Source organism: Streptomyces sp. CG 926 (assembly GCF_003148825.1).
Taxonomy (GTDB): Bacteria; Actinomycetota; Actinomycetes; order Streptomycetales; family Streptomycetaceae; genus Streptomyces.
On record NZ_QGGZ01000003.1, the window covers coordinates 1 to 55,443 of the forward strand.

Below are 55,443 nucleotides of genomic sequence, written 5' to 3' on the forward strand. Positions count from 1 at the left end.
ATCCACCGAAGTGGACGGGGTATCAACTTCTGGCGTTGATTTTTGGCACGCTGTTGAGTTCTCAAGGAACGGACGCTTCCTTTGTACTCACCCTCACGGGCTTTCCTCCGGGCTTTCGTTCTGTTCTTGCGTTTCCGACTCTATCAGAGTCAGTCCCGCTTCGCTTTCCAGGTTTTCGCTTTCGCGTTTCCCTTTCCGGCGATTCCGACTCTATCAGATCCTTTCGGGCCTGACCCCCGGTCAGCGGGGTTTGTCTTCCGGGCTGTTGGGCCCTTTCGACGAGTGAGACAGTAGCGGATTCCTTGCCCCCGAACCTAATCGGCGACTGCGTCCTGGAACGCGGATTCCTCATTCGCAAATACGCATGAAAACGAGACGACGGAGTACGTCGTTCGTTCGAATGTGTAGTGCGGGATGGCTGTCCGGGGACCGACCGGGGTCGGCGCTCACTTCGGACAACTCGAAGAACCTTACGGACCGGGCACACCAGTGTCAACCCCTGCCGGCCCCGCCACGCGGCATCCGCGAAACTCCCGCCGTCCTCGGCTCCCTCGGTCTACGCTGGGGCCCATGACTACGCGTGCGCTCACGCTCGACCTTCGTTGGTGGGCCGCCTGACGGCGGCCGACCTTCCACGCGAGCACGCACGCGCTCACGGCCGCCGCTACGGCGGCCGTTTTTGTTTCTCCCTCCCGGGAGTGGCTCGGTCGCCCGGCGCGGTGGCACCGACACCACTCACACACAGGGAGAGCAGGACATGAAGACGACCCCGCGGATCTTCAGCGGCATCAAGCCCACCGGGCACCTGACGCTGGGCAACTACCTGGGGGCCCTGCGCCAGTGGGTCGCCGCCGACCGGACGCCCGAGTCCGCGCTGTTCTGCGTCGTCGATCTGCACGCGCTGACCGTCGAGCACGAGCCGGCACGCGTACGAAGGCTGAGCCGGCAGGCCGCGACGCTCTTCCTGGCCGCCGGGCTGGATCCACAGCGGTGCACCCTCTTCGTGCAGAGCCATGTCGACGAGCACACCCGGCTGGCGTACCTCTTGGAGTGCACCGCCACCGACGGGGAGTTGCGGCGGATGATCCAGTACCGGGAGAAGGCGGCGAAGGCGCAGGTCTCCGGGGAGGGCGTGCGGCTGTCGCTGCTCACCTATCCCGTGCTGATGGCGGCGGACATCCTGGCGTACGAGGCGCAGGAGGTACCGGTCGGGGAGGACCAGCGGCAGCACGTCGAGCTGACCCGGGATCTGGCGGTGCGGTTCAACCAGCGGTACGGCCACACCTTCACCGTCCCGAAGGCCACACTTCCCGCCGTGGCAGCGCGGGTCATGGACCTGCAGGACCCGATGTCGAAGATGGGGAAGTCCCACGAGAGCGGGGCGGGGATCGTCTATCTGCTCGACGAGCCCGGGGTCGTGCGGAAGAAGGTGATGCGCGCGGTCACCGACAGCGGGGACGACGGCGTGGTCTACGACCGGGATTCGCGGCCGGGGGTCGCGAATCTGCTGGACATCCTGGCGGCGTGTACCGGGGGTGATCCGGCCGTGCTCGCCGACGGGTACAGCGGCTACGGGGCGCTGAAGCGGGATGTCGCCGACGCGGTGGTCGAGGTGCTGCGGCCGCTGCAGGAGCGGCATGCGGAGCTGGCGGGCGATCCGGCGGAGGTGGAGAAGGTGCTGCGGGAGGGTGCCGAGCGGGCCAGGCAGCTGGCGCGGCCGGTGGTGGACCGGGCGTACCGGGCCATCGGGCTGCTGGAGCCGTGACGGGTGGGGGCCCCGCGCGCACCGCGGGCCCCCACCGGTACGGGTGTCTCAGCTGTTGCCGGAGGCGAGCTCGCGGCTGCGGTCGCGGGCCGCTTCGAGGGCCGCGATGAGGGCGGCGCGTACGCCGTGCTTCTCCAGCTCGACGATGGCGTTGATCGTCGTGCCGGCCGGGGAGGTGACGGCCTCGCGGAGCTTGACCGGGTGTTCGCCGCTGTCACGGAGCATGACGGCGGCGCCGATGGCGGCCTGCACGATCAGGTCGTGGGCCTGGGCGCGGGGCAGGCCCAGGAGGATGCCGGCGTCGGTCATGGCTTCGACGAGGAAGTAGAAGTAGGCGGGTCCGGAGCCGGAGAGGGCGGTGGCCGCGTCCTGCTGGGACTCGGGGACGCGCAGGGTCTTGCCGACGCTGCCGAAGATCTCCTCGGTGTGGGCGAGGTGCCCGGCGGTGGCGTGGCTGCCGGCGGAGATGACGGACATGGCCTCGTCGACGAGGGCGGGGGTGTTCGTCATGACGCGGACGACGGGGATGCCGGGGCTGAGGCGTTCCTCGAAGAAGGCCGTGGGAACGCCGGCGGCCCCGCTGATGACCAGGCGGTCGGCGGGGACGTGCGGGGCGAGCTCGTCGAGGAGCTTGGCCATGTCCTGGGGCTTGACGGTGAGGATGAGGGTGTCGGCGCGCTTGGCGGCTTCGGCGTTGGTGACGGCCTCGACCCCGTAGCGGGAGCGCAGCTCTTCGGCCCGTTCGGCGCGGCGGGCGGTGACGAGGAGCTTCGAGGCGGGCCAGCCGCCGCGGATCATTCCGCTGAGCAGGGCCTCGCCGATCTTGCCGGTACCGAGGACTGCGACTGTCTGGGTCATGCCCGATCCACCTCGCCGAACTGTGCTTGCGCGTGAGCTACGTATACGTCCTCATCCTTGCACCCGGGCGGGCGCCGGGGAGGTGCTGTCCGTAGTGCGGTCAGGGGCTGCGGTCAGTGCGGTCAGGGTGTGCGGCGGCGGAGGGTGACCGCGCCGAGGGCGAGGACGAGCAGGGCACAGGCGGCGACGATCACGGCGTCGCGGACGAAGTCGGCGGTCATGTCGGTGTGGGTGAGGACCTGGGTCATGCCGTCGACGGCGTAGGACATGGGCAGGACGTCGGAGAGCCCTTCCAGGACGGGGTGCATGGTGTCGCGGGCGGCGAAGAGGCCGCAGAGGAGCAGCTGGGGGAAGATCACCGCCGGCATGAACTGGACGGCTTGGAACTCGGAGGCCGCGAAGGCGGAGACGAAGAGGCCGAGTGCGGTGCCGAGGAGGGCGTCGAGGAGGGCTACGAGGAGGAGCAGCCAGGGGGATCCGACGACGTCGAGGCCGAGGGCCCAGAGGGCGAGGCCGGTCGCGAGGAGGGACTGGAGGACGGCGACGGCGCCGAAGGCGAGGGCGTAGCCGGCGATGAGGTCGCCCTTGCCGAGCGGCATGGCGAGGAGGCGTTCCAGGGTTCCGGAGGTGCGTTCGCGCAGGGTGGCGATGGAGGTCACCAGGAACATGGTGATGAGGGGGAAGATCCCGAGGAGTGAGGCGCCGATGCCGTCGAAGGTCCGGGGGCTGCCGTCGAAGACGAAGCGCAGCAGGGTGAGCATCAGTACGGGGACCAGGAGCATCAGCGCGATGGAGCGCGGGTCGTGGCGGAGCTGGCGCAGGACGCGGGCGGCGGTGGCGGTGGTGCGGGCGGCGTTCATCGGGTCTGCTCCCGGATGGCGGTGACGTCGGAGGCGGCGTCGGCGGCGATGGCGTTGGCGTTGGCGTTGGCTTCGTCGACGAGGCGCAGGAAGCCTTCCTCGACGGTGGTGGCGTGGGTGCGCTCGCGCAGTGCGTCGGGGGTGTCCTGGGCGAGGATGCGGCCCTCGCGCATGAGGAGCAGGTCGTGGCAGCGCTCGGCCTCGTCCATGACGTGGGAGGAGACGAGGATCGTCGCGCCGCGGGTGGTGGTGATGTCGTGGAAGAGGTTCCACAGGTCGCGGCGCAGGACGGGGTCGAGGCCGACGGTGGGTTCGTCGAGGACCAGGAGCTCGGGGGTGCCGAGCAGGGCGACGGCGAGGGAGACGCGGCTGCGCTGGCCGCCGGAGAGGTTGCCGGCGAGGGCGCCGGCGCGGCTGGTGAGGTCGACGTCGGTGATGGCGCGGCTGACGGCGGCGGCGCGGCGGTCGGCGGCGGCTCGGCCGGGGTCGAGGACGGCGGCGAAGTAGTCGAGGTTCTGCCGGACGGTGAGGTCGTCGTAGACGCTGGGTGCCTGGGTGACGTAGCCGATGCGGGAGCGGAGCCGGGGGTGGCCGGCGGGGTGGCCCAGGACGTCGAGGGTGCCGGTGACGTGGGCCTGGGTGCCGACGACGGCGCGCATGAGGGTGGATTTTCCGCAGCCGGAGGGGCCGAGGAGGCCGGTGATGCGGCCGCGGGGCACGTCGAAGGCGATGGAGTCGAGAACGGTGCGGGGGGTGCGGCCGGTGCCTCGGCGGACGGTGAGGTCATGGGCGTGGACGGCGGCCGGGTCTCCCTCGGGCTGCTTATTCATCATGTGATGAATAATGCTCCTGGCGGTGCCAGGACGTCAATCGCCGGGACGGTTGCGGATTGCTGGTTGCTTCGGGTTACCTCGGGCTGCGCTCGCCCCGGCGCCGCGCGGGGGCTACTTCTTGCGCTTGGGGCGACGGGCGGCCGGGTTCCCCGTACGGGTGCTGCGGCGGCGGGCGTATTCGACCTGGGCACGCTCGTACTCGGCGCGGCGGAGCTTCTCGCCCGGCGCCTCACCGAGGCAGCGCAGGAAGTACGCGATCAGGGAACCGATGAAGCCGATCGTCTTGAGGCCCTTGAGGGCGGCCTCGTCGGAGGACGGGGCGGGGCGACGGCTGAAGGAGGCCCAGGTCTTGGTGAAGGCGATCGAGCTGGCGATCGCGAAGAGGACGACGACCGAGATGCTGAGGAAGGGACCGACGTTGCCGATCTCCAGCCCCTCGTAGGCGAAGCGGAGCATCATGGCGGAGGCGATGGCGGTAGCCAGCGAGCCGATGGCGAGGCCGACGCGGAGCAGGGCGTAGCCGCCGTCGTGCTCGACCCAGGTGGTGCCGAAGAAGCGGATCGGCTCGGGCTGCGGGCCGGCGGGCACCGAGGCCTGCGCGGCCGGCTCGGCGGGGGTCTGGTCTCGCTGGTCGTCGCTCACAACAGCGATTATCCCTCGCCGGGCCGGTCGGGCCGGGTGTGTCTCACGTGTCAGACGGGTCGGACGGGGCCGAGGCCGACCCTGCCTTCGGGCCCGACACCCTGTCGCCGCCTGCCGCCGTCCCGGGACGGCGGCGGGCGTCAGCCGGGTGCCGGGGCCGCGGTGCCGGCCAGGACGGTCAGCCGCACCGGGTGACGACGTAGCCGTCGCTGCCCGTCTTCACGTACGCGTCCGAGACGAATCGGCCGTTGCCGATGCAGTCCCAGATGTCGGTCGTGCCGTACGGACCCGAAATGGTGGTGCCGTCGCACTGGCACCGGAGCGTGACGATCGCGCCGTACGGCAGGACGTCGATCACCGAGTAGTTGGTGCCGGGGCCGCTGCGGACGTTCAGCCGCTGGCCGGGAGCCACCGGGTAGGACGGGTAGCCGGAGCCGGACGCCAGGCTCTCGACTTGGCTCGAATCGTTCTCCACCGACATACGAAATCTCCCCCCATGGGTGTTGCCGTGCGCAACTCGCGCAGGGTAGCAGGACCTTGGAGATGCGCAGGGGTCATCGACTAGGCTCCGGCGGGGGTGGTGAGCGGTGCAGTCGCGGCGCGCGGACTACGCGGGTTTTCCGGAGTACGCCGGGCAGTACCGGCTCGAATCGGTGCTCGGTTCCGGAGGGATGGGCGTCGTCCATCTGGCCACGTCCGGGTCGGGGCTGAAACTCGCCGTCAAGATCGTGCATCCCGAGCACGCGGTGGATCCGGAGTTCCGGGCCCGGTTCCGCCAAGAGGTCGCCGCCGCGCGGCGGGTGAGCGGAGCGTTCACCGCGCCCGTCGTGGATGCCGACCCCGATGCCGAACGGCCTTGGATGGCGACCCTGTTCATCGACGCGCCGACGCTCGCCGAACGGGTACGGGAGCAGGTTCTCGGCCCCGTCGAACTGACCCGGCTCGCCGCCGGCCTGGCCGAGGCCCTGCGCGACATCCACCGGGCCGGAGTGGTGCACCGGGACCTGAAGCCCAGCAACGTGCTGATGGCTCCGGACGGTGTGCGGGTCATCGACTTCGGGATCTCGCGGCCGGCGGACAGCGACCTGCGGACCGAGACCGGGAAGCTGATCGGCACTCCCCCGTACATGGCGCCCGAGCAGTTCCAGCGACCGCGCGACGTGGGAACGGCCGCGGACGTCTTCGCCCTGGGGTCCGTGCTCGTGCACGCGGCGACGGGACACGGCCCCTTCGACTCGGACAGCCACTACCTGGTGGCGTACCAAGTGGTGCACAGCGACCCCGATCTGACGGGGCTGCCGCCGCGGCTCGTACCGCTGGTCGCCCGGTGCCTTTCGAAGGACCCGACGGAGCGGCCCACCGCCGAGGAACTGATCGCCGAGATGCGGGCGATCGCGTACCCGACCGCCGAGGACACCCAGGCCTTCGTCCCGCAGCCGCGGCGCCCCGTCGAGTCGGAGCAGCTCACCCACCGGCGGGAGCGGATCGCCGCCCGACCCGAGGCGCCGCCGCGCCGGCGTGCCCGCCGGCGGATCCGGATGGCGGTCGGGGCCGGGGTGGGACTGCTGCTCGTGGGCGGGGCCGTCGGCGGATACCGGTGGCTGGGGACGGCCACCGGGTCGCCTGCCGAGATCGCCGCGAAGACCGGTTCGGCACCCCCGAAGACCTTCGCGCCGTGGGCGGTCCCGCTGGGCGGGCCCACGACCGGCAGCCGGACCGGGGCCTGCTCCTGGCAGGCTCCGGCCCTCTACTGCGCCGGACCGGGCGTCGCCGCGGCACGCCTCGACCCCGCGGACGGCTCCACGGTGTGGGCACGGGAGGCGACCGGGGCGGCCAAGGGGGCGATGACCGTCAGCCCGCCGCAGCACGCGGGCGGGCAGGTCCTCGTCGTGGTGCCGGGCAGCGAAACGCTCCAGGCGCTGGACCCGGGTACGGGAACCGAGCGCTGGAGGCACGAACTTGCGGGCGGCACGCAGGTGGTGGCCGCGGGCGGACAGGTCCTGCTGGTGGGGACGGGCGGCAGCGTCACGGCACTGGACCCGGCGAACGGAAAGGCGCGCTGGACGCAGCGGATCGGCGGGCTCGGGTCCGTCTGGTGGGGCGACGGCGGACCGTGGGGCGCGGCGCCCGAGCTGTACGTGGCCACGCCCGAGAGCGGTGGCGGGTCCACCCGGATCGCCTCGGTGGACCCGGCGAACGGGACGGTGCGCCGGGAACTGCGCACGGAGGGGCGGCTGCGGCCGGTCGGCACCGCCCGGGGCGGGCTGTACCTGCTGGACCTCGACGCGTCCTCCAGGACCACCGCCGTGGTGCGCGCCGATCCGGGGACGCGCACGGTGCACCGGGTACGGCTGGCGGCGCCGCTCCTCGACGCGGAGGCGACGGTCGACGGCGACGGGAACACCTACCTGTTCGGGACCTCCGGTGCACTGGTGGCGGTCGGGGCGGCCGAGGAGCACTGGCGGTCGGAGACCGGTGTGACGGTGGCCTCCCGCCCCGTCCTCGCCGGTGGCCGGGTCTGCCTGATGGCCCCGGACGGACGGCTGTTGGCCGTCGACGCCGCGAGCGGCCGGCCCGCGGGGCAGACCAGGCCGCGGATGGCCGACGGCAAGGCCGCCGGGTACGCCGCGACCCTGCCCGCGCCGGTGGCCGGGGACGGACGGCTCTTCGGGAGCGCCCCCGACGGGACGGTGTTCGCCGTGGCCACGGACGCCCCGGCCGCCTGGTGACGCGCGGACGCCCCCGCACCGGAGGGTGCGGGGGCGTCGATGCCTGGGGGGACGGTCGTCAGCCGCCCAGGAGGGAGACGTCGCGGACCGCGCCCTTGTCGGCGCTGGTGGCCATAGCGGCGTAGGCGCGCAGGGCCGCGGAGACCTTGCGCTCGCGGTTCTTCGGGGCGTAGACGCCGCCGAGGGCCGCGTGGCGGGCCGCCAGGGTGGCCTCGTCGACGAGGACCTCGATGGACCGGTTCGGGATGTCGATGCGGATCCGGTCGCCGTCCTCGACGACCGCGATGGTGCCGCCCGAGGCCGCCTCCGGGGAGGCGTGGCCGATGGACAGGCCCGAGGTGCCGCCGGAGAAGCGGCCGTCCGTCACCAGCGCGCAGACCTTGCCGAGGCCGCGGCCCTTGAGGAAGGAGGTCGGGTAGAGCATCTCCTGCATGCCGGGGCCGCCGCGCGGGCCCTCGTAGCGGATGACGACCACGTCGCCCGCCTTGATCTCCTTGCGGAGGATCTTGTCGACGGCCTCGTCCTGGGACTCGCAGACGACCGCCGGGCCCTCGAAGGTCCAGATCGACTCGTCGACGCCGGCGGTCTTCACGACGCATCCGTCCTCGGCGATGTTGCCGCGCAGGACGGCGAGGCCACCGTCCTTGGAGTACGCGTGCTGCACCGAGCGGATGCAGCCGCCCTCGGCGTCGAGGTCGAGGGATTCCCAGCGCTTGGACTGGGAGAAGGCGGTGGCGGAGCGCTCGCAGCCGGGGGCGGCGTGCCACAGCTCCATGGCCGTGTCGGTGGCCGTGCCGGAGCGGGCGTCCCACTTCGCCAGCCAGTCCTCCAGGCCGTCCGAGTGGACGGTGGTGACGTCCTTGTTGAGGAGGCCGCCGCGGTGCAGCTCGCCCAGGATGGCGGGGATGCCGCCGGCGCGGTGGATGTCCTCCATGTAGTACGTGCCGCCGGGCGCCACGTTCGGCGCGACCTTGGACAGGCACGGGACACGGCGCGAGACGGCGTCGATGTCGGTGAGGTCGTACTCCAGGCCGGCTTCCTGGGCCGCGGCCAGCAGGTGCAGGATCGTGTTCGTGGAGCCGCCCATGGCGATGTCGAGGGCCATGGCGTTCTCGAAGGCCTCGCGGGTGGCGATGTTGCGCGGCAGGACGGACTCGTCGCCGTCCTCGTAGTAGCGCTTGGTGATCTCCACGACCGTGCGGCCGGCGTCCTCGTACAGGGCGCGGCGGGCGGTGTGGGTGGCGAGGACCGATCCGTTGCCCGGGAGGGCCAGGCCGATGGCCTCGGCGAGGCAGTTCATCGAGTTGGCGGTGAACATGCCGCTGCAGGAGCCGCAGGTGGGACAGGCGTTCTCCTCGATGCGCAGCACGTCCTCGTCGGAGACGTTCTCGTTGGAGGCGTCGACCATGGCGTCGATCAGGTCGAGCTTGCGGACGGTGCCGTCGACGAGGGTCGCCTGACCGGCCTCCATCGGGCCGCCGGAGACGAAGACGACCGGGATGTTGAGGCGCATCGCGGCCATCAGCATGCCGGGGGTGATCTTGTCGCAGTTGGAGATGCAGATCAGCGCGTCGGCGCAGTGCGCCTCGACCATGTACTCGACCGAGTCCGCGATCAGGTCGCGGGAGGGGAGGGAGTACAGCATGCCGCCGTGGCCCATGGCGATGCCGTCATCCACCGCGATGGTGTTGAACTCGCGCGGGATCGCGCCGGCGGCGCGGATGGCGTCGGAGACGATCCGGCCGACCGGGGCCAGGTGGGTGTGACCGGGGACGAACTCGGTGAAGGAGTTGGCGACCGCGACGATCGGCTTGCCGATGTCCGCGCTCGCTACGCCCGACGCGCGCATCAGCGCACGCGCGCCTGCCATGTTGCGGCCGTGGGTGACGGTGCGGGACCTCAGCTCGGGCATGCGGTTTCACTCCCCATGAGTGCGGCTGTACGGTCAGCCGCGACTGCGGATATGGCTCAGATACGAGGCTACGCCCACCGCCCGCGATCCGGACACCGCGTCCGGATGTCGGGACGGGAGGCTCATTCCTCGGTCAGGTACCGCTGGAGGGTGGGCGCCACGAGGGCCACGATCTTCTCCGGGTCGGCGGAGGCCAGGGGCTCCACCTGGACCACGTAGCGCAGGATCGCGATGCCGACCATGTGGGAGGCGGCGAGCTCGGCGCGGAAGGTCGGGTCGGGGACGTCGAGGTCGGCGGCGACGCGCTCCAGGAGCCGCCGCAGCACCAGCTGGCGCAGCACCTTCGCGGCGGCCTCGTGCGTCAGCGCGGAGCGGATCACGGCGAGCAGCGGGACCCGGGTGACCGGGTTCTCCCAGATGCCGAGGAAGTAGCGGGCGAGGCGCTCGCCGATGCCGTCCGGGCCCTCGCCGATGATCGCGGGGACCACCAGGGCGGGCTCGATGCTGACCTCGATGGCGGCGGCGAAGAGGTCGTCCTTGCTGCCGAAGTAGTGGTGGACCAGCGCCGGGTCGACGCCTGCGACCTTCGCGATGCCGCGCACGGACGTCTTGTCGTACCCGCGCTCCGCGAACACCTCCCGGGCGGCGAGGCGGATGCGCTCCTGGGTGCCGGGGCCGTCGTCGGCCTCGTCCTGTCGGGGCCGGCCGGGGCCGCGGCGGCGCGGCCGGGGGGCGTCCGGGGTGTCGCTCACGTCCGGCGGGCCTTGTCGCGCGCGGTGGTGGGGGCGGCGGCGGTGGTGGCGAGGTGCAGCCGGGTGAAGGCCAGCGCCTCCGCGAGATCGGCCTCGCGCTCGGCGGAGGACATCGCCCGGCGGGTGTTGACCTCGATCACCACGTGCCCGTCGAACGAGGTCCGCGCGAGGCCCTCCAGCAGCTCGGCGCAGGGCTGCGTACCGCGGCCCGGAACCAGGTGCTCGTCCTTGGCCGAGCCGTTCCCGTCGGCGAGGTGGATGTGCGCGAGCCGGTCGCCCATGCGGTCGATCATCGCGGTGGCGTCGGTACGGGCGGTCGCGGTGTGCGACAGGTCGACGGTGAAGTGGCGGTAGTCGTCCTTCGTCACGTCCCACTCGGGGGCGTACGCGAGCATCTCGCGGTCGCGGTAGCGCCACGGGTACATGTTCTCCACGGCGAACCGCACGTCGGTCTCGTCCGCCATCCGCCAGATGCCGGTGACGAAGTCCCGCGCGTACTGGCGCTGCCAGCGGAACGGCGGATGCACGACCACGGTGCTCGCCCCGAGCCGCTCGGCCGCGGCCTGGGCGCGCTGGAGCTTGGTCCACGGATCGGTGGACCAGACCCGCTGGGTGATCAGGAGGCAGGGCGCGTGCACGGCCAGGATCGGCACCCCGTGGTGGTCCGACAGCCGGCGCAGGGCGTCGACGTCCTGACTGACCGGATCCGTCCAGACCATCACCTCGACGCCGTCGTAACCGAGGCGCGCGGCGATCTCGAAGGCGGTCGCCGTCGACTCCGGATAGACGGAGGCGGTGGAGAGGGCGACTTTCGCGGTCGGGACACGGACTGGTTCTGCCACGGAGACAGGGTACGGGCCCGGGACGGCGCGTGACCGTGACGGCGGCCACGCGGGTGGGGACGGGGTGGAGGAGAAGTCGGTCGCGTTCACAGGGTGAGCAGCCGCACGAGCAGCACCGTCACCGTACCGGTGGTCAGGAGCGCCCCCAGAACGGTGAACAGCAGAACGAGGGCCTTCCCGTCCATGCCCTCGATGAGGAAACGGTCCGGCTTCTCGCGGTCGTACCGGACCGTGACGACGGCTCCTACGCGAAAGGCCCGGGGCACCTTTCCCCGACCGAAAGCGGATGTGTGCTCGCAGGCGCGCCCGTCGCCGGCCGTCCACGCCGCGACCGGGTGGCGGAAGGTGCCGCCCTCACTGCCCTCGCTGACCTCGCTGACCTCGTGTCGAACGATGCGACCCACGGCGGTGACGCCGTCGCGGCGCAGCGAACTCAGCCGGCGCAGGCCGGCCAGCCCGATGGAGAGAAAAGCCGCGCCGAGCGTCAGGGGGATGAGGGAGATGAGCCATTCGAGTCCCATGATCCATGCGACGCGCACGCCGAGGTATCGGTTGCGGCCCCGACCGGGCGTCGCGTCGGCCGTTCCCTCACACCTCCGTTGCCGGCATGTGGTCCAGCCTGCGCAGGATCACGCCTTCGCGCAGCGCCCACGGGCAGATCTCCAGTTCCTCCACGCCGAAGAGGTCCATCGTGGCCTCGGCCACGAGCGCGCCGGCCAGGAGCTGGTTCGAGCGGCCCTCCGAGACGCCCGGGAGGGCGGAGCGCTGGGCCGTGGTCATCGCGGCCAGGCGCGGGACCCATTCCTCCAGGGCCTTGCGGCTGAGGTCCCGCTGGACGTACAGGCCTTCCGCGGAACGGGCCGCGCCCGCGATGCGCGCCAGCTGCTTGAAGGTCTTCGAGGTCGCCACCACGTGGTCCGGCGCGCCGAAGCGGCGGAACTCGCCGACCGTGCGGGCGATCTCCGCCCGCACGTGCCGCCGTAGCGCCCGGATGTCCAGCGCGTCCGGCGGGTCGCCCGGGAGCCAGCCCGAGGTGAGGCGCCCCGCGCCCAGCGGGAGGGAGACGGCCGCGTCCGGGTCCTCGTCGATGCCGTACGCGATCTCCAGCGAGCCGCCGCCGATGTCCAGGACCAGCAGCTTCCCGGCGGACCAGCCGAACCAGCGGCGGGCCGCGAGGAAGGTGAGGCGGGCCTCGTCCTCGCCGCTGAGCACCGGCAGGTCGACGCCGGTCTCGGCCTTGACCCGCGCGAGGACCTCGTCCGCGTTGGTGGCCTCGCGTACGGCGCTGGTCGCGAAGGGGAGGACGTCCTCGCACCCCTTGTCCTCGGCGGCCTGGACCGCGTCGCCGATCACGGAGACGAGACGCTCGACGCCTTCGGGGGTGACGGCGCCGCGCTCGTCGAGCAGCTCCGCCAGCCTCATCTCCACCTTGTGCGAGTGCGCCGGCTGCGGGCGCGCGCCGGGGTGCGCGTCCACCACCAGCAGATGGACCGTATTCGAACCCACATCCAGCACACCGAGTCTCATAGGGGGAAACGCTACTGCGAGGAAGACTCGGGGGTTGAGTAAGGGGCGCATAGGCTTGGCTTTGTGCCAAATACGAAGAAGGCCAACAAGACCCGGTCGCAGAAGGACACGGGCAAGGACACCGGCAAGGGCAAGGCCAAGGCCGACGCCAGGAACGGTAAGGACAAGGCCGTGGTCGTGGCCGACGAGAAGGGGCTCGACTTCCCCCGGGCCTGGGTGGAATTCCCCGATCCCGCCGACGACGAGCAGATCTTCCGCTGTGACCTGACCTGGCTGACCTCCCGCTGGACCTGCATCTTCGGCAGCGGCTGCCAGGGCATCCAGGCGGGTCGGGCCGACGACGGCTGCTGCACGCTCGGCGCGCACTTCTCCGACGAGGACGACGAGAAGCGCGTCGCGTCCCACGTGGCCCGGCTGACGCCCGAGCTGTGGCAGTTCCACGACGTCGGCAGCGAGGGCGGGTGGACGCAGCACGACGACGACGGGGAGAAGCAGACCCGCCGCTGGGACGGCGCGTGCATCTTCCTGAACCGGCCGGGGTTCCCCGCCGGAGCCGGCTGCTCGCTCCACATCCTCGCGGTGAAGGAGGGCCGGGAGCCGCTGGAGACCAAGCCCGACGTCTGCTGGCAGCTGCCGATCCGCCGGACGTACGAGTGGATCGACCGGCCGGACGACACGCGTGTGCTGCAGGTGTCGATCGGTGAGTACGACCGCCGTGGCTGGGGTCCGGGCGGCCACGACCTGCACTGGTGGTGCACGTCGGCCACCTCCGCGCACGGGGCCGGCGAGCCGGTGTACGTGTCGTACCGCCCCGAGCTGACGGAGCTGATGGGCAAGGAGGGCTACGACGAGCTGGTGAAGCTGTGCGAGGCACGGCTGGCCTCGCTGCTGCCGATGGCTCCGCACCCCGCGGATCCCGCCTGATCGCAGGCCCCTCGGCGTCCCTGTGGCACTCAGGGTCCCGGTGACACCGACGGGGCCGGGTCCGGGGCGGGGGAAACCGTTCCGCCTGAGCCCTCCGTCGGGGTCGGCTCGGGTGTCGGGGACGGCGGCGGGATCGTCGGCTCCGTCGGGGTCGGCGTCGGGGTCGACGGCTGTGTCGGGTCCGGCGAGGGCGTAGGTGTCGCGGGCTGCGTCGGGTCCGGGGTGGGCGGGGGCGTCGCCGCGGGGCGGCCGCGGCCCTGGATGGAGACGACCGCGCCGCTCGGGTCGACCCCGACCCGGGCCCGCCAGGCGCCGACGGGCTGGGCCTCGGGGTCCACGGCGATCCGTAGGGTGACCGATTCTCCTGGGGCGAGCGTGCCCGCGGTCCGGCTCGCGCGCAGCCAGGGGGCGTCGGACCAGAGCCGCCAGTCCACGGGGGCGCCGCCGGTGGCGGTGAGGGTGAGCAGGGTGACGGCCCCCTGGGCGGACGCGGCCACGGTGAGGCGGCCCGGGTCTCCGGCCTGGTCGGGGGTCGCGGGCGGGCCGCTGCTGATGACCTCGACGGAGACGTCGGAGGTGGTGTCGCTCTGGGCGAAGCCGGGGCCGCCGGTGGTCGCGGCGGCGTTGCCGGTGTTCTCGTAGGCGGTCAGCGGGCGGCCGTCGGTCCGTGCGGTCGGGAGCTCGGACTCGCTGGAGGAGATACGGGTGGAGTCGCCGACGGCGGGCTCGCCGGTGTCGGGTCCGCCGCGGTACGCCGCCCACAGGGCCAGGACCGGGGCGGCGACGACGGTGGCGACGACGGTGGTGGTCACCACGCGGGCGCGCAGCCGGTCGCGGCGGGCCACGCGGTCCTTGGGGTCCATGGGGAAGCCGGTGCGGTCGAAGCGCGGGGCGGGTCCGCGGCCGCGGACCCGGCCGGAGCGGAGCATCGCGGCGTGGACGGCGGTGCGGGGGGCCGGTACGAGGGGGAGCGCCGCGGTGTTGAGGCCGCCGGAGCCTGGCCAGGGGCCGGCGGCGCCCACCCGTTCGGCGACGCGGCGGCACCGGGGGCAGTCGTCCACGTGGCGGACGAGCTCGGCGCGCAGGGTGCTGGAGAGCAGGACGTTGCCGTCGCCTTCGTCGCCGGTGAGCCGGGAGACGCTGGGGCAGTTGCCGGTCTCGACGACGGCGAGGGCGGCGCGGGTGCGTTCGACCTCGCAGGCGGCGCCGGAGAGCAGCTCGCGGGCGGCGGCCGCGGGGGTGCCGAGGACGGCGGCGAGTTCGGGGACGCCGAGGCGGTGGCGGACGGCGAGTTCGAGGGCCTCGCGCTGCTCGGGTGTGGTGCCGGCGGCTTCGGGCCAGGCGAGCCGGGCCAGCTCGGTACGGCGGTAGGCGCTCACGTCAAGGGGACGGTGGGCGTCCTGGCCGCGCTCGGGGCCCGTGTCACCACCCGGCGCACGGTCGCGCCGGCCGTGCTCCGGCGCACGCCGGGCGGAATGCGCTCCCTGTCGCGCGCGCCGCTGCTCGGCCAGCCGGTGCAGGCAGCCCCAGCGGGCGAGTGCGTAGAGCCAGGCGCGCCGGTCCCCCTCGTCGGGGCAGCGGCCGGGATGCCGCTCGGCGACGGCGAGGACGTCCCCGAGCACGTCGGTCGCGGTGTCGTGGTCGCACAGGACCGACAGGCAGTACGTGAACAGGCCGTCCAGGTAGGGCTCGTGCCGGAACGGCGGCGGCTGCTCGGCCTCGTGGGGCATGCGCCCGTGCGCCCGGTGTGCGCCGGTGCGCGCTGAGGAGTGTGCCTGGTTGCTGCTGTTCACCTGGCGACCGTAGGCGGCGTGCCGGTGACGCCCTGGAAGCCTTCGCCACTTTTAGCCCTTACGGGTGAACAGATCGGTGAGGCGCTGACGCAGGCCCTGACGCGGTCGGACCGGCGGGCTCACGGGGTCGGCCGGAGCGGCGAGCTCGGCGGGGACGGCAAGGTCGGCCGGGACGGCAAGGTCGGCCGGGGCCGCGCGGGCGGCGAGCTCGGCGGGGCCCACGCGCACCTCGCGCACGAGGGCGCCGTCCTCCCCGTAGAACTCCACCGAGAAGGGCAGCCCTCGCGCGGACAGCACGGCGACGAGCGCGTCGAGCCGGCCGGCGTCCGCCTGGCCGTGGAGGAGGACGCCGTCGTCGCTCGGTTCGATCTCGAGGCGGGCCGACGGGCTCTGCACCTCGTACCCCTCCCAGGAGGAGGAACGCGAACTCCAGCCCGCGCGGACGAGGAACGCGGCGAGGTCCGCGGCGGAGCGGCGGCCGGGGAAACACCCCGCCACGTCCACGACGGGCAGCCCGGTCGCGTCGGCTTCGAAGGGCTCACCCTCGTGGGACAGGTCCATGGGGACACCCTCGCAGCATGGCGGCCGCGCCCCGCCGGCGGCACCGCGGTCCGGCTTGTCGGTGCGGGCGGCTACCGTGAACGGCATGGCTGCCCGCACCGCTCGTTCATCCGCCAAGGACCGGCCGTCCTACCGCTGCACCGACTGCGGCTGGACGACCGCGAAGTGGCTCGGTCGCTGTCCCGAATGCCAGGCCTGGGGCACCGTCGAGGAGATGGGCGCGCCCGCCGTGCGGACCACCGCCGCGGGCCGGGTCTCCACCGCCGCCCTGCCGATCGGGCAGGTCGACGGGCGGACCGCGACCGCCCGCAGCACCGGTGTGGACGAGCTGGACCGCGTCCTCGGCGGCGGGCTCGTGCCCGGTGCCGTCGTCCTGCTCGCCGGCGAGCCCGGCGTCGGCAAGTCGACCCTGCTGCTGGACGTGGCGGCGAAGGCGGCCGGCGAGGAGCACCGCACGCTGTACGTGACGGGCGAGGAGTCGGCGAGCCAGGTGCGCCTGCGGGCCGACCGGATCAACGCCCTCGACGATCACCTCTACCTCGCCGCCGAGACCGACCTTTCCGCCGTGCTCGGGCATCTCGACGCCGTGAAGCCCTCCCTGCTGATCCTGGACTCCGTACAGACGATCGCCTCCCCCGAGATCGACGGCGCACCCGGCGGCATGGCCCAGGTGCGGGAGGTGGCCGGGGCGCTGATCCGGGCCTCGAAGGAGCGCGGCATGGCCACCCTCCTCGTCGGCCACGTGACCAAGGACGGGGCCATCGCCGGTCCCCGTCTGCTGGAGCACCTCGTGGACGTGGTGCTGAGCTTCGAGGGCGACCGGCACGCCCGGCTGCGGCTGGTGCGCGGCATCAAGAACCGGTACGGGGCCACCGACGAGGTCGGCTGCTTCGAGCTGCACGACGAGGGGATCACCGGGCTCGCCGACCCGAGCGGGCTGTTCCTGACCCGGCGGGCCGAGGCCGTCCCGGGCACCTGCCTGACGGTGACTCTGGAGGGGAAGCGTCCGCTGGTCGCCGAGGTGCAGGCGCTGACCGTGGACTCGCAGATCCCCTCCCCCCGGCGCACGACCTCGGGCCTGGAGACCTCGCGGGTGTCGATGATGCTGGCGGTGCTGGAGCAGCGCGGCCGGATCACGGCGCTCGGCAAGCGCGACATCTACAGCGCCACCGTGGGTGGGGTGAAGCTCACCGAGCCGGCCGCCGACCTGGCGATCGCGCTCGCGCTGGCCTCGGCCGCCAGTGACGTCCCGCTGCCGAAGAACCTCGTCGCGATCGGTGAGGTCGGTCTGGCCGGCGAGGTGCGGCGGGTGACCGGCGTGCAGCGGCGGCTCGCGGAGGCGCACCGACTGGGATTCACGCACGCGCTGGTCCCGGCGGATCCCGGCAAGGTGCCGGCCGGGATGAAGGTCATCGAGGTGGCCGACATGGGCGACGCGCTACGGGTGTTGCCGCGCGGCCGCTCCCGCAAGCCCGCCGAGGAGCGGTCCGAGCAGTAGCCGAACCGGGGGACGATCCCCTGGTCAGGGGGTCCGTCACGGGGTGCGCCAAGGGGTCCGGGAGGGCCCCTCCCGGACCGTACCCGCTCAAGCCACGGCGGGGCCGTGGCGCGCGCCGGTAGACTTTGTGCTGGTCCGCCCGGCCGTACGCACGTCCTCGTGCCCGCGGCGCTGGGCGGCGCAACCCGCGACCGGAGGAGTGCAGTGGCAGCCAAGGACGGGGCAGCAGCATCCGGGAAGTCGGGCGCGAGCTCCAAGCAGGAGGCCATGATGCGCGCCTCGCTGAGCGCGGTCGCACCAGGTCAGCCGCTGCGTGACGGCTTGGAACGGATCGTCCGCGGCAACACCGGCGGGCTGATCGTCCTCGGTATGGACAAGAGCGTCGAGGCGATGTGCACCGGCGGCTTCGTCCTGGACGTGGAGTTCACCGCGACGCGGCTGCGCGAGCTGTGCAAGCTCGACGGCGCGCTCATCCTGGACAAGGACATCACCAAGATCCTGCGCGCCGGTGTGCAGCTGGTGCCCGACGCGTCGATCCCGACGGAGGAGACCGGTACGCGCCACCGCACGGCCGACCGCGTCTCCAAGCAGTGCGGCTTCCCGGTGGTGTCGGTGTCGCAGTCGATGCGACTGATCGCGCTGTACGTGGACGGGGAGCGGCGGGTCCTGGAGGAGTCCGGGGCGATCCTGTCGCGGGCGAACCAGGCGCTGGCCACGCTGGAGCGGTACAAGCTGCGCCTCGACGAGGTCGCCGGCACGCTGTCGGCGCTGGAGATCGAGGACCTGGTCACGGTCCGCGACGTGACGGCGGTCGCGCAGCGGCTGGAAATGGTCCGCCGGATCGCGACCGAGATCGCCGAGTACGTGGTCGAACTGGGCACGGACGGGCGACTGCTGTCGCTGCAGCTGGACGAGCTGACGGTCGGGATCGAGCAGGAGCGGGAGCTGGTCATCCGGGACTACGTGCCGGAGCCGACGGCGAAGCGTTCCCGCACGGTGGACGAGGCGCTGGCGGAGCTGGACGCGCTGACGCATCCGGAGCTGCTGGAGCTGGCGATCGTGGCGCGGGCGCTGGGGTACACGGGCTCGCCGGAGACGCTGGACTCGGCGGTGTCGCCGCGCGGGTACCGACTGCTGGCGAAGGTGCCGCGCCTGCCGGGCGCGATCATCGAGCGGCTCGTGGAGCACTTCGGCGGGCTGCAGAAGCTGCTGGCGGCTTCCGTGGACGACCTCCAGGCCGTGGACGGGGTGGGCGAGGCCCGCGCCCGGAGCGTGCGCGAGGGCCTGTCCCGACTGGCCGAGTCGTCGATCCTGGAGCGGTACGTCTAGCCTGCGGCTTTGCTCGGCAGGGTGGTCAGCTGCTTCCGGGGCTGGGAGTCGTCAGTCCTGCTTGAGGACGAACGAGGTGCGGGCGACCGGCATGCCCGGGGCCTTGACCTCGACCACGTAGGTGTCGGGAGCCGCGGACCCCGCCGGAGGCGTCTGGCACCGGTCGGCCGCGCTGAACCGGCGGTCCCAGTCCAGCGACTGCTTCGTCTCACCCTGCGCCGGGAGGCGGAAGAAGGCGTTGCCCGCGCCCGCCGGGCAGTCCGCCGAGGACCAGACGGCCTTGCTGCTGCTCGCCTGAAGGATGGTCAGGACGGCCTGCTTCGGGCCGAGGTCGACCTTGCAGGTGGTTCCGGAGGTGTTGCGGGCGACCAGTTCGAGGCGCGGCTTCTCGTTCGCCTCGTACTCGTTCTTCACGCTCTTGACCTCCCACTGCAGCGAGCCCGGCGCGCAGGTGGGGAGCGCGGAGTCCGCCGGGACCGGTGCCGGGCCGCCCGCGGCGCCGCCGGAGCCGGAGCCCGAGCCGCCGTTCGAGCCCGTGCCGCCGCCCGGTTCGCCGTTCTTGCCCGCGCCGCCCGTGGAGCCGCCCTGGGAGCCGGCGCTCCCGCCGCTGCCCGACTCGGGACGTCCGCCGGGGGCCGCGCTGATCGCGGGCCCGGTGCCGGCCGGGCCCGGGGTGATCGAGGTGACCGGATCCGGACCGCCCTGGCCCTTCCCGTTCGTACTCGTCCTCCCCCCGCCGGAACTGACGGTCCATACGGCGAGGAGCGCGAGGAGCGCGACAACGGAAGCCAGCACAGCCCTCCGTCGCCAGTAGATGGAGGAGGGGAGCGGCCCGACCGGATTGCGCAGAGATCCCACGGACGGAACTTTACGAGAGTTCGCGGCCCGATCAGTGCCCCACATGCCGCGCAGAGGTTTTGATTTGCCGATGATCATCCTGCGGGCGCAATCGAGCGGGCGAGATCCGGCCAAAGGGTTGATGCGGAGATTAATCCGCATTGCGTACGTTCGGTGAACATGGACAGCTCCGGCCTCTACCGCGCCATCACCGACTTCGCCCACCGGACACCCTCATGGGTGCAGTCGGCCTTCGAGATCTGGACGGCGTACGGGCTCCTCCTCTTCGGGGTGCTGTTCGTGGCCGTCTGGTGGCGCTCGCGCGGTCGGGGCGGCGCCCGGCCGGTGGCCCTGGCCGTTCTCGCGCCGGTGGCCACCGCCGTCGCCTACGGCGCGTCGGAGTGCGTGAAGTACACGGTGGGCGAGGAGCGGCCCTGCCGCTCCGTCGTCGGGGCCGCGGCCTCGCTGGTGCCGTGCCCGGGGCCCGGCGACGGGTCGTTCCCCAGCAATCACGCGGCCCTCGCGGGTGCCGCCGCCGTGGCGCTGACCCTGGCCGTGCGCCGGCTCGCGGCGGCGACCGCGGCCCTCGCGCTGCTGATGGCCTTCTCCCGGGTCTTCGTCGGCGTGCACCACCCGCACGACGTGGTGTTCGGTCTGCTGCTCGGCGGGTCGGTCGCAGCCCTGACCGTGCTCGCGCTCAGCGGCCCGGCGCAGGCCCTCGTCACGGCCGCGCGGGCGGGCGGATCCCCGGCCGTCGTCCGCTTCACCGGTCCCGGTCCGGCGCGCCCGAGGAGACGAAACGTGCCAGGATGCCGTCTGCCATGACTGCATCTCCCGTTTCCTCCCCGGCCGTATCCCCCGACTCCTCCCACGCGCTGCACTCCCCCGTCATCGCGTGGTTCGACGAGCACGCCCGCGACCTGCCCTGGCGCCGCCCCGAGGCCGGCCCCTGGGGGGTCATGGTCAGCGAGTTCATGCTCCAGCAGACGCCCGTCAACCGGGTCCTGCCGGTCTACGAGCAGTGGCTCGCCCGGTGGCCCCGCCCCGCGGACCTGGCCGCCGAGGCCCCCGGCGAGGCCGTACGGGCCTGGGGGCGGCTCGGCTACCCGCGCCGGGCGCTGCGGCTGCACGGCGCGGCCGTCGCCATAACGGACCGGCACGGGGGCGACGTGCCTTCGGAGCACGCGCAGCTGCTGGCGCTGCCCGGGATCGGCGAGTACACGGCGGCGGCCGTGGCCTCCTTCGCGTACGGGCAGCGGCACGCCGTCCTCGACACGAACGTCCGCCGGGTCTTCGCGCGCACGGCGACCGGGGTCGAATACCCGCCGAACGCGACGACCGCCGCCGAACGGCGCCTGGCTCGGGCCCTGCTGCCCGAGGACGAGGGGACGGCGGCCCGCTGGGCGGCGGCCTCGATGGAGCTCGGCGCGCTGGTGTGCACCGCGAAGAACCCCGACTGCGCGCGCTGCCCGGTGGCCGGGCTGTGCGCGTGGCGGCTGGCGGGCAAGCCCGCGCACGAGGGTCCGCCGCGGCGCGGGCAGACGTACGCCGGGACCGACCGGCAGGTGCGGGGCAAGCTCCTCGCCGTGCTCCGGGAGGCGGTGGGCTCCGTTCCGCAGGCCGTGCTCGACACGGTCTGGGACGAGCCCGTGCAGCGGGCCCGGGCGCTCGACGGGCTGGTGTCCGACGGGCTGGTGGAGCCTTTGGACGGAGGCTTCTACCGGCTCCCGCAGGGCGTTGCGCAGGCCTGACCGAAGCTGACTCCCGGATTCCGCTTCCTGCTCGGAAACCCCAGCTCACGGGGGCTGTTACACAACCTATGGGTGTCCGTGCGCCCACCGAAGGCTGGCTCGCACAGGCCCGTGACAACCCCTCCGTACCTTCGAATCCGTAGGGCAACGGGGATGAACGGTTGGACGGGTGGAGGCGGTCTGAGATGGCGCACGGTGAGGTACTCGGATTCGAAGAGTACGTACGCACGCGGCAGGACGCGCTGCTGCGCAGCGCCCGGCGCCTGGTCCCGGACCCGACCGACGCCCAGGACCTCCTGCAGACCGCGCTCGTGCGCACCTACGGCCGCTGGGACGGCATCGCCGACAAGTCCCTGGCCGACGCCTACCTGCGCCGCGTCATGATCAACACCCGTACCGAGTGGTGGCGTGCCCGCAAGCTCGAAGAGGTTCCCACCGAGCAGCTCCCCGACGCCTCCGTCGAGGACGGCTCCGACCAGCGCGCCGACCGCGCCCTCCTCATGGACATCCTCAAGGTTCTCGCGCCCAAGCAGCGCAGCGTGGTCGTCCTGCGACACTGGGAGCAGATGAGCACCGAGGAGACGGCAGCGGCGCTCGGAATGTCGGCGGGAACCGTGAAGAGCACCCTGCACCGCGCGCTGGCCCGCCTTCGGCAGGAGCTGGAGAGCCGGGATCTGGACATGCGGGCGCTGGAGCGCGGTGACCACACCATGCGGTACGAGGGGCGTGAGCGGTGCGCGGCCTGAATGGCCAAGGTTTGTCCGGAGGTTCTCTGGTGCTGATGTCGGCGGGGACGGTCGTCCTCGTCGGCACAGCCGTGTTCGCGGTCGGGTGCGCCACCGGCGGCACCGGCCTGCGCGACGGCGGCCCGGCCCGCACCGAGGCCGTGGCCAAGGCCACTCCCTCGGGGCCCTCCCCCGACGAGTCCGTCTCGGCGTCGTCCGGCCGGCCGCTGAAGAAGGTCGACCCGGTCGGGCTGTTGATGAAGGACCCCAAGGTCAGCACCGAGGTCAAACGCGACCTCAAGCCCTGTTCGGGCAAGGAGTATCCGGTGGACGTGAGCTACGGGAAGGTCACCGGTGGCCCCGTGGTGGACATCGTGGTGAACGTCCTGTCCTGCGCCGACGCCCTGGGCCGCGGAACGTACGTGTACCGGTCGGACGGAGCCACGTACGAGAATGTCTTCTCGGACGAACAGCCACCCGTCTACGCGGAGATCGACCGGGGCGACCTGGTGGTCACGAAACAGGTCTACGGAAAGAGCGACGCGCTCGCCTATCCGTCGGGCGAGGACGTGATCACGTACCGCTGGAACGGGGAGAAGTTCACCGAGCAGGACCGAGTTCACTCGGAGTACAGCAATGTGGTCGACGGCGGGGTTCCACCCGCCCCGGCCACGAGTCAGAAGAACTGAGCACAGAAGAACCGAGGCGAGGCTCCCGCATGGCCGAGACCCATGTCCTGTTCGTGGAGGACGACGACGTCATCCGTGAGGCCACGACCCTGGCGCTGGAACGCGACGGGTTCGTGGTGACGGCCATGCCCGACGGCCTGTCCGGACTGGAGTCCTTCCGCGCGGACCGGCCCGACATCGCCCTGCTGGACGTGATGGTCCCCGGCATGGACGGCGTCAGCCTGTGCCGCCGCATCCGCGACGAGTCCACCGTCCCGGTCATCATGCTGTCGGCGCGCGCCGACAGCATCGACGTGGTGCTGGGCCTGGAGGCCGGCGCCGACGACTACGTCACCAAGCCCTTCGACGGCTCCGTGCTGGTCGCCCGGATCCGCGCGGTGCTGCGCCGCTTCGACCACTCCGGCGGCCCGCAGAACGGCGGCCCGAACGGGGCCGACAACGGCTCGGACCCCGAGCGCGGGGTGCTCTCCTTCGGCGACCTGGAGGTGGACACCGAGGGCATGGAGGTCCGCCGGGCGGGCGCCGCCGTGGCCCTGACCCCGACCGAGATGCGGCTGCTGCTGGAGTTCTCCTCCGCCCCCGGCACCGTGCTGTCGCGCGATCGCCTGCTGGAGCGGGTCTGGGACTACGACTGGGGCGGCGACACCCGCGTCGTGGACGTCCACGTGCAGCGACTGCGCACCAAGATCGGCCAGGACCGGATCGAAACGGTCCGAGGCTTCGGATACAAGCTCAAGGCATGAGACGGTTCACCCTCCGCACGGGCATCCGCTGGAAGATCACGGTCGCCATCGCCTCCGTGGGCGCCCTCGTCACGATCGCGCTGAGCCTGGTCGTGCACAGTGCTGCCCGCGTGTCGATGCTGGAGAGCGCCCGTGAAGTGCAGCTGGACCGCGTGCAGTTCATCTCCCGCAACGCCGACGCCGGCCGCAAGCCGCCCATGGGGGCCAAGCTCAACGATCCCGAACTGCCCGCCGAACTGCGGCACAAGGCGCAGTCGGGACGGCGCGGGACCTATATCCAGGAGCGGCCGCGCGGGGCGACCGAGGTGTGGGCCGCAGTTCCGCTCGGGAACGGGCAGGTGCTGTCGCTGCACACGCCGTTCCGGGAGGGCGCCAATCTGATCCCCGACCTGGACCGGGCCCTGGTCATCGGCGGCCTGTCCGCCGTGATCGGCGGCTCGGCTCTCGGCGTGCTCATCGGCGGGCAGATCTCGCGCCGGCTGCGCAAGGCCGCGGCCGCCGCGCAGCGCGTGGCGCACGGCGACCCCGACGTGCGCGTACGGGACGCGGTCGGCGGTGTCGTGCGGGACGAGACGGACGACCTCGCGCGGGCCGTGGACGCCATGGCGGACGCCCTGCAGCAACGGCTGGAGGCCGAGCGGCGGGTGACCGCGGACATCGCGCACGAGCTGCGGACCCCGGTGACGGGCCTGCTCACGGCGGCGGAACTGCTGCCTCCGGGGCGGCCGACGGAGCTGGTGCGGGACCGGGCCCAGGCCCTGCGCGCGCTGGTCGAGGACGTACTGGAGGTGGCCCGGCTGGACAGTGCCTCCGAGCGGGCCGAGCTGCAGGACGTGGCGCTGGGCGAGTTCGTGAGCCGGCGGGTGACCTCGCTGATGCCGGAGGCGACCGTACGGGTCGTCGCGGACGAGATCGTCAGTACCGACCCGCGCCGGCTGGAGCGGATCCTGGGCAACCTGCTGGCCAATGCCGCGCGGTACGGGCGGGCGCCGATCCAGGTCGACGTCGAGGGCCGGGTCGTACGGGTCCGGGACCACGGGCCGGGCTTCCCGGAGGCACTGCTGCGCGAGGGGCCGAGCCGCTTCCGCACCGGGTCGACGGACCGCGCGGGTGTGGGGCACGGGCTGGGGCTGACCATCGCCGAGGGCCAGGCGCGGGTGCTGGGCGCCCGGCTGACCTTCCGTAACGTGGCCGCCCGGGGCGGCTCGGAGCGCGAGGGCTCGGCCGCGGGTGCGGTGGCGGTCCTGTGGCTGCCGGAGCACGCGCCGACGGCGACGGGCAGCTTCCCGATCCTCAAGCTGCCGCAGGGCTGAAGCGGGGCGGGTGGGGCGGTACGGGTACCGGGCGGTATCCGCCCGCGGGTCCGTGACTTAGCATCCGTGGCATGACCGACGGTACGAATCCCCCGAGCCACCCGCAGCCCGAGCCCGCCCCCGGGAGCGGCGGATACGGGTTCCCGCCGGGACCGCCCGCGCAGGGCGGCTACGGCTACCCGACCCCGTCCGGCGGGTACGGCTACCCGCAGTCGGGACAGCAGCCGAACCCTTACCAGCAGGACCCGGGGGCGTACCAGCAGGATCCCGCGGGCGGTTTCGGCCATGACGCGGCAGGCGGGTACCAGCAGGACGCGGGCGGTTACCCGCAGGACGGGGGCGGTTACCCGCAGGACGCGGGCGGTTACCCGCAGGACGCGGCGGGCGGGCAGTGGTCCGCCGCCCCGGCCCAGCCGGGCTTCACGCGGCTGGCCGGTCCGGACCTGCCCGGCGGGTCGCAGCCGGACTGGGAGGCCATGGCGGACCGCTCGGCGGCCGAGCGGCGCAAGAAGCGGCTGTGGATGCTGGGCGGCGGAGTGGCCGTACTGGCACTGCTGGCCGGCGGCGGAACGTTCTTCCTGATGGGCACCGGCGACGACGGACAGGACGCCCAGCCCCAGAACTCGGCCTCCGCCTCGCCCGAACCGGACGACTCGAAGGGGCCGGCGGCCTACACCGCGACCGTCGCGGGCGACGACACCCTGCTGCGCGACAGCTACGGCAGCATGGGCATCCGGCTGGGCCCCGACCTCAAGGTCGGCCCGCTGGGCAAGCGCTTCCAGGTCGTCGGCAAGGGCAACGGGAACTCGTGGGCGCAGTCCGCCGAGCCGGTCGTGGACGTGACCAAGAGCTTCACCGTCACGGCCCGCGCCTACAACTCCGCCGCCAAGGGCTCGCGGATCATCATGAGCCAGGGCGACGGGGAGTCGTTCTCCTTCGAGCTCGGCGTGAACGAGGTGAACGGCAAGCAGGCCTGGATCTTCCGCGTGCAGACCGGCGACAAGGGCGCCGCGGCCACCACGCGGACGGTCACCGCCGAGGGGCTCCAGATGGTGAAGACGCCCACGCTGCTGATGGCCACGTACGACGCCGAGAAGAAGGCCATCGCGCTCTACGTGGACGGCAAGAAGGCCGGCGAGACCCCGGTGCCGCCCATCTGGCAGGCCCCCGGTCCGCTGCAGCTCGGCCGGTCCATGCACCACAACATATGGACCGGTCCGTGGCAGGGCGCCCTGCACAACATCAAGACCTACGACATGGCGTTCACGGCGGAGCAGGCCGCCGGGTACAAGGAGGGGAAGCTCGATCCATCGCCGAAGCCGACCCATGCCTGGCTGCTCACCTGATCGGTGAGCAGGGCGGGTCGGCCGGTACGACGGGTGCCGCGGGCGCCGCGGGTGCGGCGCGTGCGGTGGTCGGGACGGGTCAGACGGTGACGCCGTTGGTGCGCAGGAAGGCGACCGGGTTGACGGCGGAGCCGTAGTTCGGGGTGGTGCGGATCTCGAAGTGCAGGTGCGGGCCGCTGGAGTTGCCGGTGTTGCCGGACAGGGCGATCCGCTGCGAGGCCTTGACCTTCTGGCCGATCTTGATCTGGATCTTCGAGAGGTGCGCGTACTGGGAGTACGTGTTGTTCGCGTGCTTGATCACGATGGCGTTGCCGTACGCGGGGCCGTCGCCGCCGCCGTTCGGGCCGGCCTTGACCACGACACCGGCGGCCGCGGCCTTGACCGGGGTGCCGACCGGGACGGCGAAGTCCTGGCCGGAGTGCTTGTGGGACCACATGGTGCCGCCCTTGCCGAAGGTGGCGGACAGCGTGTACTTCTCCAGCGGCTTGTCCCAGAGACCGGTCTTCGAGGCGCCCGCGGCACCGGCGGCGCCGGCGGCCTTGGCGGTGACGGCGGCCTGCGGGGCGTCTGCGAACGCGGCGGTCGTGCCCGCCCCGAGGGCCAGCACCGCACCGAGAGCGGTGGTGCCGACAGCGATACGGGTACGACGGGTGTAGACGCGCTTCGCGAACATGTGCAGACCTCCGGGGCCGGGGACAAGGGGGGTTTCACACCTGTAAGAGGCATGAAGTGACCCGGCACGATCGAGCGAGTGCCGGGCTGGCTCATCCTTGGTAACCCGCGCCCCGGGGCTTCCCCAAATGTCCCGATTACTAGTGGAACTCGTAGCGGCACCTGTGTGACGTGGCCCGTTGACGGTCCTTTTGCAGGGACGACGGTCCTCCGGCAGGGTGCTTTGGATCTACGAAACGACCTAGTACGTCCGTTTTGTCCTGTGCGGCTTGTCACCGGCGCCCAGGCCCATTGCGACCCAGGTCACTGGGCTCGACGCGTGGACGACCCGGCCGAGGAGACGTCGCGGGGCCCCGGGGCAACGGCCCCTGCCACCCGGCGAGTAGACAGGTGTGCGGCCACCGCCCTCACCACCGCCCCACCGCCGCCCCCGCCGCCCTGTACGCGCGCCCTGACCGCCGGTCCGCCTGTCGGGCCCGCCCGGCCTGCCCGTCGCCCCCCGTCGACCCCAGGACGACAAAGGGGCGGCCCCGGGACTCTTCAGTCCCGGGGCCGCCCCTTTTACCGCTCGGTCGCGCTTACGCGCCCTTCGACAGGTCCGGGCCGGAGCCCGTGGCCTCGATCGGGGGGAGGTCGGGCAGAGCCGACTTCTCCTCGCCGCGGAAGGTGAACTTGGCGTCCTCGCCCTCACCCTCCTTGCCGACGACCACGATCTGACCGGGACGCAGCTCGCCGAAGAGGATCTTCTCCGAGAGCAGGTCCTCGATCTCGCGCTGGATGGTCCGGCGCAGCGGGCGGGCGCCCATGATCGGGTCGTAGCCGCGCTTGGCGAGCAGGAGCTTGGCGTCACCGCTCAGCTCGATGCCCATGTCGCGGTCCTTGAGGCGCTCGTCGACCTTGGCGATCATGAGGTCGACGATCTGGATGATGTCTTCCTCGGTGAGCTGGTGGAAGACGACCGTGTCGTCGACACGGTTGAGGAACTCGGGCCGGAAGTGCTGCTTGAGCTCTTCGTTGACCTTCGCCTTCATCCGGTCGTATCCGGTCTTCGTGTCGCCCTGAGCCGCGAAGCCCAGGTTGAAGCCCTTCGAGATGTCCCGGGTACCCAGGTTGGTCGTCATGATGATGACCGTGTTCTTGAAGTCCACGACCCGGCCCTGGGAGTCGGTCAGGCGACCGTCCTCCAGGATCTGGAGAAGGGAATTGAAGATATCCGGGTGGGCCTTCTCGACCTCGTCGAAGAGGACGACGGAGAACGGCTTCCGGCGCACCTTCTCGGTGAGCTGGCCGCCCTCTTCGTAGCCCACGTAGCCGGGGGGCGAACCGAAGAGACGGGAAACCGTGTGCTTCTCGCTGAACTCCGACATGTCGAGGGAGATCAGCGCGTCCTCGTCGCCGAAGAGGAATTCGGCGAGCGTCTTGGAGAGCTCGGTCTTACCGACACCGGACGGACCGGCGAAGATGAACGAGCCACCCGGGCGCTTCGGGTCCTTCAGACCCGCACGGGTACGGCGGATCGCCTGGGAGAGCGCCTTGATGGCGTCCTTCTGGCCGATGACCCGACGGTGGAGCTCGTCCTCCATGCGGAGCAGTCGCGAGGACTCCTCCTCGGTGAGCTTGAAGACGGGAATGCCGGTCGCGGTCGCGAGGACCTCGGCGATGAGCTCGCCGTCGACCTCGGCGACGACGTCCATGTCGCCGGCCTTCCATTCCTTCTCGCGCTTGGTCTTCGCCGCCAGCAGCTGCTTCTCCTTGTCACGGAGAGACGCCGCCTTCTCGAAGTCCTGGGAGTCGATGGCCGACTCCTTGTCGCGGCGCACGCCCGCGATCTTCTCGTCGAACTCGCGGAGGTCCGGCGGTGCGGTCATCCGACGGATGCGCATCCGGGAGCCGGCCTCGTCGATCAGGTCGATCGCCTTGTCCGGGAGGAAGCGGTCCGAGATGTACCGGTCCGCCAGCGTCGCCGCCTGGACGAGGGCCTCGTCCGTGATGGAGACGCGGTGGTGGGCCTCGTAGCGGTCGCGCAGGCCCTTGAGGATCTCGATCGTGTGGGGGAGGGAAGGCTCCGCCACCTGGATCGGCTGGAAGCGGCGCTCGAGGGCCGCGTCCTTCTCGAGGTGCTTGCGGTACTCGTCGAGCGTCGTGGCACCGATGGTCTGGAGCTCACCACGGGCCAGCATGGGCTTGAGGATGCTGGCGGCGTCGATCGCGCCCTCGGCGGCGCCCGCACCCACGAGGGTGTGGAGCTCGTCGATGAACAGGATGATGTCGCCGCGGGTGCGGATCTCCTTGAGCACCTTCTTCAGGCGCTCCTCGAAGTCACCGCGGTAGCGGGAACCCGCGACCAGGGCGCCGAGGTCAAGCGTGTAGAGGTGCTTGTCCTTCAGCGTCTCGGGAACCTCGCCCTTGACGATCGCCTGGGCCAGGCCCTCGACGACGGCGGTCTTGCCGACGCCGGGCTCGCCGATGAGGACCGGGTTGTTCTTCGTACGGCGGGACAGCACCTGCATGACCCGCTCGATCTCCTTCTCGCGCCCGATGACCGGGTCGAGCTTGGATTCGCGGGCCGCCTGGGTGAGGTTGCGGCCGAACTGGTCCAGGACGAGCGAGGTCGAGGGCGTGCCCTCGGCCGGCCCGCCGGCCGTGGCCGACTCCTTGCCTCCACCGGTGTAGCCGGAGAGCAGCTGGATGACCTGCTGCCGGACTCGGTTGAGATCGGCGCCCAGCTTCACGAGGACCTGGGCGGCGACGCCCTCGCCCTCGCGGATCAGGCCGAGCAGGATGTGCTCGGTGCCGATGTAGTTGTGGCCGAGCTGGAGGGCCTCTCGGAGCGAAAGCTCCAGGACCTTCTTCGCCCGCGGGGTGAAGGGGATGTGGCCGGACGGGGCCTGCTGCCCCTGACCGATGATCTCCTCAACCTGCTGGCGAACAGCCTCGAGCGAAATCCCGAGGCTCTCCAGGGCCTTAGCGGCGACACCCTCACCCTCGTGGATCAAGCCCAGGAGGATGTGCTCGGTGCCGATGTAGTTGTGGTTGAGCATCCGGGCTTCTTCCTGAGCCAGGACGACAACCCGCCGCGCGCGGTCGGTGAACCTCTCGAACATCGTTTATCGCTCCTCAGAGCGGTCGGGCAGTTCGGGGTCGGTCCCCGCCCTGTCCTTCCGCATGCTAGTCCCGTGGGGCGGGACAGCTCATTCCAACTGCCGACATCCGTCCACGGCTCACCCCTGCATCAGCGGGAAAACCGGCTTGAACAGCCGACAACTGCTCCAACTCGATGGTGCGAGACGATGTTCCCGCAGGCCAGGCAGATACCCGTCATGCGTGTACGCCGACGGCGAACGCAAGCCCGTCAAATCAGCGTGTCGCCCCGATCCACTAGGAATGTCTTACCCGTAAGGACTGACACTCCATGCCGGTGGCACCGGTTCCCTCCGCTAAGGGCGAACACGGTTGCGTCCCGAATGCGGAGTCCGGAGTCCACGGATGTTTACGTTCCGCATGGTGATGAGTGCGGTGTGTCACATTGAGCGTAACCCGGAGGCGTTTCGGAAGTTGCTCCGGACATGGCCGTCACCCTCCCGCCGCTCGCCGCCCCGCCGACCGTGCCTGTGCCCCGCCCGGCGCCGGAGGAGGACGCGGACGCCTCCTGGTACCGCAGAGTGCTCGGCTGGACCGTCACGGGCGGGCCGCCGGCCCAGCTCGTGACCGGGATCCGGTTCGACGTGCTGGAGCTGCCGTCCGACGCGGGCGCCGCGCTGCTGCGCAGGCCCGTCGCCACGGGCCCGGTGGCCCTGATGGGGCGCCGGATGCGGTTCCTGGTGGCCGCGGGAAGCGCAGAGGAGCTGGACGGGCTGCTCGACTGGCTGGAGTGGGGCGGGGTCGCCCTCGATCTGACCGCCCTGGGTGCGGGTGGCCGGATCACCGCCCCGGTGCCGCCGGGGCAGGTCGTACGGGACGGGAGTCCCCGGGGGGCCGCCGTGTGGCTACGGCCCCCCGAGCAGGGGTGCGAGGCACTTCTGCCTGCCCTGTCCGGTCCCGGACAGGGTGCCGGTCCCGGGCGGGTGGGCGCCGGTCCCGATCTCGTGCGCCTGGTCTCCGCGGCGGCGACGGAATGCCACCGCGCGCGGCTCCGGCGCCGGACGCCCCCGCGGAGCGCCGTGGCCGGGCCTTGCCCGCGAGCCGGCCGGGTCAGTCCCTGACGGGTCAGCCCCGGTTCTCGTAGGCGTCGCGGATGTCCTGCGGTACGCGGCCGCGGTCGTTGACGCTGAGGCCCTGGGACTTCGCCCAGGCGCGGATCTCCGCGGTGTCCGGGTTGCCGGACGCCACGGCCGTACGACCCTTGGCGCGACCGGTGGACGCGCGGCCACCGGTGCGGCGGCCGCCCTTGGTGTACGGGTCGAGCAGACCGCGGAGCTTTTCAGCGTTGGCGGTGGTGAGGTCGATCTCGTAGGTCTTGCCATCCAGAGCGAACGTCACCGTCTCGTCCGCCTCGCCACCGTCGAGGTCGTCGACAAGAAGGACCTGAACCTTCTGTGCCACCGGGATTTCCTTTCATCGAAAAGCAGTACGCGGAAAGGAAACCGCTTTTGCCTGGAAAACACAAACCCCCGGGGAGAGGTTCGAGACCGCAACAGGGCGGGAAACGTACGCGATTCGGACATAGGCCACAGGGGGGCGGAGCACCGGAAAAGCTGGGGCCATCGATCAGAGGTGCAGAAGCATCCGACTGTTGCCCAAGGTGTTCGGCTTCACTCGTTCGAGACCGAGGAACTCGGCGACGCCCTCGTCATAGGAACGCAGCAGCTCCATGTAGACATCGGTCTTGACCGGGGTCTCGCCGATCTCGACGAAGCCGTGCTTCGCGAAGAACTCGACTTCGAAGGTGAGGCAGAAAACCCGGCTCACACCGAGGGTGCGGGCGGTACGCAACAACTGCTCCAGCACCTGATGCCCGACTCCGGCACCCTTCAAGCCCCGGTCGACGGCGAGAGTGCGTACTTCGGCAAGGTCTTCCCACATCACGTGGAGAGCGCCGCAGCCGACGACCTGACCGTCGGACTCGCGTTCCGCGACCCAGAACTCCTGGATGTCCTCGTAAAGCACGACCGGAGCTTTGTCGAGCAGGATCCGCTGCTCCACGTACTGGTCGAGGAGGCGGCGCAGCGCGGGAACATCACGCGTCCGGGCACGGCGGATCGTCACTGTTTCTGCATGTGCAGTGGAAAACTCTCCCATGGCTGCGGACGTTATCGCCCCGGCTCCTGCGGGCGCTCGTCGGACTCCCCCTCGGCCACGGGCGGGGCGGCGGGTTCGGGAGCGGGTTCGGGGGCGGCGTCAGCGCCCGACCCGTCGTCGTACTGGACCACGCGCACGGCGTCGCGGAGGGCTTCCCGCTGTTCCGCGGACATCATGCCGAAGAAGGCCACGAGGGCGGCCGCGGGGTTGTCGCTCGTCGACCAGGCTTCGTTCATCAGTGCGGCCGAGTAGGCGGCGCGGGTGGAGACCGCCGTATATCGATAGGCGCGGCCTTCGGCTTCCCGGCGGACCCAGCCCTTCTGATGAAGATTGTCCATAACGGTCATGACCGTGGTGTACGCGATGGACCGTTCCTGCTGGAGGTCTTCCAGTACTTCTCGCACGGTGACCGGGCGGTTCCACTGCCACACCCGTGTCATGACGGCGTCTTCGAGTTCTCCCAAGGGGCGAGGCACACCAGCACGATAGTGCGGCTTGTGCGGAATTGCCCGACCACTCGCTCGGCCACGCGCAAGAAAATCGGGCGCGCGGCCGGTGGAGCCGCGCGCCCGAGGGGCTTACTTCTGCTGCTGGGTGGCCTCGGCCCGGGCGAGCACGGCGTCGACCGCCGCGTCTTCCTTGGCCTTGTTGGAACCGCCCTGGCTCTTCACGATCGTCACGACGAGAGCGATGAAGAACGCGGCCATCACGAAGGGGGGCACGAGCGCGGAGACATAGTCCATGCCCCACAGCGTAGCTACCCGGCGGCCAGCCCGGCCTCCGGGGGCGGGGTGGGCTTGCGGCGCGGCGGGAACACCTCGCCAGGGGTCGGAATCGGCCGCTCCGGACGCGGCGGCTCCTTGGGCTGCGGGGCCGGGCGGGCCGGCTGGTCGTCCTTGTCCTTGCCGCCGGCCAGGGCCAGCAGCCGGGTCCGGGGCGCGGGGGCGGTGGACAGTCGTCTGCGTACGGAGCGCTCGGCGACCGTCCGGACCCGTTCCAGCAGCGCGGCGGCGACCGGATTGGCGCGGAGCGCGCGCAGGGCGGCGAGGTCGTCGGGCTCCGGTTCGTACCCGGCGGCCAGAGCGTCCTGCAGCAGTTCCAGGTAGCCGGAGAGGCTGCCGGGCAGGGCGCCTCGGTAGCGGACGAGGTCGGCGAGGAGGAACGCTCTGAGCCGGCTCGCCTCCTGGACCGCTTCGTCCACCGACTGCGCGAGACGCAGGCAGTCCTGGACCTCCTCGGCCGCCAGGGGGGCCGAGGAGGACTGAAGGGCGTGGGCGAGGAGGCGCCTGAGCAGGTGCAGCTCAGCGGCACTGAACGCCATGCCGCCGCGGGATCCGTAGGGCGTGGGCATGGGCCGAAGATACGCGCTAATCGGACAAAATCCCCTGATCGCGGGCGCGGCGCGCTCGGCGGGTCCCTCTGCCGGTCCCTTTCGGCCGGTCTCTTTCGGCCGGCCTCCGTCAGCCGGTCTCTTTGACCGCTCGCAGGAAGTCGGCCCAGGCCGCCTGGGTGGTGGCCAGTACGAGGTGGGCGGGGTCGGCGCGGTCGGCGACCTTGACGAGGGCCCCGGGGGCGGTGGCGACGTAGACGCAGGCGTCGCCCTCACTGCAGAACGAGGACTTCCGCCACGCGGGCTGAGTGGTCATGGTGTCTCCTCCGGGCGCGGTGGCCGGTAATTGCCGTCAATGACGGTAACGCCGTGGCCGGTCCGCGCCGGTGACTTTCGGGAATTCAGCGTTTCGCCGCCGCTTCCTTCCCTGGGGGTGTGCGGGTGCGGGTACCGCCGCGCGGGGGCCTGTCCCCGACCCGCCCCTTCCCGAAACCGGGCTCTGCCCGGACCCGCGCCTCAAACGCCGGCGCGGCTTGGTTTTCAGATCCGGGCCACGAAGGAGGAGACCGCTTCGTGGACGTCCGACTCCGTCCAGGACAGGCCCGGAGACGTGATTTCCAGTTCGGTCACCGCCAGGCCCGGCGGGCCCTCGGCGGACCAGCGGCGGAAGAGGACCGTGCCCGTCTCCTCGGCCTGTCGCAGGCCCGCCTCCGTCAGCCGGTCCGGCTCGTACGGGAGCCACACCTGGAACTGGTGGGTGTGCGGCTCCTCCGGGTGGACCCGGGCCCACGGAACCCCCGAGTCCGCGAAGGCCGAGCGCAGCGCCCCCGCCACCATCCGCGCCTGCGCCACGTAGGACGGCAGCCGCGGCAGCTCCCGTTCCAGTCCGGCCAGCGCCGACAGGGCCTGCGGGAACTGCCGGAAGATCTGGCCGCCGTAGCGGTGCCGCCAGACCCTGGTCTCCTCCACGAACGTCCGCGGCCCCGCCAGCGCCGCCCCGCTCAGGCCGCCGAGCGACTTGTAGAACGAGACGTACACCGAGTCCGCCAGGCCCGCGATCTCCGGCAGGGTGCGCCCGAAGTGGACGGTGGACTCCCACAGCCGGGCACCGTCGAAGTGGACGACCGCGTCCCGCTCCCGGGCCGCCTCGGTGAGCGCCTCCAGCTCCTCCCAGGTGGGCAGCAGGAAGCCGGCGTCGCGCAGCGGCAGCTCCACCATCAGCGTCCCGAAGGGCTCCCGCAGGGCCTCCACGTCCGCGGCGGACGGCTGGCGGGCCTCCGTCGTCGGGTGCGTCACCCGCAGTCCGGAGACGGCCGACAGCGCCTCCCCCTCCCAGCGCTCCGGATGGCTCATCGGGTGCAGCGCCACCACCGGGTTCCCGGTCCGGCCCGCCCAACAGCGCAGCGCGATCTGCTGCGCCATCGTGCCGCTGGGGAAGAACGCCGCGTCCTCGGTCCCCAGCAGCTCGGCGACCTTGGCCTCCAGCGCGGCGACCACGCCGTCGCCGTAGACGTCGGCCGGCCCGTCCATCTCGTACGGGGCTTCGGCGAGCGAGCCGAGCAGCTCCCCCACGGTCGGCTCCAGCAGGCTGCGGGAGAGCTTGCGCTCCGCCCCTCGCCAGGCCGCGACCAGCCGCTTCGTACGTTCGGTGTCCTCGCTGTCGTCACTCATGGCAAAGATCCTCGCTCCACTCGCCGCCGACCGGCCAACTGCCCCAGGAGCTAGCATGGCGGCGTATCGTCCGGTACCCCCCGCGGACTGGAACGGAAGGGCCCTCCCCGCGTGAATCCATCACAGCAGCCACGCCCTGCCCGGCTCGCCGTCGGCGTCGTCGGAGCCGGCCGCGTCGGCCCCGCGCTGGCGTGTGCGCTCCAGCAGGCCGGGCACCGGCCCGTCGCCGTCTCCGGAGTCTCCGACACGTCCGTGCGCCGGGCCGCGCGGATGCTGCCCGATGTGCCGCTCGTACCGCCCGCCCAGGTGTTGGAGCTGGCCGACCTGGTGCTCCTGACCGTCCCCGACGACGCGCTGCCGTCCCTGGTGGAGGGCCTCGCCGAGACCGGCGCGGTCCGGCCCGGACAGCTCCTGGTGCACACCTCCGGCCGGTACGGGACCGCCGTGCTCGACCCCGCGCGCCGCGCGGGCGCCCTCCCGCTGGCCCTGCACCCGGCGATGACCTTCACCGGCACCGAGGTGGACGTGCAGCGGCTCGCGGGCTGCTCCTTCGGCGTCACCGCCCCCGACGAGCTGCGCCTGGCCGCGGAGGCCCTGGTCATCGAGATGGGCGGGGAGCCCGAGTGGATCGCGGAGGAGAACCGTCCGCTCTACCACGCGGCCCTGGCCCTCGGCGCGAACCACCTGGTCACCCTGGTCGCCCAGTCGATGGAGCTGCTGGCGAAGGCCGGGGTGGAGCACCCCGACCGGATGCTGGGCCCGCTGCTCGGCGCGGCCCTCGACAACGCCCTGCGCTCCGGTGACGCCGCCCTGACCGGACCGGTGGCCCGCGGGGACGCCGGTACGGTCGCCGCGCACGTCTCGGAGCTGCGCCGGCACGCGCCGGCCGCGGTCTCCGGCTACCTGGCGATGGCCCGCACCACCGCGGACCGGGCCCTCGCCCACGGTCTGCTCAAGCCCGAACTCGCCGAGGACCTGCTCGGTGTGCTCGCCGACACGGAGTCCGACGGAGGCGACCGGTGACCGACCTGCTGCTGCACACCGCCGAGGAGCTGCACAAGCTGTCGCGCACCGGCCGCCGGGCCGTGGTGATGACCATGGGCGCCCTGCACGAGGGCCACGCCACCTTGATCCGCACGGCCCGCGAACTGGCCGGCCCCCAGGGGCAGGTCGTGGTCACCGTCTTCGTCAACCCCCTGCAGTTCGGGGCCGGCGAGGACCTCGACCGCTACCCGCGCACCCTCGACGCGGACCTGGTGATCGCCGAAGAGGCGGGCGCCGACGCGGTGTTCGCCCCCGCCGTCGACGAGGTCTACCCGGGCGGCGACCCGCAGGTGCGTATCACCGCCGGCCCGATGGGCGAGCGCCTCGAAGGGGCCACCCGCCCCGGGCACTTCGACGGCATGCTGACCGTCGTCGCCAAGCTGCTCCACCTCACCCGCCCCGACCTGGCGCTCTTCGGCCAGAAGGACGCGCAGCAACTGGCGCTGATCCGGCGGATGGTGACCGACCTGAACTTCCCCGTCGAGGTGGTCGGCGTACCGACCGTCCGCGAGGAGGACGGGCTCGCGCTGTCGTCCCGCAACCGCTACCTCTCCACCGCCGAGCGGCACACCGCCCTGGCCCTGTCCCGCGCCCTGTTCGCCGGTCGCGACCGGCTCGCCGCGCAGGCCGCGCTGCGCGCCCGCGCCGAGGCCTCCCCGGCCAGCGACGAGCGGGCCACCGCCCTGGCCCGGCTCGGCGAGATCCGCGCCTCCGCCGACGCGCACGCCGTGTCGGCGGCCGTCTCCACGGCCGGCTCCGGACTGCCGGACGCCGTACGGGCCGCCGCGCTGCACATCCTGGACGAGGCGGGCCGGCACGAGCCGCCACTCGTACTGGACTACCTGGCGCTGGTGGACCCGCTGGACTTCACCGAGACCGGATCGGACTTCACCGGGCGGGCCGTGCTGGCCGTCGCCGCGAAGGTGGGCGCGACCCGACTGATCGACAACATCCCATTGGAATTCGGAGCACACTCGTGAGCACACCGGGCAGAGGCATCCCGTCGGGCGGGGCAGGCGCGGGCACCGGCATACGGCTGCACGCACCGGCCCCCGGCTGGTCCCTCGACGCCGACGTCGTGGTCGTCGGTTCCGGCGTGGCGGGTCTGACCGCCGCGCTGCGCTGCGCCGCCGGGGGCCGCCGTACGGTCGTGGTCACCAAGGCCCGGCTCGACGACGGATCCACCCGCTGGGCCCAGGGCGGGATCGCCGCGGCCCTCGGCGAGGGCGACACCCCCGAGCAGCACCTCGACGACACCCTGGTCGCCGGTGCGGGCCTGTGCGACGAGGAGGCCGTCCGGCTGCTCGTCACCGAGGGTCCCGACGCGGTACGGCGGCTGATGGCCACCGGCGCGGTCTTCGACACCTCCACCGAGACCGGCGAGATAGAACTGACCCGCGAGGGCGGGCACCACCGCCGCCGGATCGCGCACGCGGGCGGCGACGCCACCGGCGCCGAGATCTCCCGGGCGCTCGTCGAGGCCGTCCAGGCCGCGGGCATCGAGACCGTGGAGAACGCCCTCGTCCTGGACCTGCTGCAGGACGCCGAGGGCCGTACGGCCGGTGTCACCCTGCACGTCATGGGCGAGGGCCAGCACGACGGGGTCGGCGCCGTGCACGCGCCCGCCGTGATCCTCGCGACCGGCGGTATGGGCCAGGTCTTCTCCGCGACCACCAACCCGTCGGTGTCCACCGGGGACGGCGTGGCGCTGGCGCTGCGGGCCGGCGCCGAGGTCTCCGACCTCGAATTCGTGCAGTTCCACCCGACGGTGCTCTTCCTCGGCCCGGACGCCGAGGGCCAGCAGCCGCTGGTGTCGGAGGCGGTCCGGGGCGAGGGCGCGTACCTCGTCGACGCGGACGGCGTGCGCTTCATGCAGGGGCAGCACGAGCTCGCCGAGCTGGCGCCCCGCGACATCGTCGCCAAGGGCATCATGCGCCGCATGCAGGAGCAGGGCGCGCAGCACATGTACCTCGACGCCCGGCACTTCGGCGCGCGGATGTGGGAGCAGCGCTTCCCGACCATCCTGGCCGCCTGCCGCTCGCACGGCATCGACCCGGTGACCGAGCCGATCCCGGTGGCGCCCGCCGCGCACTACGCGTCCGGCGGCGTCCGGACCGACCTGCACGGGCGGACCACGGTCCCCGGCCTGTACGCCTGCGGCGAGGTCGCCTGCACCGGTGTGCACGGCGCGAACCGGCTGGCCTCCAACTCCCTGCTGGAGGGGCTGGTCTTCGCCGAGCGGATCGCCGAGGACATCGTCGCCGAGCGCGCCGCCGGCAGCGGGCCGGGCATACCGGTCCCGGCGACCGGTCCGCTGCAGCCCGGCGCGGCCCGGTTCGAGGTCCAGCGGATCATGACGGAGGGCGCGGGCGTGCTCCGCTCCGCCGATTCGCTCAGCGCCGCGGCCGAAGCCCTCGAAGCGCTGTACGCCACCGCCCTGAACGACCTGGAAGCGCACGGCAAGACCGCCGAGCCGGGCGTGGACACCTGGGAGGCCACGAACCTGCTGTGCGTGGCGCGGGTCCTGGTCGCCGCGGCGCAGCGACGGGTGGAGACCCGCGGCTGCCACTGGCGCGAGGACCACCCCGAGCGGGACGATGCGCACTGGCGGCGCCATCTCGTCGTCCGGCTCTCGGCGACCGAGAAGCGCGCGCTGGTCGTCGTACCCACCGACTCCGCGGACTTCCCGTCCGTGCACCCCCTGAGCAACCCGAGCCTGGAGCAGTGACCGTGAGCACCCCCGAACTTCCCCTGATCGACCAGAACGACGGCGGCTGCGGCGACGACTGCGCCTGCGGCGACGGCGAGGAGAGCGGCCTGGACCCGGCGCTGGCGCAGCTGCTGGCCGACGCCGGCCTGGACCCGATCGAGGTCGAGGACATCGCGCACATGGCGCTGTCGGAGGACCTGGACGGCGGTGTGGACGTGACGACGGTCGCGACCGTGCCGGAGGAGGCCGAGGCCGTCGCCGACTTCGTCGCGCGCGAGGACGGCGTCGTGGCCGGTCTGCGGATCGCCGAGGCCGTGTTCTCCGTGGTGTGCACCGAGGCCTTCGAGGTGGAGCGGCACGCGGAGGACGGCGACAGCGTCACGGCCGGTCAGCTGCTGCTGTCCGTGCGCTCGCGCACCCGTGACCTGCTCACTGCGGAGCGCAGCGCGCTGAACATCATGTGCCGACTGTCGGGCATCGCGACGGCCACCCGCCGCTGGGCCGACGTGCTGGAGGGCACCTCGGCGAAGGTCCGCGACACCCGCAAGACCACGCCGGGCCTGCGCTCGCTGGAGAAGTACGCGGTGCGCTGCGGCGGCGGCGTCAACCACCGGATGTCGCTCTCGGACGCGGCGCTGGTCAAGGACAACCACGTGGTGGCGGCGGGCGGTGTCGCGCAGGCGTTCAAGGCCGTGCGCGAGGCCTTCCCGGAGGTCCCCATCGAGGTCGAGGTCGACACGATGGAGCAGATCGGCGAGGTCCTTCAGGCCGGCGCCGACCTGATCCTGCTGGACAACTTCACGGTCGCGCAGACCGCCGAGGCCGTGGCCCTGGTGGCCGGCCGCGCCGTGCTGGAGTCCTCGGGCCGTCTCACCCTGGACACCGCCCGGGCGTACGCGCAGACCGGCGTGGACTACCTGGCCGTCGGCGCGCTGACCCACTCCTCGCCGATCCTGGACATCGGGCTCGATCTGCGTGAGGCGGTGTAACCCGTGCTCCTCACCATCGACGTAGGCAACACCCATACGGTCCTGGGCCTGTTCGACGGTGACGAGATCGTCGAGCACTGGCGCATCTCGACCGACCCGCAGCGCACGGCCGACGAGATGGCCGTGCTGCTGCAGGGGCTGATGGGCATGCACCCGATGCTCGGCAGCGAGCTCGGCGACGGGATCCACGGCATCGCGATCTGCTCGGCGGTGCCGTCGGTCCTGCACGAGCTGCGCGAGGTGACCCGGCGCTACTACGGCGACGTACCCGCGGTGATCGTGGAACCGGGCACCAAGACGGGCGTGCCGATCCTCATGGACAACCCCAAGGAGGTCGGGGCGGACCGCATCGTGAACGCGGTCGCGGTGGTCGAGCTCTACGGGGGTCCGGCGATCGTGGTCGACCTCGGCACGGCGACCACCTTCGACGCGGTGTCCGCGAAGGGCGAGTACGTGGGCGGGGTGATCTCCCCGGGTATCGAGATCTCGATGGACGCGCTCGGCGTACGGGGTGCCCAGCTGCGGAAGATCGAGCTGGCCAGGCCTCGCAACGTGATCGGGAAGTCCACGGTCGAGGCGATGCAGTCGGGCGTGGTCTACGGCTTCGCGGGACAGGTCGACGGGGTCGTGACCCGGATGGCGAAGGAGCTGGCCGGTCCGCACGGGAACCCGGACGACGTGCGGGTCATCGCCACGGGCGGGCTGGCACCGATGGTGCTGGGCGAGTCCTCGGTGATCGACGACCACGAGCCGTGGCTGACGCTCATCGGCCTGCGACTGGTGTACCAGCGCAACGCGCCCAGCTTCGACTAGCGCGGCGGCGGGGTCCCGGGCCGGGTCGGGCTCGGGGGCCTCGCCGGATCAGCACGCCCGCGGGCGGACGAATATCCGGCGCAGGGCGGCGCGCCAGGGGTGGCGGGCCGGTCTGCCGTCCATCACGGCTCTGGCCTGCTCGTACGTGCGGAGCGAGCGGAGCACGGCCACGTCGTCGCGGCCGGGCGGCGGAGGCATCGGGGCGCCCTGCTGGGAGGCTCGGTAGGTGTCGATCATGTACTGCTCGATGGCGGTCATGACTCAAGCCTCACCCCGTCGGCGGCATCCCGCACGACAGTTGACGTTCCCCGTCAATCGACGGCTCGAAAGCGCCTCCGTGGCCGGTAACGATCACTCGTCCGGCCGCCGTGCCGGGCCGCCGGCGGCCACCCGTACGGCGGGGCCCAAGGGCCCACCCCGACGTCGGTGTGGTGCGCGGAACGACAGAATGGCCTGATGAGCGTCACCATCGACATCGCAGGCCTGCCCACCGAGCGGATCACTTTCGCGCCTTCGCCGCTCGCCGAGCTCTGCATGGCCCTGCACGCGCTCTCCCAGCCCGCGCACCACCCCGGGTTGGCCTCCTGGACCACCGCCACCGCCGCCTCGCTCGATCCGTGCCTCGCGGATCGGCTGCTGGAGGCCGACTTCATGTGGCGGAGTTCCTTCTCGGACATCTTCATGCCCTTCGCCGGGCTGCCCGGCGGGACCGGGCGGCCCGCCGCGTCGCTGGCCGAGGCGCTGGACGTGCTGGACCGGCTGGACGACGAGCGGTTCGTGCGGGCCGCCCTGGAACAGTGCTGGCTGGCGCTCTACAACGAGGGCGGCCCGTCCTCCTCGCCGCTGGCCGACCCCGCGGCGCGGGCCAAGGCGCTGGAGACGGCCGCCGCCCGCGGCCCGCGCCAGCTGGCCTTCTCCATCCGGCTGCTCGACGACACGGCCTCCGTACGGGTGTGGATGCGGCGTCTCCTGGAGGACTGCGACGAGGCCTTCTTCGCCGAGACGTGGAAGCGCGTCGAGCCCGGGCAGAGCGCCGACGCCCGGCACAAGACGGAGGTGCTGCGCCGCAAGGGGCTGCCGACCGTGTTGAAGGAGGTCTCGGCGGCGCTGAGTGTGGACGCCGGCGGCACCACCATCACCGCCGACAAGATGGTCCACGGATCGACGACCGCGACCGATCCCCGAATAGGCGCCGGCCTGGTCTTCGTACCGACCAACTTCGGCTGGCCGCATCTGCTGGTGCTGCACGCGCCGGGCTGGCGACCGGTGGTCCACTATCCGCTCGGCTCCCCCGAACTGAGCGCCGAGCCCGGCTCGGTGGAGCTGCTGCAGCGGCGGATGGAGGCGCTTGCGCATCCCATGCGGATGATGCTGTGCCGGAGTCTGGCCCGGGCCCCGTTCACGACGAGCGAGCTGGCGACCGTGTACGGGATCACCGCGCCGGAGGTGTCGCGGCATCTGGCCGTCCTGAAGAAGGCCGGTCTGATGCACACGCGCCGTCAGGGTCGGTACGCCCAGCACCAGTTGGATCTGCCGGCGGTGGCGCGCATCGGATCGGACTTCATCGAGGGCATCCTCCGCTAGGACGAACCACCGCGCCGTTGGCTTGATTTGTGCGGCCCGGATTCACCGATATACGGAATTCATAAACCGGAATCAGCGAAAACTCTGGCCATGGTGGCCACTTGCTGTCTAACGTGCGTCCACCGATCCCCCACGTAACGCGCACCACTTCTGCTCACGCGCTCCGCCTTGCTGTGCCCTGCTCCGCCCTGCCCTGCCCTGCTCTGCTCGCCTTTGTCGTGGAAGGACCTTCATGCCCTCACGCCGTATAGCCGCAGCAACCGCCGCCCTGGCAGCCGTAGCCCTCGTCTCGCCGTTGCTGCTGGCCGGACCGGCCGGAGCCACCGGAAGCCCGCAGAGCGACGCCGCCCGCGGTGACGCGCTCGCCAGGAAGCTGGTCAAGGACGCGACCGGCAAGGGCGCCTACAACCACCTCAAGGTGCTCCAGTCGCTCGCCGACTACAACAACGGCAACCGCGCGGCCGGATCCAAGGGCCACGAGCAGTCGGCCAAGTACATCGAGGCGGTGATGAAGGCGGCCGGCTACAAGGTCACCCGCAACGAGTTCGACTTCGTCTTCGTCGAGACGATCGAGGAGAAGCTGACCGTGGGCGGCGCGAACGAGCGCGACGTCCCGATCCACCTGATGACCTACACGGCGAGCTCCCCGGAGGGCGGTGTGACGGCCCCGGTCGCCGTCGCCCCGGTCGACGCGGACGGGACGAACGGCTGCGAGCCGGGTGACTTCGCCTCCGGCACCTTCACCGGCAAGATCGCCCTGATCAAGCGCGGTGGCTGCACCTTCGCGGTGAAGCAGCAGAACGCGGCGGCTGCCGGCGCCGTCGGCGCGGTCATCTTCAACAACACCGCGGGCGGCCTGAACGGCACCATCGGCGACCCGACCCTCGGCAAGATCCCGACGGGCGGCATCACCCAGGAGGACGGCGAGAAGCTCACCGCCGAGGCCGCCGCCGGTCCGGTCGAGCTCACCCTCGACATCCGTGAGCTGCGCGAGAACCGCAAGACCTTCAACGTCATCGCCGAGACCACGGGCGGCGACGAGAACAACACCGTCTTCCTCGGCTCGCACCTCGACTCGGTCGCGGCCGGCCCGGGCATCAACGACAACGGCTCCGGCTCGGCGGGCATCCTCCAGGTCGCCCAGCGGCTCGCGAGCGAGCAGAAGAAGGTCAAGAACAAGGTCAAGTTCGCCTGGTGGTCGGCGGAGGAGTTCGGCCTCCTCGGCTCCGAGGCGTACGTCGCCGGACTGACGGACGAGCAGAAGAAGCAGATCAAGCTCTACCTGAACTTCGACATGATCGCCTCGCCGAACGCCGCCTACTTCGTCTACGACGGCGACGACTCGGACGCGACCGGCTCGGGCCCCGGCCCCGTGGGCTCCGCCCAGTTGGAGAAGGGGATCAACGACTTCCTCGATTCCAAGAAGATCCCGCACGAGGGCACGGACTTCTCGGGCCGCTCGGACTACGGCCCCTTCATCGAGGTGGGCATCCCCTCCGGCGGCACCTTCACCGGCGCCGAGGGCATCAAGACCCCGGAGCAGGCCGCGAAGTTCGGCGGCCAGGCGGGCGTCGCCTACGACGTGAACTACCACGGCAAGGGTGACGACATCACCAACATCGACCAGAAGGCGCTCGACATCAACGTCGACGTCATCGCGGACGCGGTCGGCCACTACGCGCACGACCTGGCCCCGCTGTCGAAGCCGGTCGTCTCGCAGCCCACGGGCGGCTCGGGCAGCGGCGGCGGCCTCCACCAGGGCCACGACGAGGTCACGCAGTAGCGGTGAGCAGGTGAGGCGCAGGGCCGGGATCCGCCACTGGATCCCGGCCCTGCGCGCGTCTGCCCGGCGCCGCTCGCCGTCGCCAAGTGCGGTGCCTCGACACCGTCGTGTGGTTGAAGGGGTAACCGTGGTGAATGCTGGCATCCACGCCCTCGGCGGCGCATGATGGAGATAGTGCTCTCACCCACATGGACGCAGCAGCGTGCCGGCCCTCTCGGCTCCCACGCCCGTCCCCACACATGGGGTGGTCGATGTCGCATCGAGTGGCTCATCACTCGGACTCCCACCCAGGCAGCACGCATCACGGAAGGACGGACACCGTGGCCGTTCTCAAACTTTCGCTGTTCTCGAACAACTTCCCCGATTTTTTCGTCATCGATCACAGCGGCCTCGCCGACATCGCGAAGATCGAAACCGAACAGGACCGCCGGGACGCCACGTTCCGATGGACCGGCACCAGCCTGGTGACCTTCGGCGGAACAGGAATGCTGGTACGGGCAGTTGCCCCGCCCGGGTTCTGCCTCCGTATCGCGACGTTCGACGACTTCCGCATCCACAGCAAGTTCTTCACCGGGATCATCGACCCCCAGGTCAAGGCCGAGGTCATCGAGGAATCGACCTTCGTCATGCAGGCGGCGGAAATCGACCCGAACCAGGCGTCGTTCCGGTCGGTGAAGTTCCCGGACCGGTTCATCCGGCACCGGAATTTCGAACTCTTCGCCGAGCCGGTGGTGACCATCGACGACATGCAGTCCGCCTGCTTCAGGATCGCCTCGCCGCTCCACCCGGAGGAGTTCTAGACGCGCGGACGCGGCTCGCGGCCCGAGGAGAGACGCGATGCTTCACATCAAGTTCTGGGACGTGTTCTGTCCCGCGCTGGGCGGCGTGTTCGAAACGATCGTCCTTCGTGTGGACGAAGAGGAGATCTTCCACGGGCCCATCGAACAAGGCGAAACCCTCACGGTCGACGTGAGGATCCCGTTCGAGACCATGGCGGTCGAACTGGGCACCAGTGAGACCGACGGGCTGGGGAACCCCACCGGCCCGTTCCGTCACTTCGTGTACCTGGAGGAGGTGGGCGCGTCGCAGGTCGAGGAACACGACTCCTTGGACCTCGACCTCTTCCACGACTCGCCGCACCCGCAGCGGGCCCACTTCCGCAGCAAGATCCCGGGCCACGGAGGGAAGTTCGAACTCGGCTTCAGCCTGCCGGGCTGACGTCACGCCGCCGCGGCGCCCGGCCAGGCCGGGGCCGGGATGCCGACCGGCTGGACCAGCCAGCCGAAGGCGCCCAGGCCGGCGCGGTCCATGAGTTCCGCCGCCTCACCGGCCGCGGACAGGGCCCGTACGTAGGCCACCGGGTCCGCCCCGGCCAGCGCCAGCGGAGGCCGGCCGCCCGAGACGCCGAGCGCCGCCAGCGCCTCGCGCTGGGTCAGCAGGACCGACCCCGGCCCCGCGCAGGAGTCCAGGGCCACGTGGGCGGTGACATCGCAGGTACCGTCCGGGACCGGCGGGACCTCCCGGCCCCCGCGGAACCCCGTCAGGGTGCCGTACGGGGGCCGCGCGCCCCGGGTGTGGGCGTAGTCCACCGCCACCGCCAGGCCCCGCTCCAGCGTCCCGGCGGCCGCCGCCCAGGCCTCGTCGCGGGCCCGGCCGATCTCGACGCGACCACCATCGGGCCACCACCGCTCCAGCCAGGTCCGGTCCGCGTCGTCCAGCGGGCCGCCGACGCTCTCCGTGCCGTCCGGGGCGACCAGCACGTAGTGCCCGTCCTCGGCGATCTCCAGCGGCACGTTGTCCAGCCACTCGTTGGCGAGGAGCAGCCCCGTCGTCCCCCCGGGCGGCGCCGCGACCCAGCGGATCCGCGGGTCGAGCCCAGCCGGCCGCTCCGCCCGTTCCACGGCGTACGGGCGCACCCGCGCCGCTGTCCCAAGATCCAGCGCGGCCAGCACCCCGGCCAGCAGCTCCCCCCGCCCGGCCCCGACGTCGACCAGGTCCAGCTCCGCCGGGTGCCCGAGCTCGGCGTCCACCCACCGCAGCAGCCGGGCCACGGCGGCGGCGTACAGCGCGGAGGCGTGCACGGAGGTACGGAAGTGTCCGGCGGGTCCCGGCCCGCCCGGGCGCACGTAGAAGCCGCCGGGCCCGTACAGCGCGGCCTCCATCGCATCGCGCCACCGGACCGCGGTCACGCCTTCACCCTGAGAGCTCACCGGACAAAGGCTATGCTTCCGTCCACCCATGGGAGTACGCGCCGGGGGTCAGGTTCGCACCTCTGGTTGACTCCAGCACCTATCCGCGTTCCCTACTCTGGGTTACGTGCAGCGCCTCTACGACTTCCTCCGCAGACACCCGACGGGCGTCGACAGCTTCTGGGCTGTCCTCCTCTTCGGGGTCGGAATGCTGCAGGTCGCCGACGAGAGTTACCACAGCACCACCGCACGGCTGCTCGCCGTCCCCGCGGTGGTCGCGATGGGTCTCGTGGTGGCCCTGCGCCGCAAGTGGACCGTGCCGATGTTCTGGCTCGCGGTCGGCACCGGCGCCTACAAAATGATCACGCACACCGAGGTCAACACCGCCGACCTGGCGATGCTGATCATCCTGTTCACGGTCGCGGCCTCCGCCGACATCTCGCGCCGGATGTCCCGTACCGCGTTCGCCATCGGATGCCTCGCCTCCCCCCTGTACGCCGTGCGCTTCGCGGTGGACCAGGGCAACCTGCGCGACAACTTCCTCTTCATGCTCTTCGCGATCGTCCCGTTCGCCCTCGCCTGGGTGCTGGGCGACTCCCTGCGCACCCGCCGGGCCTACTACGCCCAGCTCGTCGAGCGGAACCAGCGCCTGGAGAACCAGCGCGAGGCCCAGGCCAAGGTGGCCGTGGCCGCCGAGCGTGCCCGGATCGCCCGCGAGCTGCACGACGTCGTCGCGCACAACGTCTCGGTGATGGTGGTCCAGGCGGACGGCGCGGCCTACGTCATGGACGCGGCTCCCGAACAGGCCAAGGAAGCCCTCCAGACCATCTCCGGGACCGGCCGCCAGGCGCTGGCCGAGATGCGGCGGCTGCTGGGCGTCCTGCGCACCGGCGAGCCCCAGGAGTCCGAGGACTACGTGCCGCAGCCGGACGTCGAGCAGATCGAGGTCCTGGTCGAGCAGGTACGGGCGGCGGGGCTCTCGGTGGACTTCGAGGTGGAGGGCGCCCCGCGCCGGCTGCCCAGCGGCGTCGAGCTGACGGCGTACCGGATCGTGCAGGAGGCACTGACCAACACCCGCAAGCACGGCGGCCCCGACGCCAAGGCCAGCGTCCGGCTGGTCTACTTCGACGACGGGCTCGGCCTGCTGGTCGAGGACGACGGCCGGGGGGCGGCCCACGAGCTGTACGAGGACGGCGGCGCGGACGGCGCCGGGCACGGGCTGATCGGCATGCGCGAGCGGATCGGTATGGTCGGCGGAACCCTGGACGCGGGGCCTCGGCCCGGTGGCGGATTCCGGATCAGCGCACTGCTTCCCCTGAAGAAGAGATGACGAGGACGAGGTAACTGATGTCCATCCGCGTGATGCTGGTCGACGACCAGGTGCTGCTGCGCACCGGCTTCCGTATGGTGCTCGCCGCCCAGCCGGACATGGAGGTCGTCGCCGAGGCGGGCGACGGCCTGGAGGCGCTGGAGGTGCTGCGGGCCACGAAGGTGGACGTGGTGCTGATGGACGTCCGCATGCCCAGGCTCGACGGGGTGGAGGCGACACGGCGGATCTGCGAGCCGGAGGAACACCCGAAGGTGATCATCCTGACCACCTTCGACCTGGACGAGTACGCCTTCTCGGGCCTGAAGGCGGGCGCGAGCGGGTTCATGCTGAAGGACGTCCCGCCGGGCGAGCTGCTCGCGGCCATCCGCTCGGTGCACAGCGGGGACGCGGTGGTGGCCCCGTCCACGACGCGGCGCCTGCTGGACCGCTTCGCGCCGATGCTGCCGACGACCACCGAGGAGCCGCGGAACAAGGAGATCGAGCGGCTGACGGAGCGCGAGCGCGAGGTCATGCTGCTGGTGGCGCAGGGCCTGTCGAACGGCGAGATCGCGGCCCGGCTGGTCCTGTCGGAGGCGACGGTCAAGACCCACGTGGGCCGGATCCTGACCAAGCTCGGGCTGCGCGACCGGGTCCAGGTCGTGGTCCTGGCGTACGAGACGGGCCTGGTCCGCGCGGGCGGCGGAGCCGGCTAGCCGCACCCGCGCCGCCGCCCGCCCCGCCCGCCCTGCTCCGCCTGCTCCGCCTTACTGCGTCCCGGCTGCCGCCCCCGGGTCCGAAGCCGTCATCCAGCGGTCCGGCCGGGCCGAGGCCCGGGAGGTGCGGGAGCGGGCGGCCTGGGCGTGCAGCAGGGTCGCGGCCTCCGCCTCCGGGCGGAGCCGGGCCGTGGCCGTGCAGTTCGCGCCGGTGTCCACGTGGACGTCGGCGACGCCGCGGGCCCGGGCCCAGGGGCCCTGCGTGAGGCGGACGCTCTGCACCTTGGCGTGCGGGACGACGTCCGTACGCAGGCACAGGCGGCCGTGCCGGGCGGCGAACACCTCCGGGGAGAGCGCGAGCGCGTACCCCTTCCACCACACCGGGACCACCCAGCGGGATCCCGTCCGCGGGGAGCCCGAGTAGGACAGGGCCGCCAGGTCCACGCCGGGCAGCACCCGGGCGATCATGGCGAAGGCGGCGTCCTTCGCGGCCACGGGGATCAGGACCGTGTTGTTCGAGCCCGCCACCTTCAGCTCCACCCGGACCAGGCCGCGCCGGCGCCACAGCAGCGGCTCCACGATCCGTACGCACTGCACGCGGCCCGGCGGCACGGTCTCGTGGGCGCGGTCCAGCAGTCCGTGGTCCAGGCGCAGCCCGTCCGGGGACTCGGCGACCCGCCAGTCGTACTCGGTGAGGAAGCGGCCGGCGGTGCCCGCCCAGACGGCGCCGAGCATCGGGAGCACGGTGACCAGGGCCGCCCACGGGCTGGAGCTGAGCCACCACACGACGGCCGGCACGGTCAGCCCGGGGACCAGCAGGGCCCAGACGCCGAGGTTGAGCAGCAGCGAGACGACGATCTCGCGCGGGGTCACGCGCAGCAGTTCGCGTTCGGGGGCCTCGCCCAGGCTCACGGCCTCCTCGGGGGCGAAGCCGGCCGCGCGGGCGAGGAGCTCGGCGCGCAGGGCGACGGCCTCCTTCTCGCCGAGGAAGGCCAGCTGGTCCTTCTCCTCGGTGCCGATGACGTCGAGCCGCAGGCTCGCGACGCCGGTCAGCCGGGCCAGGAGGGGGCGGGTGACGTCCACGGCCTGGAGCCGGTCGAGGCGGATGTGCGCGGTGCGTCGGAAGAGGAGCCCGCTGCGGATGCGCAGTTCGGTGTCGGTGATGGCGTAGTGGGTGAACCACCAGCTCAGGAATCCGTAGGCGCCGAAGACCATGATCAGGCCCGCCACCGCGGCCACCCGCAGGAGGGCGGGCAGGTCGGCCACCCATCGCCCGGCCTGGTCGCCCTGCTGGGCGAGCACGCCGACGGTCGCGGCGATCGGCACCCAGGCGCGGCGCAGCGGGGTGAAGGGGTGCAGCCGACGCTCCCCCGGGCCGCTTGCGGAGGGCGGCTCGGCGGCGGACACGGCGGCTGCGGGCCGCTGGTCGGCGGGCCCGCCGACAGCGGGAGCGGGGGCGTGTTCGGGCCCGCCTGCTGCGGGAGCGGGCTCGCCTGCAGCGGGCGCGGGAGCGGGCTCGCCTGCAGCCGGCGCGGGAGCGGGCTCGCCTGCAGCCGGCGCGGGAGCGGGCTCGCCTGCAGCCGGCGCGGGAGCGGGCTCGCCTGCAGCCGGCGCGGGAGCGGGTTCGGCGGCGGGCTTCGCGCGCACGGGCTCGTCCGCCGCCGACGGCTCGGGGGCGGTCTGCGCGTCGCGTGCCTCGGGGCGGGGGTCCGAGCCCTGCGGACCGGGGGTCACAGGCCCGCCGACCTTGCCTCGCCGAGGGCGGTGAGCCGGTCGCGCAGCCGCTCCGCCTCGGCCGGCAGCAGCCCGGGGATCTTGGCGTCGGTGGCCGCCGCGGCCGTGTGCAGTTGTACGGAGGCCAGGCCGAAGCGGCGCTCCAGCGGGCCGGAGGTGACCTCGACCAGTTGCATCCGCCCGTACGGCACCACGGTCTCCTCCCGCCACAGCACACCCCGGCTGATCAGCAGGTCGTCCGCGCGCTCGGCGTAGCGCCAGGACCGCCAGTTCCGGCCGAGGAGCACCCAGCCCCAGGCCAGGACCGCGAGCCAGATCGCCCCGAGGGCCGCCCACGCCGGGCCGAGCGTCAGCCCCGGCACGACGGCGGTCACGACGGCGAGCAGCACCGTCCATATCAGCAGCAGCGTCCGGCGCAGTGCGAGCAGCCCGCCGGGCAGCCCGACCCACGCGGGGCCGTCCGTCTCACCCATTGTCCCCGTTTCCATGCGCCCACCCTAGGGCTGAGACAATGCCCGCATGACGGAGACCACGGTCGGTATCGGCGGAGCGGCGGAGAGCACCGACATGGTGCTCAACATCGGCCCCCAGCACCCCTCCACGCACGGCGTGCTGCGCCTGCGCCTCGTCCTGGACGGCGAGCGGATCGTCAGCGCCGAACCGGTGGTCGGCTACATGCACCGTGGCGCCGAGAAGCTCTTCGAGGCCCGCGACTACCGGCAGATCGTCATGCTCGCGAACCGCCACGACTGGCTGTCCGCTTTCTCGAACGAGCTGGGCGTGGTCATGGCCGTCGAGCGGATGCTCGGCATGGAGGTCCCCGAGCGGGCCGTGTGGATGCGCACGCTGCTGGCCGAGCTGAACCGGGTGCTGAACCACCTGATGTTCCTCGGCTCGTACCCCCTCGAACTGGGCGGTATCACCCCGATCTTCCACGCGTTCCGTGAGCGCGAGGAACTGCAGGCCGTGATGGAGGAGATCTCCGGCGGCCGGATGCACTACATGTTCAACCGGGTCGGCGGCCTCAAGGAGGACCTCCCGGCCGGCTGGCTCGGCCGGGCCCGCGCCGCGATCGCCGACGTCCGGACCCGGATGGACGTCTACGACAAGCTGGTCCACGGGAACGAGATCTTCCGCGCCCGTACGCGCGGGGTCGGCGTCCTGTCCGCCGAGGCGGTGCACGCGTACGGGGTCTCCGGCCCGATCGCCCGCGCCTCCGGCGTCGACTTCGACCTGCGGCGCGACGAGCCGTACCTGGCCTACGGGGAGCTCCAGGACGTCCTGCAGGTGGTCACCCGTACCGAGGGCGACTGCCTGGCCCGCTTCGAGTGCCTGCTGGACCAGACCCACAACGCGCTCGACCTGGCCGTGGCCTGTCTGGACCGGATGGACGACCTGCCGCCCGGGCCGATCAACCAGCGGCTGCCCAAGGTCCTGAAGGCACCGGAGGGGCACACCTACGCCTGGACCGAGAACCCGCTCGGCATCAACGGCTACTACCTCGTCTCCAAGGGCGAGAAGACCCCGTACCGACTGAAGCTGCGCAGCGCCTCGTACAACAACATCCAGGCCCTGGCGGTGCTGCTGCCGGGGCAGTTGGTCGCCGACATGGTGGCGATCCTGGGCTCGCTCTTCTTCGTGGTCGGCGACATCGACAAATAGTTCCTCCCCCGGCCCCACGCCGGGAGATGTCGGATCTAGGGTAGGTCCATGATCATCTCTGGCATATACGCCGCGTACCTGGGGCGGATCGGCATTACCGAACCCGGATCCCCCTCCGTCGAAGGGCTGTTCGCGCTCACGCGGGCCCATCTGGAGCGGATCCCGTTCGAGAACACCGAGATCCAGCTGGGCCGGCCGCCGGGCATCGACCCCGAGCTGTCCGTGCGCCGCATCGGCGCCGGGCGCGGTGGCTACTGCTTCCACCTCAACGGCGCCTTCGCGGCGCTCCTGGAGCACCTCGGGTACGACGTGACCCGGCACTTCGGGGGCATGAGCGCGGACGCGGACTCCCAGGAGGTGAGCGGCGACCACCTCACCCTGACCGTACGGATCGACGGGGAGACCTACTTCGTGGACGTCGGCCTGGGCGACGGCCCGCCCGAGCCGCTGCCCCTGCGCGAGGGCCGCTACGAACGCGGCTTCCGGTACGGTCTGCGGCCGCTCGGGAGCACGGACGCGCCCGACACCGGCTGGACCTTCCTCAACGAGGACTCGCCCTTCCCGGCGATGAACTTCCGCTCGGCCCCCGCGACCATGGCCGACTTCGAGGCCGAGCACCTGCGGCTGTCCACCGCCGAGGACTCCCCCTTCCTGCAGTCCTTCTTCATGCTGCGGCGCAACGCCGGGGTCATGAACCGCCTGCACGGCAGGATCCTGCTGACCCTCGACCCGCAGGGCGGGCGCGACAAGCGGGAACTGGCTTCCTCGGAGGAGCTCTTCGAGGTCATGGCCACGGTCTTCGGACGGGAGCTCGACGACCTGACCCCCGCGGACCGGACGGCGCTGTGGGACCGGGTGCAGCGGGCGCACGAGGCATGGCTCGCCGCCCAGCAGAGCTGATGTCGGTACGGCAGGGCACACTGGGCGGCATGTCCCACTCTCCCCGCCGGGCCTGCCCCTCCTGCGGCCGCGACTGCGCCGTCACCGCCGGCCGGATCGCCCGCCACGATCCGCCCTCCGGGCGGGAGCGTGGCGACCTGGTGTCCTGTCCCGGGTCCCGGGCCCGGGTGGTGCTCGGCGCCTCCGCGCCGACCCTGGACGGCTTCGTGCTGTCCGAACACCCCGGACAACTCCCGCTGTTCTGAGAGCGCTAGGAGATGGCGGTGCGCAGCCGCGCCACGTCGATCGGCTCGGTCTCGTCGTGGGCCGTCAGGTCGATGACCTGGCCCACCGCGCGGGTCTCCTCGGTCGCCGGCTTGAACTCCGGCTCGACGACGGCCTGGGCTGACTCGGCCTTGTGCACCGCGAGGGCCTCCGCGCCGACCACGTCGGCCAGGTCCTCGTTCTGCACCGCCTCGATCACCGCGCGGGCCTGTGCCGCGTTCTTGGTGCCGAAGAAGTCGAAGCCTCCCTCGACGCGCGAGGCCGTACGCCGCTGGGCCGCGTACGGGGCCACCGCGGCCGCCGGGCGACGCGCGGGAAGCGAAGAGGCCGCGGGAGCGGCAGCGTGGCCACGGCCGGGGCCGGGCTCCGGGGCCGACGGCCCCGCGGGCAGCGCCCGCGCCGCCTGCCGCCGGCGGGCCAGCGCCTCCAGGGCCGAGTGGGCCCGGGCGTAGCCGACCGCGGTGGGCGCGCCCGCCGAGGTGCGCTCCTCGGTGACGGCCGGAAGTTCCTTCGGTGCGCCGACCGGCGCCGCGGAAGCCTCGATGGCCAGCAGTCGGCGGCCCTCCAGGGCGCTGGCGCGCTCGGTCTCGGCGGTCGCGTACCGGCGCAGCAGCGCCGCGTGCTCGCCGCGCAGACCCGCCAGTTCGACCCGCTTGGCGCGCAGCTTCGCGTCGAGCCTGGCCCGCAGCATCCGGGCCTCCTCCAGGTCGGATTCGAGCTCGGCTATCCGCTCGTCGGTCCGCCACTCGTCCTTGACCCGCTCGCACGCGAGTTCGGCGACGCGGCGGCCCGCCGAGCGGTCCCAGGCGCGCAGGACGACGGCGCCGGCGACCCCGGCGGCCGCGGTGACGGCCACGAGGAGCCGCAGCGCCATCGGTTCCGCCAGGAGCCAGGCCAAGCCTGCGCCGACGACGGATACACCGGCCACGGTCGTCGGCGTGAGCAGCCGGTGCAGGGGTTCGGGATTGCGGTGGCGTCCACGGGGCATGGCCCGAAATTTACAGTGCATGGAGGTCGAGTGGGATACCCGCCCGGCAAACTCTTCCCGGGCAGTTGAGCCCTTTTTCCCCGTCGACCCCGTGCGCGCTACTTCTTCAGCAGTCCCTTGGACTCCAGGTAGGCCTTCGCGACGTCGGCCGGCTTGGCGCGCTCGGCGTCCACCTTGCGGTTCAGAGCGACCAGATCGGCCGTCGTGAGCGCCTTGGTCAACTTGTCGAGCGCGGCCGCGACCTCCGGGGTTCCGGCGTCCTTGGCGTTGACCACCGGCAGGACGTTGTCGGCGTTCTGGAGCTTCTTGTCGTCCTCCAGCAGGACCAGTCCGTAGCTGTCGAGGGTGGCGTCCGTGGTGGTGGTGAGCACCAGCTGGTCGGCGCCGTCCTTGACCGCCTGCTTGGCCTGCGGGGTGCCGACGCCCTTCGGGTCGATACCAGAAACTTGAATTCCGTACGTCTTGGTCAGCCCCGGTGCGCAGAAGGGGCGGACGTTGCATTCGTCGCCCGCCGCGATCTTCACCTGAAGTCCGGACTTACCAAGATCGGAAAGCGTCTTCAGGTTGTTCTTCCGGGCGAATTCCTCGGTCACGGCGAATGCGTTCTGGTCGACCGCCTCGCCGGCTGCGAGCGCCTTCAGGCCGAGCGGGGCCGCGAGCTTCTCCAGGCCCGCCACCGTCGCCGCGACGTCGCTGGAGGCGACCGGCTTCTCCTCGGGCGCCTTCGAGCCGTTGACCTTGGCGTTGAGGAACTCCGCGAGGGTGGCCGCGTACTCCGGGACGACGTCGATCTCGCCCTTCTCCAGCGAGGGCTCGTACAGCTCACGGTTGTTGACCGTCTTGATCGAGGTGCTGTAGCCCGCGTCCTTGAGGACCTGCGCGTACAGCTCGGCCAGCACGTTCGACTCGGTGAACCCGGCCGCGCCGATCACCAGGCTGCCCTTGCCGGCGCCCGCGGCCCCGGAGGAGTCGGCGGCCGAGCCGCCGTCCTTGCTCTTCTCCAGGCTGTCGCCGCCGCACGCGGCCAGCGACACCGTCAGGGCCAGGGCGCCCAGGGACGCGCCGAGGACGCGCGTGGTCTTGGTCATGGAGGTACTCCGTTCGAGGCGATGGACAGGAATCAGCGGGACGCCGCGGCCCGCGGCAGCAGCAGCCGGTCCGCCACCACCAGCGCGCCCTCCACCAGCAGGGCGAGCGCGGCCACCAGCAGGGCGCCCGCGACGACCTGCGGGGTGTTGTACGTGTTGAAGCCGGCGGTGATGATCCGGCCGAGGCCGCCCTGGCCGACCATGGCGGCGATGGTGGCCGTGGCGATGACCTGGACGGCGCCCGAGCGCAGTCCGGTCATCACCATGGCGCGCGCGAGCGGTAGTTCGACCCGCAGGAAGAGCTGGATTCCGGACATGCCCATGCCGCGGGCGGCCTCCACCACCGAGCGGTCCACCTCGCGCATGCCGACATAGGCGTTGGTCAGCAGCGGCGGGATCGCGAAGAGCACGAGCGCGGCGATGGTGGGCAGGTAGCCGGTGTTGCGCAGCGGGGAGACCATGAAGAGGGCGAGCACCGCGAAGACGGGTACGGCCCGGCCGATGTTGGAGATGTTGATCGCGAGGGTGCCGCC

Annotated in this window: 56 protein-coding genes (1 of these 56 only partly in view); 27 read left to right on the forward strand and 29 right to left on the reverse strand. The window is 72.0% G+C overall.

The annotated features are described in order from the left end of the window. Positions 1-757 precede the first annotated feature (757 nt). Entirely contained in the window at positions 758-1,765 is a 1,008-nt protein-coding gene (trpS, locus tag BCL76_RS08540; protein ID WP_109778923.1) for a tryptophan--tRNA ligase, read from the forward strand. A gap of 48 nt (positions 1,766-1,813) precedes the next feature. Here the strand turns inward: trpS and proC are convergent, their stop codons facing one another. The 5 genes from proC to BCL76_RS08565 form a co-directional block, all read right to left on the reverse strand. Continuing rightward, positions 1,814-2,623 (reverse strand): pyrroline-5-carboxylate reductase, encoded by an 810-nt coding sequence (gene proC, locus BCL76_RS08545; protein WP_109778924.1) that lies wholly within the window; start codon positions 2,621-2,623, stop codon positions 1,814-1,816. A gap of 122 nt (positions 2,624-2,745) precedes the next feature. Continuing rightward, positions 2,746-3,483, reverse strand: coding sequence for an ABC transporter permease (locus tag BCL76_RS08550; protein WP_109778925.1), 738 nt, complete (start codon positions 3,481-3,483; stop codon positions 2,746-2,748). Next, the gene (locus BCL76_RS08555) at positions 3,480-4,316 is read right to left on the reverse strand and encodes an ABC transporter ATP-binding protein (RefSeq protein ID WP_109778926.1); all 837 of its coding nucleotides are present in this window, start codon (positions 4,314-4,316) and stop codon (positions 3,480-3,482) included. Before BCL76_RS08555 ends, BCL76_RS08550 begins: the two co-directional genes overlap by 4 nt. Positions 4,317-4,427: 111 nt before the next feature. Continuing rightward, positions 4,428-4,958, reverse strand: coding sequence for a hypothetical protein (locus BCL76_RS08560; protein WP_375137898.1), 531 nt, complete (start codon positions 4,956-4,958; stop codon positions 4,428-4,430). Positions 4,959-5,136: 178 nt separating this feature from the next. Next, positions 5,137-5,439: an SH3 domain-containing protein gene (locus BCL76_RS08565; RefSeq protein WP_030756312.1), complete on the reverse strand. Its 303-nt coding sequence runs from the start codon at positions 5,437-5,439 to the stop codon at positions 5,137-5,139. 106 nt (positions 5,440-5,545) lie between these two features. On the opposite strand from BCL76_RS08565, the gene BCL76_RS08570 reads away from it, so the two are divergent. Continuing rightward, positions 5,546-7,687 (forward strand): serine/threonine-protein kinase, encoded by a 2,142-nt coding sequence (locus BCL76_RS08570; RefSeq protein ID WP_258309468.1) that lies wholly within the window; start codon positions 5,546-5,548, stop codon positions 7,685-7,687. Positions 7,688-7,745: 58 nt separating this feature from the next. Here BCL76_RS08570 and ilvD read toward each other — a convergent pair whose 3' ends face one another. The 5 genes from ilvD to BCL76_RS08595 all read right to left on the reverse strand — a co-directional run bounded on the left by ilvD (position 7,746) and on the right by BCL76_RS08595 (position 12,720). Further along, on the reverse strand, positions 7,746-9,599 hold the full coding sequence (ilvD, locus tag BCL76_RS08575) for a dihydroxy-acid dehydratase (RefSeq protein ID WP_109778927.1): 1,854 nt from the start codon (positions 9,597-9,599) through the stop codon (positions 7,746-7,748). A 122-nt stretch (positions 9,600-9,721) separates the two neighbouring features. Beyond that, complete coding sequence (locus BCL76_RS08580; protein ID WP_109778928.1) at positions 9,722-10,351, reverse strand: TetR/AcrR family transcriptional regulator; 630 nt, start codon at positions 10,349-10,351, stop codon at positions 9,722-9,724. Then, on the reverse strand, positions 10,348-11,193 hold the full coding sequence (locus BCL76_RS08585; protein ID WP_109778929.1) for a sugar phosphate isomerase/epimerase family protein: 846 nt from the start codon (positions 11,191-11,193) through the stop codon (positions 10,348-10,350). Before BCL76_RS08585 ends, BCL76_RS08580 begins: the two co-directional genes overlap by 4 nt. Positions 11,194-11,279: 86 nt before the next feature. Further along, on the reverse strand, positions 11,280-11,714 hold the full coding sequence (locus tag BCL76_RS08590; RefSeq protein ID WP_109778930.1) for a DUF3592 domain-containing protein: 435 nt from the start codon (positions 11,712-11,714) through the stop codon (positions 11,280-11,282). Positions 11,715-11,781: 67 nt separating this feature from the next. Next, on the reverse strand, positions 11,782-12,720 hold the full coding sequence (locus BCL76_RS08595; RefSeq protein ID WP_109778931.1) for a Ppx/GppA phosphatase family protein: 939 nt from the start codon (positions 12,718-12,720) through the stop codon (positions 11,782-11,784). Between the two features lie 171 nt (positions 12,721-12,891). Between BCL76_RS08595 and BCL76_RS08600 the strand changes: the two genes are divergently transcribed. Then, positions 12,892-13,644: a hypothetical protein gene (locus BCL76_RS08600; protein ID WP_258309543.1), complete on the forward strand. Its 753-nt coding sequence runs from the start codon at positions 12,892-12,894 to the stop codon at positions 13,642-13,644. Between the two features lie 29 nt (positions 13,645-13,673). On the opposite strand, the gene BCL76_RS08605 is transcribed toward BCL76_RS08600, so the two are convergent. Beyond that, a complete protein-coding gene (locus BCL76_RS08605) occupies positions 13,674-15,437 on the reverse strand; it encodes a BACON domain-containing protein (protein ID WP_109778933.1) in 1,764 nt (587 codons plus the stop codon). A 51-nt stretch (positions 15,438-15,488) separates the two neighbouring features. Then, positions 15,489-15,998 carry a hypothetical protein gene (locus BCL76_RS08610; RefSeq protein WP_146228344.1) on the reverse strand — a complete coding sequence of 170 codons (510 nt, stop codon included), beginning with the start codon at positions 15,996-15,998 and terminating at the stop codon, positions 15,489-15,491. An 85-nt stretch (positions 15,999-16,083) separates the two neighbouring features. Here BCL76_RS08610 and radA point away from each other — a divergent pair, with 85 nt between their 5' ends. Continuing rightward, a complete protein-coding gene (gene radA / locus BCL76_RS08615; protein ID WP_109778935.1) occupies positions 16,084-17,496 on the forward strand; it encodes a DNA repair protein RadA in 1,413 nt (470 codons plus the stop codon). Between the two features lie 204 nt (positions 17,497-17,700). Further along, positions 17,701-18,825, forward strand: coding sequence for a DNA integrity scanning diadenylate cyclase DisA (disA, locus tag BCL76_RS08620; RefSeq protein ID WP_030727101.1), 1,125 nt, complete (start codon positions 17,701-17,703; stop codon positions 18,823-18,825). Between the two features lie 51 nt (positions 18,826-18,876). Here disA and BCL76_RS08625 read toward each other — a convergent pair whose 3' ends face one another. Then, positions 18,877-19,620: a hypothetical protein gene (locus tag BCL76_RS08625; RefSeq protein WP_309136812.1), complete on the reverse strand. Its 744-nt coding sequence runs from the start codon at positions 19,618-19,620 to the stop codon at positions 18,877-18,879. A gap of 222 nt (positions 19,621-19,842) precedes the next feature. Here BCL76_RS08625 and BCL76_RS08630 point away from each other — a divergent pair, with 222 nt between their 5' ends. The 7 genes from BCL76_RS08630 (at position 19,843) to BCL76_RS08660 (ending at position 26,229) form a co-directional block, all read left to right on the forward strand. Further along, entirely contained in the window at positions 19,843-20,487 is a 645-nt protein-coding gene (locus BCL76_RS08630; RefSeq protein ID WP_109778937.1) for a phosphatase PAP2 family protein, read from the forward strand. Further along, complete coding sequence (locus tag BCL76_RS08635) at positions 20,484-21,413, forward strand: A/G-specific adenine glycosylase (RefSeq protein ID WP_181382479.1); 930 nt, start codon at positions 20,484-20,486, stop codon at positions 21,411-21,413. Before BCL76_RS08630 ends, BCL76_RS08635 begins: the two co-directional genes overlap by 4 nt. Positions 21,414-21,598: 185 nt before the next feature. Further along, positions 21,599-22,159 carry a SigE family RNA polymerase sigma factor gene (locus BCL76_RS08640; RefSeq protein WP_030010715.1) on the forward strand — a complete coding sequence of 187 codons (561 nt, stop codon included), beginning with the start codon at positions 21,599-21,601 and terminating at the stop codon, positions 22,157-22,159. 35 nt (positions 22,160-22,194) lie between these two features. Continuing rightward, on the forward strand, positions 22,195-22,827 hold the full coding sequence (locus tag BCL76_RS08645) for a hypothetical protein (RefSeq protein WP_109779424.1): 633 nt from the start codon (positions 22,195-22,197) through the stop codon (positions 22,825-22,827). A 29-nt stretch (positions 22,828-22,856) separates the two neighbouring features. Beyond that, entirely contained in the window at positions 22,857-23,570 is a 714-nt protein-coding gene (cseB, locus tag BCL76_RS08650; protein ID WP_030756271.1) for a two-component system response regulator CseB, read from the forward strand. Then, on the forward strand, positions 23,567-24,883 hold the full coding sequence (cseC, locus tag BCL76_RS08655) for a two-component system sensor histidine kinase CseC (protein ID WP_109778939.1): 1,317 nt from the start codon (positions 23,567-23,569) through the stop codon (positions 24,881-24,883). The genes cseB and cseC overlap by 4 nt, the downstream gene beginning before the upstream one ends. A gap of 71 nt (positions 24,884-24,954) precedes the next feature. Continuing rightward, positions 24,955-26,229 carry a LamG-like jellyroll fold domain-containing protein gene (locus BCL76_RS08660; protein ID WP_109778940.1) on the forward strand — a complete coding sequence of 425 codons (1,275 nt, stop codon included), beginning with the start codon at positions 24,955-24,957 and terminating at the stop codon, positions 26,227-26,229. Between the two features lie 79 nt (positions 26,230-26,308). Here the strand turns inward: BCL76_RS08660 and BCL76_RS08665 are convergent, their stop codons facing one another. After that, on the reverse strand, positions 26,309-26,902 hold the full coding sequence (locus tag BCL76_RS08665; protein WP_109778941.1) for a M23 family metallopeptidase: 594 nt from the start codon (positions 26,900-26,902) through the stop codon (positions 26,309-26,311). A 577-nt stretch (positions 26,903-27,479) separates the two neighbouring features. Then, entirely contained in the window at positions 27,480-30,005 is a 2,526-nt protein-coding gene (locus BCL76_RS08670) for an ATP-dependent Clp protease ATP-binding subunit (RefSeq protein ID WP_109778942.1), read from the reverse strand. A gap of 462 nt (positions 30,006-30,467) precedes the next feature. Here BCL76_RS08670 and BCL76_RS08680 point away from each other — a divergent pair, with 462 nt between their 5' ends. Further along, positions 30,468-31,103 carry an SCO3374 family protein gene (locus tag BCL76_RS08680; protein ID WP_109778943.1) on the forward strand — a complete coding sequence of 212 codons (636 nt, stop codon included), beginning with the start codon at positions 30,468-30,470 and terminating at the stop codon, positions 31,101-31,103. Between the two features lie 4 nt (positions 31,104-31,107). Here BCL76_RS08680 and BCL76_RS08685 read toward each other — a convergent pair whose 3' ends face one another. The 7 genes from BCL76_RS08685 to BCL76_RS08710 form a co-directional block, all read right to left on the reverse strand. Further along, complete coding sequence (locus BCL76_RS08685; protein WP_030009902.1) at positions 31,108-31,443, reverse strand: histone-like nucleoid-structuring protein Lsr2; 336 nt, start codon at positions 31,441-31,443, stop codon at positions 31,108-31,110. Positions 31,444-31,608: 165 nt separating this feature from the next. After that, a complete protein-coding gene (locus tag BCL76_RS08690) occupies positions 31,609-32,139 on the reverse strand; it encodes an amino-acid N-acetyltransferase (protein WP_030756251.1) in 531 nt (176 codons plus the stop codon). Positions 32,140-32,150: 11 nt separating this feature from the next. Beyond that, positions 32,151-32,615 (reverse strand): BlaI/MecI/CopY family transcriptional regulator, encoded by a 465-nt coding sequence (locus BCL76_RS08695; protein ID WP_109778944.1) that lies wholly within the window; start codon positions 32,613-32,615, stop codon positions 32,151-32,153. Positions 32,616-32,717: 102 nt separating this feature from the next. Then, positions 32,718-32,882 (reverse strand): hypothetical protein, encoded by a 165-nt coding sequence (locus tag BCL76_RS38855; RefSeq protein ID WP_030727064.1) that lies wholly within the window; start codon positions 32,880-32,882, stop codon positions 32,718-32,720. 14 nt (positions 32,883-32,896) lie between these two features. Further along, positions 32,897-33,490: a hypothetical protein gene (locus tag BCL76_RS08700; RefSeq protein ID WP_181382480.1), complete on the reverse strand. Its 594-nt coding sequence runs from the start codon at positions 33,488-33,490 to the stop codon at positions 32,897-32,899. A gap of 109 nt (positions 33,491-33,599) precedes the next feature. Further along, entirely contained in the window at positions 33,600-33,785 is a 186-nt protein-coding gene (locus tag BCL76_RS08705; RefSeq protein ID WP_030389722.1) for a DUF397 domain-containing protein, read from the reverse strand. 224 nt (positions 33,786-34,009) lie between these two features. After that, positions 34,010-35,140, reverse strand: a complete 1,131-nt coding sequence (locus tag BCL76_RS08710; protein WP_109778946.1) for a threonine aldolase family protein — start codon at positions 35,138-35,140, stop codon at positions 34,010-34,012. Positions 35,141-35,251: 111 nt separating this feature from the next. Here BCL76_RS08710 and BCL76_RS08715 point away from each other — a divergent pair, with 111 nt between their 5' ends. Genes BCL76_RS08715 through BCL76_RS08735 form a run of 5 tightly spaced genes read left to right on the forward strand, consistent with a single transcriptional unit; the run spans position 35,252 to position 40,696 of the window. After that, positions 35,252-36,163 (forward strand): Rossmann-like and DUF2520 domain-containing protein, encoded by a 912-nt coding sequence (locus BCL76_RS08715; protein ID WP_109778947.1) that lies wholly within the window; start codon positions 35,252-35,254, stop codon positions 36,161-36,163. Beyond that, complete coding sequence (panC, locus tag BCL76_RS08720) at positions 36,160-37,164, forward strand: pantoate--beta-alanine ligase (RefSeq protein WP_109778948.1); 1,005 nt, start codon at positions 36,160-36,162, stop codon at positions 37,162-37,164. The genes BCL76_RS08715 and panC overlap by 4 nt, the downstream gene beginning before the upstream one ends. After that, entirely contained in the window at positions 37,161-38,912 is a 1,752-nt protein-coding gene (locus tag BCL76_RS08725) for an L-aspartate oxidase (RefSeq protein WP_258309472.1), read from the forward strand. The genes panC and BCL76_RS08725 overlap by 4 nt, the downstream gene beginning before the upstream one ends. A gap of 2 nt (positions 38,913-38,914) precedes the next feature. Continuing rightward, a complete protein-coding gene (nadC, locus tag BCL76_RS08730; RefSeq protein ID WP_109778949.1) occupies positions 38,915-39,883 on the forward strand; it encodes a carboxylating nicotinate-nucleotide diphosphorylase in 969 nt (322 codons plus the stop codon). 3 nt (positions 39,884-39,886) lie between these two features. Then, positions 39,887-40,696: a type III pantothenate kinase gene (locus BCL76_RS08735; protein WP_030756228.1), complete on the forward strand. Its 810-nt coding sequence runs from the start codon at positions 39,887-39,889 to the stop codon at positions 40,694-40,696. 48 nt (positions 40,697-40,744) lie between these two features. Here BCL76_RS08735 and BCL76_RS08740 read toward each other — a convergent pair whose 3' ends face one another. After that, positions 40,745-40,954 carry a hypothetical protein gene (locus BCL76_RS08740; protein WP_109778950.1) on the reverse strand — a complete coding sequence of 70 codons (210 nt, stop codon included), beginning with the start codon at positions 40,952-40,954 and terminating at the stop codon, positions 40,745-40,747. 198 nt (positions 40,955-41,152) lie between these two features. Here BCL76_RS08740 and BCL76_RS08745 point away from each other — a divergent pair, with 198 nt between their 5' ends. From BCL76_RS08745 to BCL76_RS08760, 4 genes are all read left to right on the forward strand, one after another. Further along, positions 41,153-42,280 carry a DUF5937 family protein gene (locus BCL76_RS08745; RefSeq protein WP_109778951.1) on the forward strand — a complete coding sequence of 376 codons (1,128 nt, stop codon included), beginning with the start codon at positions 41,153-41,155 and terminating at the stop codon, positions 42,278-42,280. A 232-nt stretch (positions 42,281-42,512) separates the two neighbouring features. Beyond that, a complete protein-coding gene (locus tag BCL76_RS08750; protein WP_109778952.1) occupies positions 42,513-44,063 on the forward strand; it encodes a M28 family metallopeptidase in 1,551 nt (516 codons plus the stop codon). Between the two features lie 320 nt (positions 44,064-44,383). After that, positions 44,384-44,863 (forward strand): AbfB domain-containing protein, encoded by a 480-nt coding sequence (locus BCL76_RS08755; RefSeq protein WP_181382481.1) that lies wholly within the window; start codon positions 44,384-44,386, stop codon positions 44,861-44,863. 37 nt (positions 44,864-44,900) lie between these two features. Beyond that, the gene (locus BCL76_RS08760) at positions 44,901-45,281 is read left to right on the forward strand and encodes a hypothetical protein (RefSeq protein WP_109778954.1); all 381 of its coding nucleotides are present in this window, start codon (positions 44,901-44,903) and stop codon (positions 45,279-45,281) included. A 2-nt stretch (positions 45,282-45,283) separates the two neighbouring features. Here BCL76_RS08760 and BCL76_RS08765 read toward each other — a convergent pair whose 3' ends face one another. Further along, complete coding sequence (locus tag BCL76_RS08765; RefSeq protein ID WP_258309544.1) at positions 45,284-46,225, reverse strand: SAM-dependent methyltransferase; 942 nt, start codon at positions 46,223-46,225, stop codon at positions 45,284-45,286. A gap of 154 nt (positions 46,226-46,379) precedes the next feature. Here BCL76_RS08765 and BCL76_RS08770 point away from each other — a divergent pair, with 154 nt between their 5' ends. Beyond that, positions 46,380-47,582, forward strand: a complete 1,203-nt coding sequence (locus BCL76_RS08770; protein WP_109778956.1) for a sensor histidine kinase — start codon at positions 46,380-46,382, stop codon at positions 47,580-47,582. Between the two features lie 17 nt (positions 47,583-47,599). After that, a complete protein-coding gene (locus BCL76_RS08775; RefSeq protein ID WP_030756207.1) occupies positions 47,600-48,274 on the forward strand; it encodes a response regulator in 675 nt (224 codons plus the stop codon). Positions 48,275-48,325: 51 nt separating this feature from the next. On the opposite strand, the gene BCL76_RS08780 is transcribed toward BCL76_RS08775, so the two are convergent. Both BCL76_RS08780 and BCL76_RS08785 read right to left on the reverse strand, forming a co-directional pair. After that, on the reverse strand, positions 48,326-49,681 hold the full coding sequence (locus BCL76_RS08780) for a PH domain-containing protein (protein WP_109778957.1): 1,356 nt from the start codon (positions 49,679-49,681) through the stop codon (positions 48,326-48,328). A 323-nt stretch (positions 49,682-50,004) separates the two neighbouring features. Further along, on the reverse strand, positions 50,005-50,496 hold the full coding sequence (locus BCL76_RS08785; RefSeq protein WP_109778958.1) for a PH domain-containing protein: 492 nt from the start codon (positions 50,494-50,496) through the stop codon (positions 50,005-50,007). Positions 50,497-50,527: 31 nt separating this feature from the next. Here BCL76_RS08785 and BCL76_RS08790 point away from each other — a divergent pair, with 31 nt between their 5' ends. The 3 genes from BCL76_RS08790 to BCL76_RS08800 are packed head-to-tail and all read left to right on the forward strand — an operon-like array spanning position 50,528 to position 52,815. Beyond that, a complete protein-coding gene (locus BCL76_RS08790; protein WP_109778959.1) occupies positions 50,528-51,670 on the forward strand; it encodes an NADH-quinone oxidoreductase subunit D in 1,143 nt (380 codons plus the stop codon). Positions 51,671-51,718: 48 nt separating this feature from the next. Then, positions 51,719-52,570 (forward strand): arylamine N-acetyltransferase family protein, encoded by an 852-nt coding sequence (locus tag BCL76_RS08795; protein WP_109778960.1) that lies wholly within the window; start codon positions 51,719-51,721, stop codon positions 52,568-52,570. Between the two features lie 29 nt (positions 52,571-52,599). Continuing rightward, on the forward strand, positions 52,600-52,815 hold the full coding sequence (locus BCL76_RS08800; protein WP_033219398.1) for a hypothetical protein: 216 nt from the start codon (positions 52,600-52,602) through the stop codon (positions 52,813-52,815). A 5-nt stretch (positions 52,816-52,820) separates the two neighbouring features. Here the strand turns inward: BCL76_RS08800 and BCL76_RS08805 are convergent, their stop codons facing one another. The 3 genes from BCL76_RS08805 to BCL76_RS08815 all read right to left on the reverse strand — a co-directional run. Continuing rightward, entirely contained in the window at positions 52,821-53,822 is a 1,002-nt protein-coding gene (locus BCL76_RS08805) for a hypothetical protein (protein WP_109778961.1), read from the reverse strand. A 98-nt stretch (positions 53,823-53,920) separates the two neighbouring features. Next, a complete protein-coding gene (locus tag BCL76_RS08810) occupies positions 53,921-54,910 on the reverse strand; it encodes an ABC transporter substrate-binding protein (RefSeq protein WP_109778962.1) in 990 nt (329 codons plus the stop codon). Positions 54,911-54,942: 32 nt separating this feature from the next. Further along, on the reverse strand, positions 54,943-55,443 hold the 3' portion of the coding sequence (locus BCL76_RS08815) for an ABC transporter permease (RefSeq protein WP_109778963.1). The gene runs 174 nt beyond the window's last position; the window shows 501 of its 675 coding nt (coding positions 175-675); the start codon falls outside the window, past its right edge — the gene reads right to left on this strand; the stop codon is at positions 54,943-54,945.

What these genes read in the sequence shown, in the direction of transcription:
- BCL76_RS08775 (WP_030756207.1), top strand. Translation starts at nt 47,600, where the DNA reads ATGTCCATCCGCGTGATGCTGGTCGACGACCAGGTGCTGCTGCGCACC.
- cseB (WP_030756271.1), top strand. Translation starts at nt 22,857, where the DNA reads ATGGCCGAGACCCATGTCCTGTTCGTGGAGGACGACGACGTCATCCGT.
- BCL76_RS08680 (WP_109778943.1), top strand. Translation starts at nt 30,468, where the DNA reads ATGGCCGTCACCCTCCCGCCGCTCGCCGCCCCGCCGACCGTGCCTGTG.
- BCL76_RS08670 (WP_109778942.1), bottom strand. Translation starts at nt 30,005, where the DNA reads ATGTTCGAGAGGTTCACCGACCGCGCGCGGCGGGTTGTCGTCCTGGCT.
- BCL76_RS08705 (WP_030389722.1), bottom strand. Translation starts at nt 33,785, where the DNA reads ATGACCACTCAGCCCGCGTGGCGGAAGTCCTCGTTCTGCAGTGAGGGC.
- radA (WP_109778935.1), top strand. Translation starts at nt 16,084, where the DNA reads ATGGCTGCCCGCACCGCTCGTTCATCCGCCAAGGACCGGCCGTCCTAC.
- trpS (WP_109778923.1), top strand. Translation starts at nt 758, where the DNA reads ATGAAGACGACCCCGCGGATCTTCAGCGGCATCAAGCCCACCGGGCAC.
- cseC (WP_109778939.1), top strand. Translation starts at nt 23,567, where the DNA reads ATGAGACGGTTCACCCTCCGCACGGGCATCCGCTGGAAGATCACGGTC.
- BCL76_RS08665 (WP_109778941.1), bottom strand. Translation starts at nt 26,902, where the DNA reads ATGTTCGCGAAGCGCGTCTACACCCGTCGTACCCGTATCGCTGTCGGC.
- BCL76_RS08805 (WP_109778961.1), bottom strand. Translation starts at nt 53,822, where the DNA reads ATGCCCCGTGGACGCCACCGCAATCCCGAACCCCTGCACCGGCTGCTC.
- BCL76_RS08795 (WP_109778960.1), top strand. Translation starts at nt 51,719, where the DNA reads ATGATCATCTCTGGCATATACGCCGCGTACCTGGGGCGGATCGGCATT.
- BCL76_RS08745 (WP_109778951.1), top strand. Translation starts at nt 41,153, where the DNA reads ATGAGCGTCACCATCGACATCGCAGGCCTGCCCACCGAGCGGATCACT.
- BCL76_RS08750 (WP_109778952.1), top strand. Translation starts at nt 42,513, where the DNA reads ATGCCCTCACGCCGTATAGCCGCAGCAACCGCCGCCCTGGCAGCCGTA.
- BCL76_RS08790 (WP_109778959.1), top strand. Translation starts at nt 50,528, where the DNA reads ATGACGGAGACCACGGTCGGTATCGGCGGAGCGGCGGAGAGCACCGAC.
- BCL76_RS08700 (WP_181382480.1), bottom strand. Translation starts at nt 33,490, where the DNA reads ATGCCCACGCCCTACGGATCCCGCGGCGGCATGGCGTTCAGTGCCGCT.
- BCL76_RS38855 (WP_030727064.1), bottom strand. Translation starts at nt 32,882, where the DNA reads ATGGACTATGTCTCCGCGCTCGTGCCCCCCTTCGTGATGGCCGCGTTC.
- BCL76_RS08635 (WP_181382479.1), top strand. Translation starts at nt 20,484, where the DNA reads ATGACTGCATCTCCCGTTTCCTCCCCGGCCGTATCCCCCGACTCCTCC.
- BCL76_RS08765 (WP_258309544.1), bottom strand. Translation starts at nt 46,225, where the DNA reads ATGGAGGCCGCGCTGTACGGGCCCGGCGGCTTCTACGTGCGCCCGGGC.
- BCL76_RS08550 (WP_109778925.1), bottom strand. Translation starts at nt 3,483, where the DNA reads ATGAACGCCGCCCGCACCACCGCCACCGCCGCCCGCGTCCTGCGCCAG.
- BCL76_RS08610 (WP_146228344.1), bottom strand. Translation starts at nt 15,998, where the DNA reads ATGGACCTGTCCCACGAGGGTGAGCCCTTCGAAGCCGACGCGACCGGG.
- BCL76_RS08565 (WP_030756312.1), bottom strand. Translation starts at nt 5,439, where the DNA reads ATGTCGGTGGAGAACGATTCGAGCCAAGTCGAGAGCCTGGCGTCCGGC.
- BCL76_RS08800 (WP_033219398.1), top strand. Translation starts at nt 52,600, where the DNA reads ATGTCCCACTCTCCCCGCCGGGCCTGCCCCTCCTGCGGCCGCGACTGC.
- ilvD (WP_109778927.1), bottom strand. Translation starts at nt 9,599, where the DNA reads ATGCCCGAGCTGAGGTCCCGCACCGTCACCCACGGCCGCAACATGGCA.
- BCL76_RS08710 (WP_109778946.1), bottom strand. Translation starts at nt 35,140, where the DNA reads ATGAGTGACGACAGCGAGGACACCGAACGTACGAAGCGGCTGGTCGCG.
- BCL76_RS08760 (WP_109778954.1), top strand. Translation starts at nt 44,901, where the DNA reads ATGCTTCACATCAAGTTCTGGGACGTGTTCTGTCCCGCGCTGGGCGGC.
- BCL76_RS08640 (WP_030010715.1), top strand. Translation starts at nt 21,599, where the DNA reads ATGGCGCACGGTGAGGTACTCGGATTCGAAGAGTACGTACGCACGCGG.
- proC (WP_109778924.1), bottom strand. Translation starts at nt 2,623, where the DNA reads ATGACCCAGACAGTCGCAGTCCTCGGTACCGGCAAGATCGGCGAGGCC.
- BCL76_RS08660 (WP_109778940.1), top strand. Translation starts at nt 24,955, where the DNA reads ATGACCGACGGTACGAATCCCCCGAGCCACCCGCAGCCCGAGCCCGCC.
- BCL76_RS08785 (WP_109778958.1), bottom strand. Translation starts at nt 50,496, where the DNA reads ATGGAAACGGGGACAATGGGTGAGACGGACGGCCCCGCGTGGGTCGGG.
- BCL76_RS08590 (WP_109778930.1), bottom strand. Translation starts at nt 11,714, where the DNA reads ATGGGACTCGAATGGCTCATCTCCCTCATCCCCCTGACGCTCGGCGCG.
- BCL76_RS08595 (WP_109778931.1), bottom strand. Translation starts at nt 12,720, where the DNA reads ATGAGACTCGGTGTGCTGGATGTGGGTTCGAATACGGTCCATCTGCTG.
- BCL76_RS08740 (WP_109778950.1), bottom strand. Translation starts at nt 40,954, where the DNA reads ATGACCGCCATCGAGCAGTACATGATCGACACCTACCGAGCCTCCCAG.
- BCL76_RS08690 (WP_030756251.1), bottom strand. Translation starts at nt 32,139, where the DNA reads ATGGGAGAGTTTTCCACTGCACATGCAGAAACAGTGACGATCCGCCGT.
- BCL76_RS08555 (WP_109778926.1), bottom strand. Translation starts at nt 4,316, where the DNA reads ATGATGAATAAGCAGCCCGAGGGAGACCCGGCCGCCGTCCACGCCCAT.
- BCL76_RS08630 (WP_109778937.1), top strand. Translation starts at nt 19,843, where the DNA reads ATGGACAGCTCCGGCCTCTACCGCGCCATCACCGACTTCGCCCACCGG.
- BCL76_RS08645 (WP_109779424.1), top strand. Translation starts at nt 22,195, where the DNA reads ATGTCGGCGGGGACGGTCGTCCTCGTCGGCACAGCCGTGTTCGCGGTC.
- BCL76_RS08810 (WP_109778962.1), bottom strand. Translation starts at nt 54,910, where the DNA reads ATGACCAAGACCACGCGCGTCCTCGGCGCGTCCCTGGGCGCCCTGGCC.